This is a genomic window from Loigolactobacillus iwatensis (assembly GCF_003950295.1).
GTDB lineage: Bacteria > Bacillota > Bacilli > Lactobacillales > Lactobacillaceae > Loigolactobacillus > Loigolactobacillus iwatensis.
In genome coordinates this window covers 1-57671 of record NZ_RHNP01000007.1, presented here as the reverse complement: position 1 = coordinate 57671, position 57671 = coordinate 1, and the positions used below count along the sequence as shown (strand labels likewise).

51 protein-coding genes, 1 other RNA gene, 1 pseudogene and 1 other annotated feature (1 of these 54 running past the window's edge) are annotated in these 57671 nt (G+C 42.1%); of the genes and pseudogenes, 40 read left to right on the top strand and 13 right to left on the bottom strand.

The features are described 5' to 3' along the window. On the bottom strand, positions 1–819 hold the 5' portion of the coding sequence (gene thrB, locus EKM98_RS03470) for a homoserine kinase (protein WP_125980564.1). 45 nt of this gene lie to the left of the window's left edge; only the first 819 of its 864 coding nucleotides appear in the window; it begins with the start codon at positions 817–819; its stop codon lies off the left edge, out of view. Between the two features lie 451 nt (positions 820–1270). Between thrB and EKM98_RS03465 the strand changes: the two genes are divergently transcribed. Next, positions 1271–1948 carry a 2,3-bisphosphoglycerate-dependent phosphoglycerate mutase gene (locus EKM98_RS03465; RefSeq protein ID WP_125980562.1) on the top strand — a complete coding sequence of 226 codons (678 nt, stop codon included), beginning with the start codon at positions 1271–1273 and terminating at the stop codon, positions 1946–1948. Between the two features lie 196 nt (positions 1949–2144). On the opposite strand, the gene EKM98_RS03460 is transcribed toward EKM98_RS03465, so the two are convergent. The 3 genes from EKM98_RS03460 to EKM98_RS03450 all read right to left on the bottom strand — a co-directional run bounded on the left by EKM98_RS03460 (position 2145) and on the right by EKM98_RS03450 (position 6366). Then, positions 2145–4229 (bottom strand): KUP/HAK/KT family potassium transporter, encoded by a 2085-nt coding sequence (locus EKM98_RS03460; RefSeq protein WP_125980560.1) that lies wholly within the window; start codon positions 4227–4229, stop codon positions 2145–2147. Between the two features lie 412 nt (positions 4230–4641). Beyond that, entirely contained in the window at positions 4642–5979 is a 1338-nt protein-coding gene (locus EKM98_RS03455; protein ID WP_125980558.1) for a C1 family peptidase, read from the bottom strand. 108 nt (positions 5980–6087) lie between these two features. After that, positions 6088–6366: a GNAT family N-acetyltransferase gene (locus EKM98_RS03450; RefSeq protein ID WP_125980556.1), complete on the bottom strand. Its 279-nt coding sequence runs from the start codon at positions 6364–6366 to the stop codon at positions 6088–6090. A 147-nt stretch (positions 6367–6513) separates the two neighbouring features. Here EKM98_RS03450 and EKM98_RS03445 point away from each other — a divergent pair, with 147 nt between their 5' ends. The 9 genes from EKM98_RS03445 (at position 6514) to EKM98_RS03405 (ending at position 16170) form a co-directional block, all read left to right on the top strand. Beyond that, entirely contained in the window at positions 6514–7053 is a 540-nt protein-coding gene (locus EKM98_RS03445; RefSeq protein ID WP_191983363.1) for a dCTP deaminase/dUTPase family protein, read from the top strand. Positions 7054–7332: 279 nt separating this feature from the next. After that, on the top strand, positions 7333–8703 hold the full coding sequence (gene radA, locus EKM98_RS03440; RefSeq protein ID WP_125980553.1) for a DNA repair protein RadA: 1371 nt from the start codon (positions 7333–7335) through the stop codon (positions 8701–8703). 92 nt (positions 8704–8795) lie between these two features. After that, complete coding sequence (locus tag EKM98_RS03435) at positions 8796–9932, top strand: PIN/TRAM domain-containing protein (protein ID WP_125980551.1); 1137 nt, start codon at positions 8796–8798, stop codon at positions 9930–9932. A 123-nt stretch (positions 9933–10055) separates the two neighbouring features. Continuing rightward, positions 10056–11546 (top strand): glutamate--tRNA ligase, encoded by a 1491-nt coding sequence (gene gltX / locus EKM98_RS03430; protein WP_125980549.1) that lies wholly within the window; start codon positions 10056–10058, stop codon positions 11544–11546. A 507-nt stretch (positions 11547–12053) separates the two neighbouring features. Continuing rightward, positions 12054–13463 carry a cysteine--tRNA ligase gene (cysS, locus tag EKM98_RS03425; RefSeq protein ID WP_125980548.1) on the top strand — a complete coding sequence of 470 codons (1410 nt, stop codon included), beginning with the start codon at positions 12054–12056 and terminating at the stop codon, positions 13461–13463. After that, a complete protein-coding gene (locus EKM98_RS03420) occupies positions 13463–13888 on the top strand; it encodes a Mini-ribonuclease 3 (RefSeq protein WP_125980546.1) in 426 nt (141 codons plus the stop codon). Before cysS ends, EKM98_RS03420 begins: the two co-directional genes overlap by 1 nt. Next, positions 13866–14666 (top strand): 23S rRNA (guanosine(2251)-2'-O)-methyltransferase RlmB, encoded by an 801-nt coding sequence (gene rlmB / locus EKM98_RS03415; protein WP_125980545.1) that lies wholly within the window; start codon positions 13866–13868, stop codon positions 14664–14666. The genes EKM98_RS03420 and rlmB overlap by 23 nt, the downstream gene beginning before the upstream one ends. Further along, positions 14663–15196 carry an NYN domain-containing protein gene (locus tag EKM98_RS03410; RefSeq protein ID WP_125980543.1) on the top strand — a complete coding sequence of 178 codons (534 nt, stop codon included), beginning with the start codon at positions 14663–14665 and terminating at the stop codon, positions 15194–15196. Before rlmB ends, EKM98_RS03410 begins: the two co-directional genes overlap by 4 nt. A gap of 401 nt (positions 15197–15597) precedes the next feature. Then, on the top strand, positions 15598–16170 hold the full coding sequence (locus tag EKM98_RS03405; protein WP_164512655.1) for an RNA polymerase sigma factor: 573 nt from the start codon (positions 15598–15600) through the stop codon (positions 16168–16170). A 295-nt stretch (positions 16171–16465) separates the two neighbouring features. Here EKM98_RS03405 and EKM98_RS03400 read toward each other — a convergent pair whose 3' ends face one another. The 4 genes from EKM98_RS03400 to EKM98_RS03385 form a co-directional block, all read right to left on the bottom strand. After that, positions 16466–17446, bottom strand: coding sequence for a polyprenyl synthetase family protein (locus EKM98_RS03400; RefSeq protein WP_068223025.1), 981 nt, complete (start codon positions 17444–17446; stop codon positions 16466–16468). Further along, positions 17433–18041, bottom strand: coding sequence for a Gx transporter family protein (locus EKM98_RS03395; RefSeq protein WP_125980541.1), 609 nt, complete (start codon positions 18039–18041; stop codon positions 17433–17435). The genes EKM98_RS03400 and EKM98_RS03395 overlap by 14 nt, the downstream gene beginning before the upstream one ends. Positions 18042–18054: 13 nt before the next feature. Continuing rightward, a complete protein-coding gene (locus EKM98_RS03390) occupies positions 18055–18459 on the bottom strand; it encodes a NusG domain II-containing protein (protein ID WP_068226184.1) in 405 nt (134 codons plus the stop codon). A gap of 144 nt (positions 18460–18603) precedes the next feature. Further along, entirely contained in the window at positions 18604–20574 is a 1971-nt protein-coding gene (locus tag EKM98_RS03385) for an NAD(P)/FAD-dependent oxidoreductase (RefSeq protein WP_068223030.1), read from the bottom strand. An 833-nt stretch (positions 20575–21407) separates the two neighbouring features. Between EKM98_RS03385 and EKM98_RS03380 the strand changes: the two genes are divergently transcribed. The 9 genes from EKM98_RS03380 to rplL all read left to right on the top strand — a co-directional run bounded on the left by EKM98_RS03380 (position 21408) and on the right by rplL (position 27852). After that, positions 21408–22385: a UbiA family prenyltransferase gene (locus EKM98_RS03380; protein ID WP_225418517.1), complete on the top strand. Its 978-nt coding sequence runs from the start codon at positions 21408–21410 to the stop codon at positions 22383–22385. 221 nt (positions 22386–22606) lie between these two features. Next, positions 22607–22756, top strand: a complete 150-nt coding sequence (gene rpmG, locus EKM98_RS03375; RefSeq protein ID WP_075168922.1) for a 50S ribosomal protein L33 — start codon at positions 22607–22609, stop codon at positions 22754–22756. Between the two features lie 8 nt (positions 22757–22764). After that, positions 22765–22947, top strand: coding sequence for a preprotein translocase subunit SecE (gene secE / locus EKM98_RS03370; protein ID WP_068223036.1), 183 nt, complete (start codon positions 22765–22767; stop codon positions 22945–22947). A 236-nt stretch (positions 22948–23183) separates the two neighbouring features. After that, positions 23184–23735, top strand: a complete 552-nt coding sequence (gene nusG / locus EKM98_RS03365; RefSeq protein WP_068223037.1) for a transcription termination/antitermination protein NusG — start codon at positions 23184–23186, stop codon at positions 23733–23735. A gap of 140 nt (positions 23736–23875) precedes the next feature. Beyond that, a complete protein-coding gene (locus EKM98_RS03360; RefSeq protein ID WP_068223040.1) occupies positions 23876–24838 on the top strand; it encodes an alpha/beta hydrolase in 963 nt (320 codons plus the stop codon). Positions 24839–24986: 148 nt separating this feature from the next. Further along, the gene (gene rplK / locus EKM98_RS03355) at positions 24987–25412 is read left to right on the top strand and encodes a 50S ribosomal protein L11 (protein ID WP_068223043.1); all 426 of its coding nucleotides are present in this window, start codon (positions 24987–24989) and stop codon (positions 25410–25412) included. Positions 25413–25577: 165 nt separating this feature from the next. Further along, positions 25578–26276: a 50S ribosomal protein L1 gene (gene rplA, locus EKM98_RS03350; RefSeq protein ID WP_068223045.1), complete on the top strand. Its 699-nt coding sequence runs from the start codon at positions 25578–25580 to the stop codon at positions 26274–26276. A gap of 344 nt (positions 26277–26620) precedes the next feature. Further along, positions 26621–26766, top strand: a sequence feature (ribosomal protein L10 leader region). 51 nt (positions 26767–26817) lie between these two features. Beyond that, positions 26818–27330, top strand: coding sequence for a 50S ribosomal protein L10 (rplJ, locus tag EKM98_RS03345; RefSeq protein WP_068223048.1), 513 nt, complete (start codon positions 26818–26820; stop codon positions 27328–27330). 153 nt (positions 27331–27483) lie between these two features. Beyond that, complete coding sequence (rplL, locus tag EKM98_RS03340; protein ID WP_068223052.1) at positions 27484–27852, top strand: 50S ribosomal protein L7/L12; 369 nt, start codon at positions 27484–27486, stop codon at positions 27850–27852. Between the two features lie 342 nt (positions 27853–28194). Here rplL and EKM98_RS03335 read toward each other — a convergent pair whose 3' ends face one another. Next, on the bottom strand, positions 28195–28881 hold the full coding sequence (locus tag EKM98_RS03335; protein WP_068223055.1) for a hypothetical protein: 687 nt from the start codon (positions 28879–28881) through the stop codon (positions 28195–28197). A gap of 529 nt (positions 28882–29410) precedes the next feature. On the opposite strand from EKM98_RS03335, the gene mprF reads away from it, so the two are divergent. After that, the gene (gene mprF / locus EKM98_RS03330) at positions 29411–32098 is read left to right on the top strand and encodes a bifunctional lysylphosphatidylglycerol flippase/synthetase MprF (RefSeq protein WP_068223058.1); all 2688 of its coding nucleotides are present in this window, start codon (positions 29411–29413) and stop codon (positions 32096–32098) included. A 206-nt stretch (positions 32099–32304) separates the two neighbouring features. Further along, positions 32305–32670: an iron-sulfur cluster biosynthesis family protein gene (locus EKM98_RS03325; RefSeq protein ID WP_068223063.1), complete on the top strand. Its 366-nt coding sequence runs from the start codon at positions 32305–32307 to the stop codon at positions 32668–32670. A 237-nt stretch (positions 32671–32907) separates the two neighbouring features. On the opposite strand, the gene nrdF is transcribed toward EKM98_RS03325, so the two are convergent. From nrdF to nrdH, 3 genes are all read right to left on the bottom strand, one after another. After that, on the bottom strand, positions 32908–33897 hold the full coding sequence (gene nrdF, locus EKM98_RS03320; RefSeq protein WP_068223067.1) for a class 1b ribonucleoside-diphosphate reductase subunit beta: 990 nt from the start codon (positions 33895–33897) through the stop codon (positions 32908–32910). A 120-nt stretch (positions 33898–34017) separates the two neighbouring features. Further along, positions 34018–36189 (bottom strand): class 1b ribonucleoside-diphosphate reductase subunit alpha, encoded by a 2172-nt coding sequence (nrdE, locus tag EKM98_RS03315; RefSeq protein WP_068223069.1) that lies wholly within the window; start codon positions 36187–36189, stop codon positions 34018–34020. Positions 36190–36518: 329 nt separating this feature from the next. Next, positions 36519–36746, bottom strand: a complete 228-nt coding sequence (gene nrdH / locus EKM98_RS03310) for a glutaredoxin-like protein NrdH (protein WP_068223071.1) — start codon at positions 36744–36746, stop codon at positions 36519–36521. 308 nt (positions 36747–37054) lie between these two features. On the opposite strand from nrdH, the gene EKM98_RS03305 reads away from it, so the two are divergent. The 4 genes from EKM98_RS03305 (at position 37055) to tadA (ending at position 39756) form a co-directional block, all read left to right on the top strand. Next, positions 37055–37660 (top strand): class I SAM-dependent methyltransferase, encoded by a 606-nt coding sequence (locus EKM98_RS03305; protein ID WP_068377026.1) that lies wholly within the window; start codon positions 37055–37057, stop codon positions 37658–37660. A gap of 252 nt (positions 37661–37912) precedes the next feature. Next, entirely contained in the window at positions 37913–38251 is a 339-nt protein-coding gene (locus EKM98_RS03300) for a hypothetical protein (RefSeq protein ID WP_068223074.1), read from the top strand. Positions 38252–38374: 123 nt separating this feature from the next. Continuing rightward, a complete protein-coding gene (locus EKM98_RS03295) occupies positions 38375–39223 on the top strand; it encodes an aldo/keto reductase (protein WP_068223076.1) in 849 nt (282 codons plus the stop codon). A 26-nt stretch (positions 39224–39249) separates the two neighbouring features. Then, positions 39250–39756 (top strand): tRNA adenosine(34) deaminase TadA, encoded by a 507-nt coding sequence (gene tadA / locus EKM98_RS03290; protein ID WP_206602491.1) that lies wholly within the window; start codon positions 39250–39252, stop codon positions 39754–39756. 135 nt (positions 39757–39891) lie between these two features. Here tadA and EKM98_RS03285 read toward each other — a convergent pair whose 3' ends face one another. Further along, the gene (locus EKM98_RS03285) at positions 39892–40566 is read right to left on the bottom strand and encodes an MgtC/SapB family protein (protein ID WP_068377234.1); all 675 of its coding nucleotides are present in this window, start codon (positions 40564–40566) and stop codon (positions 39892–39894) included. Positions 40567–40939: 373 nt separating this feature from the next. On the opposite strand from EKM98_RS03285, the gene apf reads away from it, so the two are divergent. From apf to EKM98_RS03210, 15 genes and pseudogenes are all read left to right on the top strand, one after another. Then, positions 40940–41893, top strand: a complete 954-nt coding sequence (gene apf, locus EKM98_RS03280) for an aggregation-promoting factor (RefSeq protein WP_068223079.1) — start codon at positions 40940–40942, stop codon at positions 41891–41893. Positions 41894–42087: 194 nt separating this feature from the next. Continuing rightward, positions 42088–42184: signal recognition particle sRNA small type (gene ffs, locus EKM98_RS03275), an RNA gene on the top strand. Positions 42185–42576: 392 nt separating this feature from the next. Continuing rightward, positions 42577–44304, top strand: coding sequence for a DNA polymerase III subunit gamma/tau (gene dnaX / locus EKM98_RS03270; protein WP_068223084.1), 1728 nt, complete (start codon positions 42577–42579; stop codon positions 44302–44304). A gap of 448 nt (positions 44305–44752) precedes the next feature. Then, entirely contained in the window at positions 44753–45070 is a 318-nt protein-coding gene (locus tag EKM98_RS03265; RefSeq protein WP_178378335.1) for a YbaB/EbfC family nucleoid-associated protein, read from the top strand. A gap of 154 nt (positions 45071–45224) precedes the next feature. Next, entirely contained in the window at positions 45225–45821 is a 597-nt protein-coding gene (recR, locus tag EKM98_RS03260) for a recombination mediator RecR (RefSeq protein ID WP_068223089.1), read from the top strand. Between the two features lie 2 nt (positions 45822–45823). Next, positions 45824–46102, top strand: coding sequence for a YaaL family protein (locus tag EKM98_RS03255; protein ID WP_068223093.1), 279 nt, complete (start codon positions 45824–45826; stop codon positions 46100–46102). A 628-nt stretch (positions 46103–46730) separates the two neighbouring features. After that, positions 46731–50126 carry an SNF2-related protein gene (locus EKM98_RS03250; protein ID WP_125980540.1) on the top strand — a complete coding sequence of 1132 codons (3396 nt, stop codon included), beginning with the start codon at positions 46731–46733 and terminating at the stop codon, positions 50124–50126. A 299-nt stretch (positions 50127–50425) separates the two neighbouring features. Then, positions 50426–51070, top strand: coding sequence for a dTMP kinase (tmk, locus tag EKM98_RS03245; protein ID WP_068223097.1), 645 nt, complete (start codon positions 50426–50428; stop codon positions 51068–51070). Between the two features lie 523 nt (positions 51071–51593). After that, complete coding sequence (locus tag EKM98_RS03240) at positions 51594–51926, top strand: cyclic-di-AMP receptor (protein WP_068223100.1); 333 nt, start codon at positions 51594–51596, stop codon at positions 51924–51926. Position 51927: 1 nt separating this feature from the next. Continuing rightward, positions 51928–52908: a DNA polymerase III subunit delta' gene (gene holB, locus EKM98_RS03235; RefSeq protein WP_068223101.1), complete on the top strand. Its 981-nt coding sequence runs from the start codon at positions 51928–51930 to the stop codon at positions 52906–52908. Between the two features lie 96 nt (positions 52909–53004). After that, a complete protein-coding gene (locus tag EKM98_RS03230) occupies positions 53005–53793 on the top strand; it encodes a PSP1 domain-containing protein (protein WP_068223103.1) in 789 nt (262 codons plus the stop codon). Positions 53794–54272: 479 nt separating this feature from the next. Then, positions 54273–54647, top strand: a complete 375-nt coding sequence (locus EKM98_RS03225; protein WP_068223105.1) for a DNA replication initiation control protein YabA — start codon at positions 54273–54275, stop codon at positions 54645–54647. A gap of 346 nt (positions 54648–54993) precedes the next feature. Further along, a complete protein-coding gene (rsmI, locus tag EKM98_RS03220) occupies positions 54994–55860 on the top strand; it encodes a 16S rRNA (cytidine(1402)-2'-O)-methyltransferase (protein ID WP_068223108.1) in 867 nt (288 codons plus the stop codon). A gap of 28 nt (positions 55861–55888) precedes the next feature. Then, on the top strand, positions 55889–56650 hold the full coding sequence (locus EKM98_RS03215; RefSeq protein WP_125980538.1) for an acyl-[acyl-carrier-protein] thioesterase: 762 nt from the start codon (positions 55889–55891) through the stop codon (positions 56648–56650). An 803-nt stretch (positions 56651–57453) separates the two neighbouring features. Beyond that, positions 57454–57671: pseudogene (locus tag EKM98_RS03210) on the top strand (sugar transferase); the annotation flags it as partial.

The following is a 57671-nucleotide window of genomic DNA, read 5'->3' as shown; positions in this document are numbered from 1 at the left end:
CGAGGCATCAGGGCAGACAGAGGTCAATTCGGCTTTGATCTTTTCCGTTAAACTGTCGCGGCACATTACGATAATGGTTGGTCCAGCACCGGAAATAAAAGTACCGTACGCGCCTAAGACTTTGGCCTTTCGACGTATTTCTTTAAGGTGGGGAACAAAATTATCCCGGTAGCGTTCTTGTAAAAGATCGCGTTCCATCATTTCTCCTGCTAAATTTAGGTCACCATTTAAAATTGCGGCGATCATGACGTTGGCCACGGCGCTACCTTCAATTGCCTGGCGGTAAAGAACAGTATGCGGGAGAACTTCACGACTTTTAACCGCAGGTAGTTTTTTGTTTGGGACACAAAGGATAAAGTCTGATTCAGGAAAAAGATGGCGAACGGAATAAACCTGGTTGCCAGAGATCGCGGCCGTAACAAAATTACCACGAACGGCGGGGGCAACGTGATCAGGATGTTGTTCAATTTGCGTGGCGATTGTGATCTTTTCTTCTTGACTCAGCGTTAATTGGGCTAAACGGTTGGCCAACTCAATGCCAGCAACAACTGCCGCCGCGCTGCTCCCAAGCCCGCGTTCAATGGGAATATCCGAGGTTAAAATCAATTTATGTGGCTTAATATGTGGTGCAACGTGTAACGCCGTTTGCACCACAAGATTAGTAGCGTCGGTAGCAACTAGAGGCCCAAGATTATGTTGAACTTCCCACGAATCAGCACTGGCACCAACTTGTACACGTAAGTAAAGTGCTAACGCAAGACCACACGAATCAAGTCCGGGTCCAAGGTTGGAAGTCGTTGCGGGAACTTGAATTTTCATAATGTTCCTCCTTAATGAATAAACGCGAAGCAAGGCACCACGCCATTCAACTCAATAAATTAGAAATAGATTAAAGAACGATTTAAAAATAATTATAACGAATCTAGTAATTTTACGCTAGTCCCTGGCCAAGTTTTTTTGTTTATAAAAGTGTTAATTTTTAGAAAAATTCGGTACTATAGGGTTAGTTTATCAGAAATTCGGTCGAGCTCATCTGTGCTTAGGCCCAGGATTGACTATACGGTGCTAGCAATCAATGATTAATTAATTTGAAGTTAAATACATGGCAAAGTAATGGCAGACGATCAATAACGAGAAGTAAGTTGTGCTATTTAGGTCGTGTGGTTATACTGATATTTGGTAAAATGGTGTTGCGTGATATTTTTTGACACGGTTAAAACAATACTAAGTAAAATAGGTTCAAGACACATTTTAAAAGAAGGGGAAATAAATGGTCAAATTGATGTTATTACGTCACGGTGAAAGTACGGCCAATCGCGAAAATGTTTATACTGGTTGGTCGGACGTTCCGTTAACGGCGCAAGGAATCAAAGAAGCTCATCAGGCTGGCCAGCTTATTCGCCAAACTGGTTTAAGTTTTTCGGCAGTACACACCTCTTACCTGAAACGCGCCATTATAACCGCTAACATTGTTATGGACGAGTTAGATCAGAGCTATTTGCCGATCTATAAAACCTGGCGTTTAAACGAGCGCCATTATGGGGCACTTCGGGGCCAAAATAAGGATGCAACGCGCCAGGAATATGGAATTGAGCAGGTTGCTAAGTGGCGACGAAGTTACACAACGGTGCCACCAAAATTAAAGCAGCCAGATTTTGAACGACGTTACACACGCTTAGGGTATGATTTTGAGCCACGAGCAGAGAGCTTACAGATGGCCTTGCAACGATTAGTTCCTTACTGGCTTGATCAAATTGGCCCACGGTTAATTGATCATAAAAACCAATTAATCGTCGCTCATGGGAGTACCTTGCGGGCGTTGATTAAGTACTTAGAAAATATTTCTGATCAGGGGATTGATGGTGTTGAAGTTGCTAATGGACAACCCATTTTATACACGTTACGTTCAGACCTTAGCATTCAAGATAAACAAATTTTGACTTCCTAGGGTGGGCTTTGTTTTAACTAAAGGGGTCAAATGTGATCACACTAAATTAGTCAGCACTAATAAAAGCAAATTTTTGCGTACTTTCCTGGTCTAACCGCATGTGGCTACATACGCGGCACTAAAATGGTTGTAAAAAAATAAAGGCAACAACAAAATTTATTTTTGTTGTTGCCCTTATTTTTTACTTCAAACACGTTTAGGATTGATCTTCATCCTCTAATTCGTTTTCTTCATCTGTATCTGATTTTGGTATTTTATCTAAGCGGGTTAAACGGTGTAATTTATGGAAATAGGGTTTACCTAAAACCAAAGGAACGTGCTCCACCAATGAATCAGCGTACTCTAAACCAAACCAAGTCGTTGGCGTAATCGTAATTTTCTGGAGAAACAGGCGTAGTTGAATGATGACTTTTTCCCAGCCGTTAATCTGTGTCTCTGGCGAAAGATTTTCTTGAATTAATACAAAGGAGAAGTCACCAACTTTGCGGTCAGGGATTGTTGTGTAACGCTGTGGCTGTCGTGGTAGCTGGCCACTCTTCATCATATCCGCAATAATTTGGCGGAGAAAGACATTGACACGTTGTTCCATACGGAAGCCCAAATATAGTTGTACGTTCACCATATAGTCCGTATCAAACATTTCGGTCGTGTAAGAAGCGGTGTACGGTTCGTCAGTAACGTTAACGGTCACGAACCAATAGACTTCGGCACGTTTTGGTCGTTTATCCAAAATTGAATATAAAATATCTTTTTTGATTCGATATTTGTCTTTGACCCGGGTCATGTAGACTAAGTTTGTTGTAAATAATGGATAATCAGCATCATTTTTTAAATCGTTAAGTTGATTTTTATAAGCTAGCAGTGAAACGTCCTCAGTATGGTAAGATTTATTATTTTTAATGTAATCACCATATTGCCAAATAAACATGATCGCCAAAATGACAAAAGCAATGAAAGCAGTAACGTAGCCACCATGGAGGAATTTAGCAGCACTAGAAATGAAGAAGATTAGTTCAATTGAGCCAAAGAAAAGAACCATTAACCAGGCCAAAACAGGTTTGGCATTTTTACTGCGTAGGTACTGGTAAAGCAGTAACGTCGTCATTAACATTGTCACCGTAATTGCCAAACCATAAGCGGCTTCCATTGCGGAGGAAGTGCGGAAGAACATGACAATTGCCAAACAGGCCAACCATAAAATTAGGTTGACTGACGGAATGTAAAGCTGTCCTTTTAAATTAGTAGGGTAGACAATGTGCAAACGTGGCAAGAGTTTTAATTTGATGGCTTCAGAAACCAAAGTAAATGATCCAGAAATTAAGGCCTGAGATGCAATAATAGCAGCTAAAGTTGCCATTATTATTCCGAACAGCCGTAACCACTGAGGCATAATTTCAAAAAAAGGATTAAAATCGGTAACGTGATTATAAGCAGTTGTGTGTGCGTGCTGAATAATCCAAACTGCCTGGCCAAAATAATTTAAAATTAAGCAGATTTTAACGTAAGGCCAAGTGCCGTAAATATTTGCCCGGCCAACGTGACCTAAATCAGAGTACAGAGCTTCAGCACCAGTTGTAGCCAGAAAAACACTACCGAGAATTAGCAATCCAAGCTTATTTTCTGGACTAAAGAGTAATTTAATTGCGTAATAGGGGTTGAGTGCCCGTAAAATGCTAAGGTCTTGGCTGATATAACTAAGACCGAGTACACCAATAAAGGTAAACCAAATAAGCATGATTGGTCCAAATGCTCTACCAATGACCTCAGTACCGAAACGTTGAATAAAGAATAAGAAAGTGAGAATTACCATGGTCCACAAAATAACGTGGCCTTGTGTCACAATGGGAATGTGATTAGCAATTTTCATTCCCTTCAGGCCCTCAATTGCGGTGGTAACCGTCACTGCAGGCGTCAACATACCATCGGCCAATAATGCAGCGCCGCCTACCATAGCGGGGATAACTAACCAACGGGCCCGCCGGCGAACTAGTGTGTAAAGGGCGAAAATACCACCTTCACCGTTATTGTCAGCGCGCAAAGCAATTCCAACGTATTTAATGGTTGTTAATAAAGTAATTGTCCAGAAAATGAGTGAAACGCTACCGACGATAAAGTTATAGGAGACGTGGTCCATGCCACCGTTACCGTTAATGATTGATTTCATAACGTAAAGTGGCGAGGTTCCGATATCACCGTAAACAACGCCCAACGTTATTACTAAACCAGCGGCGGATAACTTATGTCGTGGTTGTTGTTTTGTTTTTTGTTCTAGGGAATTCATCTTAAGTAACCTACCTTTATTCAAAGATTCGTCATCAATACATTATAGCTGTTCAATTTAAGATTGCCATCCTTAAGCAGTATTTTCTAAATAAAAATAAGGGTAGTTGGTAAGAGATATTCGTTGGTTTTGACTAACCTAGTTTGGACCAAAAAAATAGTAAGTGGCTAGGACAGAAAGTCCTAGCCACTTACTATTTCCGATCATTACTTTAGAACGTACGCCAAAAGTTCGGATTCGCGTGCCTAACTACAGCCAGTTCATAACTGCACTATGGTTATGAACTGGCCTAGGTGACGCAGTAAACCCAAAACTGACTTTTGTCTCGCTCCCTCTGGTGTGCTTTTTGAACACTCTTTAGTCAAGCACTCAAAGGTGGGGCGCGTCTTATGTCACACACCCATAAAATTAATTAACGGCTGGCTAGTGCACCCATTGGATCCCATGGTTCCAACACTTTTGGATCTTCTGTGGTAACCTTTTGTAACTCAGTTGGTAAATACTTTTTGTTAATCACAATTTGATAAACATATTCATCAAACCAAGCATCACTCATAACAAAATAGCCTTTTTCGCCAACTTTATCGCCCCATGAGTTTTCGACTTTCCATTTGGTTGGCTGATCATCAACCAAATCAACGCCAGTAATTACCATGGCGTGCGTCATTAAGCTTTCACCGTAATCTAATCGTTCGGCCTTTGTCATACCAAAGTCAACGTCAAAAAGTTCATCTGCTTTATAGATCTCGGGATCCATAATGCCAACCTTACGATCAGAGGATTGGCCAACGTCGCTGCCGAACCAAACACTTTCGCCGGCTTGTAGTTGCTTAACTGCCAATTGCTTGAAAGTTGCAATATCCAAGTTTAAATGCTGAACGCGTCGGCCACCAACAACGTTACCCAACATTTCAATCGTGTACATGTGATTATATGGTTTGTCATCGGTCGGTGCGTTAATAATCGATTGATAGTCATCCAAGTTCCAACCAACGTATTTTTTGAAGAATGTTTGCGGCGTCAAATCGCGATCTAGGTGATAAGCTTTAGCATCGTCGCGGTATTCAAAATCAAATTTAACGGGTGGTTCACCTAAAGCGTAAACTAAAATCCGGTAATCTTCATTTAACATTTGATTACGAGCGGTATTAATATCGATTTCACTGGCATTAGTGGCCACCATTTGGCGCAAAGTAACGGCGTCTTTACGGAGCTTAAGGTTAAGCGTGCTGTTAAGTTCTGAAGAACGCGAACTGTTATAAGTTTCTGGCATCACGGATTTTGGCACAATACCATATTTTGCAATTAAGGCCGTCAACATGTCCCACTGACCGCCATCCTGTTGTGGTGTTGCCATCAAAAAGGCAACTTTACGGCTACTGGTTGGTTCTGTTGCGGTATTAAGAACATTTTCGTAAAAATAATTTGATTTTTCAAACTTATCCCAAAAATTTGTGTAATTTTGCGATAATTCGAAATCTTTAAGGTTGAACTGATCGGCTAACGAACGGCGCATTGTATTTAACGCCGCAAACATCCAGCAACGACCACTTTGTTTTTGATCCGCCACTTTTTCGGCCGTTAAATCAACTGAAAAAGTTTGGGTCATTGCAACCTTTGCGTCAGTATTCTCACTTGCAGCAAGGATACCATTATTCATAACAGCTCGTTTTAAAGAAGCTGCTTGGGGGTGCTTTTGTAAATCTTCTTGATATTGTTTGAGTATCTCTGGTGTAATCTCCCGACTCAATTTAGTCACTCTCCTTAATCCATTTTAAATCTAAATAACAGATTCAAAATACGTTAGAATGCCATTATTCTAGTACAATTAAGGCTAATAGTAAACTTCGAATACTTTCTATTTGGCGAGTAGTCCCTGGTATTCTGGTTTGCGTTCGAAGAAGGATTTAGCGTAAGAACAGATTGGCATAATTTTAACGTTACTGGCTTGTGCACGCTGGATGACGGCCTTAACTAATTGACTGGCGATTCCTTGTCCGCGGTGATCATCGCGGACAAAGGTATGATCAATTGCGTAGACCGTCCCATCGTGTAATTCTTGAAAAGTAATTTCAGCAATTAAACGACCGGCATCATCATTTTTGAAGTAACGTCCAGGTTCGTATTGAAATTCCATTGTAGTCAGCCTCACTTTCTGTTTCTAACTTCAGTTTAAAAGATTCGCGAGTTAAAGGCAAGAAAGGGTTTACATAAATTGGTGATCAGAGAACTAAAAAAACATGCTATGATAGAACAAGTTTTTAAAATTAAGGGAGCGATTAAAGTGGAAAAACGTGGATTTGGAATTGTAGAACGGTACCAAGGACAAGAGCTAACTTTACCTAAACGATCAACTAAACAGGCAGCGGGCTATGATTTTGCTGCAGCAGAAGATTTTACTTTACCAAGTATTTGGAAAAATAGCTTTGTGAAATTGTTTTGGCAACTCAAGCAGGGAACGCCGTTAAAGGATGAAGATTACATGCAGGCAACTAAAGTTTTAAAACCCCGCTTGGTCCCCACGGGCATTAAGGCCTATATGCAAGAGGACGAAGTTTTAATCTTGGCCAACCGTTCAAGTAATCCGCTAAAACGCGGTCTGATTTTACCCAATGGCGTTGGCGTGATTGACGCTGATTACTACAATAATGATCAAAACGAAGGCGAGATCTTCTTCCAGTTGATTAATTTAGGGGTACGTGATTTAGTGATAAAAAAAGGTGAACGAATTGGTCAAGGAATTTTCATGCCTTACCTTAAAAGTGATCAAGATGATGGCGGTGCCGGAGAACGGCTAGGTGGTTTTGGCTCATCAGGACGCTAAAGTAGCAGGCAAAACTCAGTCTTGCGCCGTATTAAGCCTGTTTAATTTATGGTAAACTAAGGTGTATTTGAAAATTATTTTTATGCGTAATTTTGTGACTGTTCTAGTACAAAAATGGCCGGCAAAGCGTTGCTACTTGGATTTGATCGTATCATTAAAGTCAGTTATCGGTTGTTAACAAGCAGCCATTTACTTTCAGTTGTTGATTAAACCAATGCAACAACTATTTTTTAAATAATTTTTGAATGAAGCAGTAATGTCGTAGAAAGGGGCTATTTTGTGGCAAAACAAAAAACACAATATGTTTGCCAAAGCTGTGGCTATATTTCACCACGCTTTTTAGGCCGTTGCCCAAACTGTGGGGCCTGGAATCAGATGGTTGAAGAGTTAGTTGCGGCTAAAAAGCCGGTGGCCAATGCTCAGACTAATTTGGCGGGTAAGGTGTCTAAGCCGGAATTAATGAATCAAGTTAACATTGAAAAAGAACCACGTATTAAGACGAAAATGGTTGAATTAAATCGCGTACTGGGTGGTGGAATTGTTCCTGGTTCTTTAGTGCTGGTTGGTGGTGATCCGGGGATTGGTAAATCAACTTTGTTACTCCAGGTTTCTGGTCAATTAAGTGAGTTAGGTGAGCGGGTACTTTACGTTTCCGGTGAAGAAAGTGCCTCGCAAATTAAAATGCGCGCCGGACGATTAGGCGTTTCGGGGCAAGGTCTGTATTTATACCCGGAAACGGATATGGTCAGTATCAAACAACAGATTAATGAACTGAAGCCAGCCTATGTCATTATTGATTCAATTCAAACCATGCAAGAACCAGAATTAAGCTCAGTTGTCGGTAGTGTTTCACAAGTTCGTGAAGTTACCGCTGAGTTGATGAAATTGGCTAAGCAAAACCAAATCACGATTTTTATTGTTGGTCACGTCACAAAAGATGGTTCAATTGCGGGTCCGAAAATACTGGAGCACATGGTTGATACAGTTTTATACTTTGAAGGCGATCGGAACCGAACCTTCCGAATTTTACGGGCAGTTAAAAATCGCTTTGGATCAACTAATGAAATTGGTATTTTTGAAATGCGTAATGGCGGCCTACACGAAGTTAAAAACCCCTCGGAGATTTTTCTTGAAGAACGACTAGAAGGAGCTACAGGATCGGCAGTAGTTGTATCATTAGAGGGAACACGACCAATTTTAGTTGAAATTCAGGCGTTAGTGACGCCAACAGTTTTTGGTAATGCTAAGCGAACCACTACTGGGCTTGACCATAACCGAGCGGCCTTAATTATGGCAGTACTAGAGAAACGGGCTAATCTTATGTTGCAGAATCAGGATGCTTATTTAAAGGCCGCCGGTGGCGTTAAGCTTGACGAGCCAGCAATTGACTTAGCAATTGCGGTTAGTGTTGCTTCATCATACCGCGATAAGGAAACGAGACCAACGGATTGCTTTATTGGTGAAATTGGCTTGACTGGAGAGATTCGGAGCGTTAATCGAATTGAACAGCGAATTAAGGAAGCAGCTAAGCTTGGCTTTAAACGTGCTTTTGTACCGCGCAATAATATGAAAGATGTTGAAGTTCCTAAGTCAATTCAGATTATTACTGTCACGACAATTGCGGAGGCCTTGAAAAAAGCATTTAGTTAGAAAAATTTGACCAGCTTTTATCCTTGTAACGTAATGGCCAAGTGGCTCTAGCAAAAATAGTTTTGGAACACACCTTGGAAAGGAGGAATATTATGCGTAAACGAATTGTAACTATTCTATTAGTTTTAATTGGTGCCTCACTGGGAGCAACTGCTCTACCAATTTTATGGCAAATAACTGGTCTGGTCCAAGTTCATTATTTAAATAACGTAGTGACTGACCTGTTAATCGGGGCAGCACTGTTTTACCTGCTATCATTCGCAATTACCGGACCTATTGTTCGTTTAGCCGATCAATTTTTTAAACGAACGGAGAGCTTTATTAGCAAACAGTCACCAGTTTATGTTTTATTCGGCAGTATTTCGACGATTATTGGCCTAATATTGGCTAACATCATTTCGATTCCATTGTACCGAATGAACTTTTTTGTATTTAACACGGTGGCACCAATTATTATCATGTTAGTTTTAGGCTATTTAGGTTTTCGAGTTGGAACAACCCGAACTGAAGATTGGCGTAAATTATTTCAGTCACGGGGAAAGAAGCAAGTTATTGAATCTCCAGATGATAAAGTTTTGGAACGTAAGGTTGACGATAACTTTCATAAATACAAGATTTTAGACACCAGCGTTATTATTGATGGCCGGATTTATGAGATTGCCAAAACGGGCTTCCTTGAAGGAACTTTATTAATCCCCAATTTTGTGCTGCATGAATTGCAGCTAATTGCTGATTCGGCGGATTCGCTAAAACGGGCCAAAGGTCGGCGGGGATTAGATATTTTAAATGATCTTCAAAAGACTGATGCAATGCCAGTTGAAATGTATGATGGCGATTTTGAGGATCTAACTGAGGTCGATGGTAAGTTGATTAAACTGGCCAAATTATTGGATGCGATTGTGGTAACCAATGATTTTAACCTGAATAAAGTGAGTGAATTTCAAAATGTTCCGGTTTTGAATATTAATGAGTTAGCAAATACATTAAAACCAGTAGTTATCCCTGGTGATGGAATGACCGTCACGGTTGTTAAATCAGGAACTGAGCGCCAACAAGGAGTTGCCTATTTGGATGACGGAACTATGATTGTTGTTGAAGACGGGCAATTCTACATGAATAAAAAGTTAGAGGTTATTGTAACTAGTGCCTTGCAAACAGCGGCTGGGCGAATGATTTTTGCTAGGCCGGCACATGCACAAAAAGGGATTCGCGAAAAGAACAAAGACTAGGCTGTATTTCCCGGGAAATAAGAAACGGGTACCTTTACAAGTAACTAACTAAACAGGTACAATAAAAGGGCAATTGCGGCCAGAATATGGGACCGCAAAATTAAAAAAGAGGCGGGAATTAAATTGGCAGACAAACAAATTCGCGTGCGGTATGCACCGAGTCCGACAGGCCACTTACACATCGGTAATGCCCGAACAGCATTATTCAACTATCTTTTTGCACGACATAATAACGGGAAGTTTATTATTCGGATTGAAGATACGGATACAAAGCGGAACGTTGAAGGCGGCGAAAAGAGTCAGTTAACGATGCTAAAATGGCTTGGGATTGATTGGGATGAAGGTCCTGACAAACCAGGTGATGTTGGCCCATACCGGCAATCAGAACGTAAAGAGATTTACCTACCATTGATTCAAGATTTACTTGATCGTGGCTTGGCTTATGAATCTTACATTACTGAGGATGAACTAAAGGAACAACGTGAGGCTCAAAAAGCACGCAAAGAAATGCCGCACTATGAAGATGAATATGCAGGCCTAAGTGCTGAAGAAAAGCAGGCTAAGATTGATGCCGCTAAGGCCAAAGGGGTTACGCCAGTTATTCGTTTTCACGTTCCTGTTCATAAAAAATACGAATTTGAGGATATGGTAAAGGGTCACATTGAATTTGATTCTGACTCCATTGGGGGCGATTTTGTCATTTTAAAGCGTGATGGCATGCCAACTTATAACTTTGCCGTCGTTGTCGATGATCATTTGATGAAAATTAGTCACGTTTTGCGTGGGGATGATCATATTGCTAATACGCCAAAACAATTAATGATTTACGAAGCCTTTAATTGGGAACCACCAGTTTTTGGCCACATGACCTTAATTATCAATACGTTGACTGGTAAGAAGTTATCTAAGCGTGATGAGTCAACTTTACAGTTTATTGAACAATACCGTGAATTAGGTTATTTGCCAGAAGGTATGTTTAACTTCATTACTTTACTTGGCTGGTCGCCAGTTGGGGAAGATGAGATTTTTACCCAAAAGCAATTAATTAAGATGTTTGATCCTAATCGCTTGAGTCGCTCGCCAGCCAAATTTGATGCAAAGAAGTTAGAGTGGGTTAACAATCAATACATGAAGAAGACTGATGATAGCCGAGTAACGGACCTAGTTCTGTATCAATTGATCAAAGCTGGCCGTTTACCAGAAAATCCGGATACAAAGACGATTGAATGGGCACGGATGCTTACTAGTTTGTACCATGACCAAATGAGTTATGCGGCCCAAGTTGTTGAAGAATCAGATGTTTTCTTCACTGAGCCACCGGCACTTGATGATGATGCTAAAAAAGAATTAGCGGTTGAATCAGCGCCAACTGTTTTACAGCATTTTGCAAAATTGGTTAAGGAAATCAAAATTTTTGATGCCACTGAGATTAACAACGTTATCCAAGCAGTTCGTAAGGAGACCGGCGTAAAGGGACGGCAATTGTACATGCCAATTCGGATTGCCACAACTCGCGAAATGCATGGGCCCCAGATTGCTGAATCCATTGAATTACTCGGCCGTGAGAAAACGTTACACCATTTAGAAGTAACGTTGAAGGAATTGACCGACTAAAATACTGATAATTTTAGTGATTTATAAAGGAATGGGACAAAAGTTAGTTTTGGGTTTACTACGTAGTATAAACTAATCTAATAACAGTACTATCGGTGTTGAATTAGCTGTAGTTGGACGCGTGAACCCGGACTTTTGACGCCCGTTCTAGTGTAATACTTGGAAAGAATAAGAGGTTGGGGGTAAATCCCAACCTCTTATTCTTTATTACAGGGCTAATGCTAGCTGGTTTTTGCTGAGTGTCCCAATCAATTTAGCGAGTATGCGTTGGAAGGAACTGTTGCTTGTTGTCCCAACACGGTTAACACGTCTTCAGAGATTAGTTCATAATAACGATTGAAGGCTACAATGATTCATTATGGTTAAAATTGACGCAATGAATTCATAATTTGAATACATTTTAAAACACTCGTTGAGAAATAATTGGCATCGGCCGGGACACCTAGTATGATAAGGGTATAGTTATTTTAATCGCTAATGCAGTCGTTAAAAGGGGGAACAACCTAAATGATTAAAGTTTTTAATACTTTAACGCGTGAAAAAGAAATATTTAAATCAATCAAACCACATCAAATTAATATGTACGTTTGTGGGCCAACCGTTTATAACTACATTCACATTGGTAATGCTCGTTCTGCGGTTGCCTTTGACACAATTCGTCGTTATTTTGAGTATCGTGGTTATAAAGTTAATTACGTCTCTAATTTTACCGATGTGGACGATAAAATGATCAAACAGGCTAAGAAAGATGGAATCACTGTACCAGAATTAGCGGATAAATTTATTGCCGCCTTTATGGAAGATACTAAGGCGTTAAATATTGAACCGGCCACTCATCATCCACGGGCGACAGAAAATATTAAATCAATTATTGATTTCATTGAAGTTTTAATTGCTAAAGACTATGCGTATGAAACGGCCGGTGATGTTTATTACCGGGCGCGGAAGTTTAAGCATTACGGTGAACTGTCTGATCAAAACATTGATGAGTTAGAACAAGGTGCCAGTGAGCACGTTAATGATGAAGAAACTGCACGCAAAGAGGACCCTGTTGATTTTGCTTTATGGAAGGCCGCAAAGACTGACGAGATTTCATGGCAATCACCCTGGGGAAATGGTCGTCCTGGCTGGCACATTGAGTGTTCAGTAATGGCTACTAAGTATTTAGGCGAGACGATTGATATTCATGGTGGTGGTCAGGATTTGGAATTTCCCCACCATGAAAATGAAATTGCGCAAAGTGAGGCTAAAACAGGTAAGAAATTTGCTAATTATTGGATGCACAATGGGTTTGTAACAATTGGTGATGATGACGAAAAAATGAGTAAGTCGCTGGGAAATTTTGTGACCGTTCATGATTTAATTCAAAAGGTTGACCCCCAAGTTTTGCGCTTTTTTATGGCAACAACTCAATATCGGCGGCCGATTCGTTATAGTGATAGCACAGTTAATGAAGCCGCAAATAATCTGACTAAGCTGCGCAATGCCTTTGGTAATTTAAATTATCGGTTTAAAGACGCTATTGAAGGTGACATGGCCCAATCAGTAGCCAAACAACTTAAAGAGCTGGAAGCTAAGTTTATCACTGAGATGGATGATGATTTTAACGTCCAAAATGGTATGACGACTGTTTATGAACTGGCCAAATTAATAAATGTTTACACGGAACAGCCCCAAGTGACTAAAGCAACCTTGATGCAGTTACGGGATGCGTTTATTTCTTGGTTGCAGATTTTTGGTGTGCACTTTAAGGCCGCTGGTTTATTAGATGCTGAGGTCGAACAACTTATTGAGGATCGCAACACGGCCCGCACTAATAAGGATTATGCGCGCAGTGATGAAATACGTGATGAATTAAAAGAACAAGGAATTGCGCTGGAAGATACGGCGCAAGGAACTCGTTGGCGGAGGATATAATGGATAATCAAACGGACTATAATCAGTTAAATGGAATTGCCCTAGCGTATGTTGGCGATGCAATCTATGAAGTATACATTCGGCGGCGTTTGCTGAGCCTTGGTTTTACTAAACCAACTCATTTACAGCACCAAGCAACTCACTATGTTTCGGCCAAGGCACAAGCGGCCTTGATTAGTTTAATGTTGGAGCAAAAAAAATTAACGGATGAAGAGCTAACTTTTTATAAACGTGGACGCAATGCGAATAGTCACACCCACGCTAAAAATACGCGGGTAACCACTTACCGCATTTCGACTGGCTTTGAAGCAGTAATGGGTTACCTCTACTTAAGTGAACAAAAGAAACGCCAGGATCAACTAATTGGTTGGTGTATTCAACAAGTTGAAGGGGGTAAAACACGTGAAACCAGAACAAACGTCTAAAACGGCACGGGAGCCACAAACGGACGCCAGTGATTTTGTTATTGGCCGGCATGCTGCCGCTGAAACACTTAAAACCGAAGGGGCTAAGCGGGTTAACAAAATATTCCTGCAAGAAGGTATGAAGGCTGATGCGCTTTATGATCTACAAAAATTGGCCAAGAATCTTCGAATTCCCGTTCAGTTGGCACCCAAAAATAAACTAGATACTTTAAGTGATCGCGGTAACCATCAGGGTGTCGTTTTGGCAATTTCACCGTTTGCCTACGCGACAATTGATGATCTTTTCGCTAAGGCGGAGGCAAAAAAACAACCGCCATTTTTCCTAATGTTGGACAATATTGAGGATCCACACAATTTAGGTTCAATTATGCGAACGGCCGATGCAGTCGGTGTCCATGGCATCATTATTCCAAAGCACCGAGCGGTTGGCCTAACTAGTACGGTAGCCAAAACCTCCACGGGAGCAATTGAGCATATTCCAGTTGTCCGGACGACTAACCTGGTTAATACCGCTAAAGAATTGAAACAGCGGGGAATGTGGTTATTTGGTACGGACATGGCCGGTACTGATTACCGTAAGTGGAATGCTAAAGGGGCGATCACAATTGTCATTGGCAACGAAGGTAAAGGAATTTCGCCATTACTAAAGAAAGAAATGGATGAAATTGTCACCATTCCAATGATTGGCCACGTTCAAAGCCTTAATGCTAGTGTGGCCAGTGCGCTATTACTTTACCGAGCGTTTGACGTCAAGCAGGTTGCTGGTGAATTATCATGATGCATGAAATTCTGATTGTCGATGGCTACAATGTCATTGGTAATTGGCCTGAGTTAGCCAAGTTGAAACAAGATGATCATTTGGCAGATGCTCGTGATCAGCTATTGGCGCAGTTGGCAGAGTATCGCAAGTATGAAGAGGCGCGAATTATCTTAGTTTTTGATGCGATGTACGTGCCTGGGATTACCCAACGTTATGATCAATATAACTTGGAGGTCGTTTGGACTAAAGAGGATCAAACGGCCGATAGTTACATTGAAAAAATTGCTGGTGAATTGAATAATCGTTTGACGCAAGTGACAGTTGTTACTAGTGATCAGGCTGAGCAGTGGACTGTTTTTTCTCGGGGTGCGATTCGCATCTCTTCTCCAGAATTCAAGAAAGTGATTCAACAAACTAAATCCGCAATTTTGCGGGATGCTCAGCATTATCAAGATGTTGCATTGCGCCGGCGCTCGCCTTGGAATAACCAACAGCTATTCCGTCTGGAAAAGTTACGGGATGAATTGTCGGACGATAAAGCAGACTAGGTCGTGTCTGGAGGGTCACAGGAACTTAGGCCTTTTCAAACTACGATCTAAGCATCGAAAACTACGGCTTTAACTTGCTAAATTTTGGTTTGGTTCAATCGCCAACGACAGTAAGTTACTGCCTATTTAGTTACACATGATCCTAAATACTTATTAAATGGATCGAGCGACAGTGTTTTTTTAAATATATTTAGACCAAATTAGTCAGGAAAATATTAGTGTAAATTATTTTAGAATCCAGCCCTAAGTGAACTAATTATCGATTCTGTTTCGTCGTGAGTTTAACGTCTGACTAGTTGCTAAATTAATAATTAAATCAGGGAAATTAAACATCCGTTCGCTTGTGAAGCGCTCTCCCAATTGCTATTCTAAAGACATGCTTTCGTTCGTCTGGTATGCTTATGACCAGTTTAGACGATGTTATTCGAGTAGCCGCCAGTGGCAATTCTGACGCTCTAGAATGGCTTTTTAAAAAATATTTACCATTATTGAAATCTTTACAGCACCGCTATTATTTAAGGCTTTACGACTATGACGATTGGTGTCAAGAAGCACGTCTTATTTGTTATCATTCAGCGCAACAGTACGATCATAATAGTCACCTCAGTTTTGGGCGTTTCTATCAAATGCAGTTGCAGCACCACATCATTAATTTAATTCGACGTCAGTTGGCACAAAAGCGTCAGGTTGACCGATTGCAAATTCCAGTAGAGCAGGTTGATTTAGAGAATGCTTACTTGAAAAAGTCATTATTACGACCATTACCTAGTGATTGGGCAACGATTAATTGTGATTTAATTCAGTATTGGCAGAGCTTATCAAAATTTGAACAGCGCGTTATGCTACTGGTGTTAGAATCGACTGAGATTCCTGCTATCGCAAAACAGATAGCTTGTACAGAAAGTCAGGTGAATTGTGCAATTGCGCGTTGCCGGACCAAATTACGGCGCTATTTGTATCAAGGAAGTAGCTGAGCCCAGAATTTATCGGTTCAAAGACACTAGATCAATTAGAAAATGTTGTTAAAAATATTTTCTGAATCTGGTCTAGATTACTGATCCGTTCAATTAATTTAATCATAGTTAAACTAAAAGCGATTAACGCCGTCAATAGGGTGGGGATCGCTTTTAGTTTACGGTTTTATTTGAATAGTAGTATTTTCTGGCCAATTAAATTACACCAAACTAAAAACGACTAAAGTGAAGTTGAACGCTCATGATTTGTAAAAAAACAAATTGCGGGTTTTATTTCACATTAGTCGTTTTAGTTTTAGAACTGGCGCTGTAACAATTGTTTTGTTAAGCGTAACAAGCTTGCTTTAGCCGGTATATCAGGTAATTTATTTAAGCCTTTCAATGCTTTGTCCGTGTAACTAGCGGCCAAAGCGTGGGCCTTTTCAAGTCCAGAATATTGTGTCACTAATTTTGTGACAACATCAATGTCTGCCGCAGTCATGTTAGCCCGTTTTTCAAGGTAAGGAATAAATTCACCTTGGTGCTGATCTAGAGCTAATAGTAGGGGCGCAGAGTAGACACCCTGGCGAACGTCCTCTAATACTGGCTTGCCAAGTGTGGCGGTTGATTGGCTATAATCCAGTAGGTCATCCATGATCTGAAAAGCCATTCCAATGTTAAGACCAATCTTTTGACATTGGCGGGAAAAGCTAAGGCTGTTACCACTTTCATAAGCTCCAACAAAACAAGCTAAACCAAAAAGTTGGGCCGTTTTACCTTGGATTTGCTTAAGGTAGTCATCAATGGTCATTTCATAATTGTAGCGCATTCGCTTTTGGCTTAATTCGCCGTTCAAAATTTTTTCCATACCTTGGGCATTTTGACGGATACTGCGAAGGTCACTTGTGTGGTTCGCTAATAGTTGAAAACAAATCACAAATAGATAATCACCGGCGTAGACCGCGACATCCTGACCAAAGCGGGCCTGGATAGTTGCAATATTACGTCTTGTTAGTGCACGATCGACAACGTCATCATGAATTAGCGTGGCAGTGTGCAGGGTTTCAATTGAGGCGGCCAACGCAACCATTTTTTTATCGTCGACTGGCTTAAATTGACTGAATAATAAACAATAAGCTGGCCGTAATAATTTGCCACCGGAATTAATCATATCAAGAATTGCTTCAGTAACTGCTCGATCATCAGTATGAATATGTTTTTTCATTAAGGCTAGTACGGCAGTTAAATTTGGTACCAGTTCAGGGTATTGCTGCCACATGGGGTTAATTTTCGTCATAGTGGGACTCCTTTTGCGCGTAGTGGTGCTGCCGTTTCTGGTGGGGACGTCGTGTTTGTTTTAGGTGTTGATAATTATCTTTTAAATAATTTAGCGTTGTAACGTGTTCAAATAAATAATTTGCGGCAATGCCAATTGCAACGCCCGCTAAAATTCCGATAAACGAAAGCACAGGTAAGTAGAGCATTACCGTCCAACTTTGCGCAATTAGGCTAGCCACTAGTAACTGCCCAACGTTATAAAGTAGGCCACCAGTTGCTGAAATACCAATAATACTAACGCGTGTTGGTCCCAATTGTTTTACAAGCAACATACCAAAATAACTGAAGATTGCACCGCTTATACTGTAGAGAAAGGTGGATAAAGTGCCACCTAATATTGCGGTTAAAATGAGCCGCATCCATAGTAATAGAAAACTATCATTAAATGACATGGTGAATAATGAAACGATAGTGATTAAGTTGGCCAAGCCTAGTTTAGCGCCAGGTGCGAATGAAAAAGGAAATGGAATCATTCGTTCTAGTAAACCAATAACGACCCCCTGGGCGACTAAAAGGGCGATATAAACGTACTTTGCAATTTTAGGTTGTGTCATTTTTTGACCTCGATCATTCTGTGACCAAACCGCCCTGAGTTGTTGAACCCTGATTAGTTTTGATCTCAACCAGTAATTTATGGGGAAGACAGACAATTGTTTGTCCAGATTTACTTATCCAGCCACGCTTTACGCAAATTTGATCACTACAATTAGCATCAGTGATGGCAACCTTATCATTCTTAAATACGATTTTATTATAATCACCATTCGCGGCCCGGTAGGTATAAGTTGTTGTTCCGCGGTGGTTAGTTAGTTTTAATTTGTAAATTTGTTTGCCATCATGACTGACAACGGCCGTTTTAACTGGGATGTTGGCGGCGGCAGTATTTCGTTCATGAATTGAAAAAATCGCCAATGGTGTAAACGATAGGATAATCAGGAACACAATAATAATAATGTCCCAAGGTCTAAGCATATTTAAATATTTTTTCGACAAATTTCGTTTCTTACTTGCCAAATCGCCACTTCCAGCCCGTTGAGTTTCATTTCATAAAAAGAATGGTCCTAGGCTAAAGAATACCCTAGAACCATTCTTCCTGCAATGACTACTTGACTAATACTATTTTTGTGGACCGTTGTAGAGCGGTTTGAGATCGCCATACCACCAGTGACCCAAATGCTTTTGTAACCACGGAACAACCCAGTAATCTAAACCAAATGATCGTCCGGAACCGTTCATCAAGGCTAAGGCAACGAAAGGCATCCAAATATTAACCCAGTAGAACATACCTGAAAGGCAGAAGACAGCAACTAAACCAATAGTGGCCGCGTTAGCTAACCAAGTAAATAAACCGAAGAGAATACAAAATGCAATCCCAATTTCAACAATGGTCATAAATTCCTGCATAAATAAAGCAGTTGATTTATTTGGCATGAAGAACTTCGTAATGCTTTCATACCATTTTGGTAAATGCTTGAAGACCATCATTGGTTGCTTACCATAGTCATATGATAAACTGAAAAATTCTTTGGGTGTTGCAGGTGTTGTAGAAGCAGCAGCCTTAACAGCAGTTTTAGCAGTTGAAGCGGCCTGTGAAGCACCAGTAGTTGTTGATGAGGCAACACTGCTAACAACCTTTTTGGCTGCAGAACTAGCAGATGAAGCACCACTAGTAGCGGCTGAAGCAACCTTAGGATATAACCAAGTAAATGGTAGCCGTAACTTGCCGCTAAACCAAGAGCCTGAACCTTGAACCTTTGACCAACAATCAACTAACCACATTGCGGCGTAGAAGATTCGTAAAGGAACACTCCATAAAACGTTACCGTAACGTGAAATGTGACCCCAGAATGGTGTCCGGCCATTACGATTACGGAAGAATTCATGCATACTGTACTGGTAGAGATAGTAACCAGCAAAGGTTTCAATGAAGTAAAGTAAGTTGATCAAATGTTTCATGATTGTTGCAAACCAACCACTTAAATGAATGTGCTTGAAGACAACGGCCACACTATAATGCGAACCGATTGAAATGACTGAACCAGAATAGCTAGATTTCATAGCCTTTGGTGTTGTGCCATTAACAGCGGCAACAATGCTTTCGGCCGCTGCATTACCAGTTTGTTCAGCTGCTTCAACAAGCTGTGGTGTACCGCGATCACCTTCATTGGTGTTTAACGATAAATCACCGGCAACATAAGTGTTCTTGTATTGATTTGATTGCATATATTTGTTGGTGATTAACCGACCGGCACGGCCAGTTTCCATATTGTAATCACTAGTATCAGTATTAGCTTTCAAACCAGCAGTCCAAACAACCGTCTTCGTTGGAATATGGGTGCCATCTTTCAAAGTCATGTCATCAGGGCTAACTTCAGTAATTGGAGCCGCAGTCTTAACGTCGACGCCTTTACGTTGCATATATTTCAAAGCAAGGTCAGCGTCAGGACGATCAAACATGTTTAAAATCGTTGGAACAGCTTCATCCAAAATTAAAGTGATTTCTTTTGGATCAAGATGGTTTTCTTTGGCCAAAATAGGGCGCCAATCAATTAATTCACCCATTGTTTCAACACCAGTGGCACCACCACCAACGACAACGAAGGTTAACAATGCCTTACGTTTGGCCGGATCATGTTCAATTGCACCTTGAGCAACAGATTTTTCAAAATGCTCCTTTAAGGCAACTGCGTCTTCCAATGACCAGAGCATATGGCCATATTTCTTAACGCCAGGTGTACCGAAATCATTTGGTTCGGCACCCATTGCCAAAATAAGGTAATCAAATGAGTATGAACCGTGTTCTGTTGTAACAACGTTCTTATCGTGATCAACGTTAGTAACGTTATCAGTCACGAGTGAAACGTTCTTTCTATGTGCAAACAAGCGGCCGAGGTCGTACTGGACTGCTTCTTTTGGTACACGATCGGTTGCAACTTCATGCAACTCAGTCATATACGTCATGTAAGAATGGCGGTCAATCAGTGTGATTTGTACGTCGGCATTCTTCTTGAATCGTTTTGCTAAGCGTCTCGTTGCAGCAACGCCGGCAAAGCCAGCACCTACAACGACAACATTTTTCTTAGCCATATTAACACTTCCTAAAGTATAGAATAATAAATTCACAAATAAATAAGTTCATGACTATTGTCAAATAAATTATACAGAAAAGAAAACGCTTTGTCCATGCCATTTACAAAAAAATGAAACGTTTCCTTTTGTGATTTAATGCGTTTTTAGTTTATTCATAGAATTAACTTAAAAATAGCACTAATTGTTTGGTTTGTCACATATTAAAAAACGCTTCGAAACTAGCTTTTGCGAAAAGTTGCATTAAAGTTAACTTAAACTTGTTAAAGCAGTGTTGTCGCTACTAGTAAACTTGTAGTTTTTTATTTTTTTAATCAAAAAATAGGTAATTTATTGGTTGGTTGTGTAATTCTTAATTTCAATTTAGAAACCAAATATTTTTTTGAGGTATTTTTCATAAGATTATTTTTTTAAGGTCACTTGATAGTCATTGATGTTTTTATTCTGACTACTTTGCGTAAATCAGTGTTGCTAGATTTACGCGAAGTAGTTTAAACAAAGTTAGTCGTTAGAATTTTTGCGAATAGGTCGATTGTGTATTTTTATAATTAGGTTGGTTGGAGTAGCAATGGATTGAACTCCCAACGTATTAGTCAGATAAATACTATTAAAGCCTTTTTCAAACATGGTCTAGTTTTAAATTGTGGTTGCGTACTTGATCCGGCTATGGTGTAATTAAAAAGGTCAGCCGGTTGTTAGTACGAATTTGCATGGTAATGTATTTCTTGGTGTGTGGTTAGCGCCGCTTAGCCTTTTCTCAATAGTGGTCGAGCTGGCATACTTATTTAATTAATCTTAAAGAACTTTTTTACTGACATAGAGGAGACGTATTTATGGAAGCAACAGAAACAAAACCAATGACGTTTAAGCTCTTTTTAGAATTTATTCGTTTTAACGCTAAGACGGCGAGTGCAATTCCGTTCTTAATTGGATTGCTGTACAGCATTTATTATTTTCAGGAGGTTAATTGGTTAAGTTCCCTGATTTATTTTGTTGCGCAAATGTCAATTGCTTTTTTTGTCACCGGCTTTAATAACGTCCAGGATTATAAATTGGCGGTAGACAAGACTTACCGTGATACGGATAATATTATTGGGCGGGAACACCTATCACCTAAGCACGCACTGCATTTAATGCTTTTTTTTCTGGCGCTTTCTTGCTGTTTAGGTGTTTGGCTAGTATTTCGAACGAATCTATTGATGCTATTTATGGGCGCCATTGGGATTGGGGTTACGATCTTTTATACATACGGTCCAATGCCGTTTTCTCGCTTTCCATTAGGCGAAATTTTAGCGGGTTGTGCCGAGGGCTTTGGCGTTTTCTTCTTAACGGCTTACATCAACGTTGCCCCAACAACCTTAATGGGCTTGTTTGTTAACTGGCCTGAGTTTCAATTAAAAGGGAATTTACTGTCACTATTTATTCTTGTACTGGTTGGTTTGCCCAGTATTTTGGCGGATTCGAACATTATGTTTGCCGATAATATTTGTGATCTTGAGCAAGATCAGCGTAATCATCGCTATACATTACCGTATTACCTTGGTAAAAAAAAGTCGTTAAAACTTTATCCCTTGGTAATTTTAAGTTGTTATGTGACGGCCTCTTTGGCCATTATTTTGGGCCTGTTGCCACCAGAAGAATTAATTATTTTTCTGGTTTTGCCTAAAATCATTCAAAATATTCGGACTTTTGAACGAGTTCAAATTAAAAAAACAACTTTTGAAACAGCAATCCATAATTTAATATTATTTCATAGTATGCAAATTATTGCGCTGGCCATTGCAATTGTACGAACGCAATTATTGAAGTAGGTCTTGTTTGACTATCGAATGCTGACATGCTAGAGTAAATGTGCATATCTTATCAGAGCGTGATTGGTGAATTCTACAGTAGTTATGGCTTATTGCTAGTAGCGTTACACAAGGTAAGTAAGGTGAAGTGTGTAGTGTAACTGGATGCTTTTTCTGACACATTTATTGGATTGGTTAGAAAATGTTCGGTTCTAAACGCGTTTTGAGTGGGAGAAATTTGAATGTCACAAATAAAAATAACTTTGGCGTGCAGTATCTGCGGCTCACGGAATTACCAAGTATCCATGAGCCAGCAGCATATGGCGCGGTTAACTCTGAATAAGTACTGTAAACATTGCAATAAACAGACGTTGCATCAAGAAACGAGGTAAATACGACAATGAGATTAATTCATTTTTTTGGTGATGTTGGGCGGGAAATGAAGGCTGTAAGTTGGCCGACGCGAAAAGAATTACGCCATGATACTGGAACAGTAGTTGGAATGACTGTATTTTTTGCAGCCTTCTTTGCTGTTGTTGATAACGGCCTACAGTGGCTTTTAAATTTATTAGTTTCTAAATAGGCTTAAACTTGATTAAAAGAATAATTATTCTTAGCTAAGCTACTATTACCTTAGTATTTGCGTATGAATTTTGGGTAAATAGTTTTAGTTCAGGATTTATTTAAGCTTACTTGTTTATTTTTAAGTAGGCAAAGTGATAAAATTTTGCTATAATGAATTTACGCGTTACTAAAACTTCGCTAGGCGAGGTTTTTTTATTTTGTTAAAAAAGTCATTCAGATAAAGGAGAAACTAGCATGTCAGAAACAGAGTCAGCATCAAAGCAATGGTACGTTTTGCACACTTATTCCGGTTACGAAAATAAGGTCAAAAGTAACATTGAATCCCGGGCCCAATCAATGGGGATGGAGGATAATATCTTCCGCGTTGTCGTACCTGAACAAGAATCACATGAGATCAAGGATGGTAAGGACAAAGTAACGATGCAGAAGGAATTTCCAGGCTATGTGTTGGTCGAAATGGTTATGACCGACCAGGCTTGGTTCATTGTTCGAAATACACCGGGTGTGACTGGTTTTGTTGGCAGCCACGGTTCTGGTAGTAAGCCAGCGCCACTTTTACCTGATGAAGTTGAACGGATTTTACGCCAGCTTGGCATGAGCGCCCGGCACAGCAACGTCGATTTCGAAGTTGGTGACGTCGTAACGATCGTTGACGGCGCTTTTGCTAAATTGACGGGTAAGATTACGGAAGTTGATAAAGAAAAATTAAAATTAAAAGTTAACATTGATATGTTTGGCCGCGAGACAAGTACTGAACTTGATTACGATCAGGCTGATAAGATCTAAGCTTTTTAAATAAAATGTTTTATAATGAAGTTGGTGCAAAATTTATTTTGTTCCAGCTTTTTTATTAGCAAATATAAGACTAAAAACGTGTGAAAATGATTGTCGTTGGCACATTTTAATTTTGGTGGTGATGAATTATAGTGCAACTCATTATTCTATTAGTGGTCATTCTTTTCGGGGCAGTCCTACTTGTTCTGGCCGATCAATTACACCAGCTGGCTTTACCGAAATACCGGTTACCTGCGCCAAAACAGCTAAAACAAGCACTGGGCTTTACCCGAACGCCAACGATTTTCATTCATGGTTTTCATGGTAATCGTTTTTCTTTTGGGCGTATGTTGGCCCGTTTTAATCGGCAGGGGATCGCGCAAAAGGCCTTAGTAATTCGAGTTAGTTCGGCAGGTCGCGTAAGTGTGCGCGGAAAATTGCCAACTGCTGTAGCCAATCCAACAATTCAACTTTTATTTAGTGATAATGGCGCTTCATTAAAAAAGCAGAGTGATTGGCTGCGCCTTGTGTTGGCCCAGCTTAAACAGAATTACCATGTTGAACAAGTGAATCTAGTTGGTCATTCGATGGGGGCGGTCAGCCTATTTCGTTATTTATTGGCCGCAGGTGGAGATGAGGATCAGCCGACTATTAAAAAGGTGATCACGCTGGCGGGCCCGTTTAATGATTTAGACGTTGGCGAAGATGGGGCCCAGGTTTTTTCTTACGAGTTACGTGGGGATGGGCCAGTTGCTAAGACGCCAGTCTATCAAGCCTTTGAAAAAAACATGTCCTACCTGCCAACTGGAGTTGCTTGGCTAAACATTGCCGGTGATTTATTAGATGGTAGTGATAGCGACGGTTCAGTCTCGGTTGATAGCGCGTTATCGCTGCGTTTTCTACTGGATAAACGAATTGGCCGTTATCGCGAGAGCTTGATTACCGGATTGAAGGCGGCTCATTACCGTTTACATGAAAATCCGCAGGTTGATCAAGCAATTTGTCATTTTCTGTGGCCTGTGAAACGAATAAAGGTGACTAGGGATAAAACTGGCCGCATTGATCACGCGACTTATCAGCGGCTTTTACGTTCTGATTTAGTCTCATTGACGTAGATGATTGTTTGATATTAGCGTTGCTTCTAGCTTAATGGCATGCTATACTGTTTTGGTGCGACCAGTCTTATTTTGGCTGCACGTTAAGTGGGAGGCTAAATATACTAGCCAAAATGACCACATCACGGACTTAAGGAGGTTATGTCTCGTGGCTAAAAACGTTGTTAACGTTGTAAAATTACAGATTCCTGCCGGTAAAGCAACTCCGGCTCCACCAGTTGGTCCAGCATTAGGACAAGCAGGTATTAACATTATGGGCTTCACTAAGGAATTTAACGCACGCACTGCTGATCAAGCAGGCATGTTAATTCCAGTTGTGATCAGTGTTTATGAAGATCGTTCATTCGATTTCGTAACTAAGACCCCACCTGCTGCTGTTTTGCTTAAAAAGGCTGCTGGTGTTGAACACGGTTCTGGCGAACCAAACACGAAAAAGGTCGCTGAAGTTTCTAAAGACCAAGTACGTGAAATCGCTACAACAAAAATGCAAGACCTAAACGCGTCAGATGTTGAATCTGCTATGCGCATGGTTGAAGGTACAGCACGTTCAATGGGCTTTACTGTTAAAGACTAAAGAGTACCGTAAAAGATGCTTAGATTGGTTATAAAATACTAATCAATAGTTCTTAAAACGGGTCCTAATTAAAAACGTACATGTGCGGATTTTCAATGAAAATTGGCTAATCAAGTGGAAGGGATACGCTCCCAGTGACCACATTTGCAAGGAGGAAAAACACAAATGGCTAAAAAGAGTAAAAAGTATACAGCAGCTTTGGAACAAGTTGATATTAACAAAAACTATGACGTAAAAGACGCCGTAGCACTTGTTAAAAAGGTTGACTTTGCCAAGTTCGACGCAACTGTCGAAGTTGCTTATCGTTTAAACGTTGATCCTAAACAAGCTGATCAACAAATTCGTGGTGCCGTTGTTTTACCAAATGGTACTGGTAAAACACAAAAGGTAATCGTCTTTGCCCAAGGCCCACAAGCCGAAGCTGCAAAGGCTGCCGGTGCTGATATTGTCGGTGCCGAGGATCTTGTTAAAAAGATCCAAGACGGCTGGTTAGATTTCGACGTTGCCGTTGCAACACCACCAATGATGGCTCAAGTAGGTCGTCTTGGCCGTGTCTTAGGACCTAAAGGCTTAATGCCTAACCCTAAGACTGGTACTGTAACAATGGACGTAACAAAAGCAGTTAATGACATCAAGGCAGGCCAAGTTGCTTACCGGGTTGACAAAGCTGGAATTGTTCACGCACCAATTGGTAAGGTATCATTTGCTGATGACAAATTATTAGAGAACTTCCAGACATTGCAAGATACAATTATTAAGGCACGTCCCGCTTCAACTAAGGGTACTTATATCCAAAGCTTAGCAGTCACTTCAACTTTTGGACCTGGTGTCCACGTTGATCTTGGTTCTTTTGCTAAGGCTTAATTAAAACTGTTATGAAAATAGAGTTGCGACAAATTCACTTTTGTTGTAACTCTTTTTTATTGTTAATGTGAAATAAAAGGTAGTTTTTGATGATAAAATAAGGCCGGGACAAAAATCCTAGCCTTTTATTATTTCCGAGTATTGCTTTAGAACGTGAACCCAGACTTTTGTCCCACTCTGGGTTGGTATTTTTCTTGATTAGTTTCGGGTTAATTTTATAAAAGGTGCTGAAACAACACGCCTTTCAAAACATTCTTACGGTCAATTCTGGAATATAAGCGTCTTTTACTGAACTTCTTTTCAAAACTAAATTTGACCGGATGACTGGAATATGCTATATTTATAAACGGTTATTATTTCTACCTAAGACTCAGGTGTTTACCTTAAATGCTTATTTATAAGCGGCCCGCCGAGGAGAAAGTTTGTACGGTTTTTAGCAGACTCTCAATCGGCGTTGTGTCCTTAGGCACAGCGTTTTTTATTTAGGAGAAAGCCCCTGGTGGCATTTGGTCACCAAATAATTTCAGGAGGTGAAATACTCGTGAGTGAAGCAGTTATTGCTCAAAAAGCAAAAGTTGTTGATACAGTTACTGATCGCTTTAAAAATGCGGCTTCGGCCGTTATCGTTGATTCTCGTGGCTTAACAGTTGCGCAAGATACTGAGTTACGTAAGCAATTACGTGATGCAGATGTTGAATTACACGTTATCAAAAACACGATTTTACGTCGTGCGGCTGATAAAGCAGGTTTTGAAGGCTTGGATGATACCTTTGTTGGTCCTACAGCAGTTGCCTTTTCAAATGAAGACGTTGTTGCCCCAGCCCGGATCATTGCTAAGTTTGCCGAAACAGCCGACGCTTTGGAAATCAAAGGCGGTTTAATCGAAGGTAAAGTTGCTAGCTTAGACCAAATCACTGATTTGTCCAAGTTACCAGATCGCGATGGCTTATTATCAATGTTGCTTTCTGTCTTACAAGCTCCAGTTCGCAACGTTGCTTACGCAGTTAAAGCAGTTGCTGACGCAAAGCCTGAAGACGGCGCTGATGCTGAATAAAATATTGTTAGGTTAACTGACAATTAGTTTTACGGAAGGATGCTGCTGAACCCAGGCACTTTTTTGCTGGAGTTCAGGTAGTCATCCTCCGAAAATCCAAAGCTTTTGTTAAAAATAAAAGCTAATCAATTATTCCTGAGGAGGAAAACGAACATGGCATTAGATACAGATGCAATCGTTGCACAATTAAAAGACGCAACAATCCTTGAATTAAACGACTTAGTTAAAGCAATTGAAGACGAATTTGGTGTTAGCGCTGCTGCTCCAGTAGCTGCTGCAGGTGCTGCTGGCGGAGACACTGCTGCTGCACAAACTGAATTTGACGTTGAACTTACTTCTGGTGGTTCAGCTAAGATCAAAGCAATCAAAGCAGTTCGTGAAATCACGGGTGCTGGTTTGAAAGACGCTAAAGATATGGTTGATAACGCTCCTACAGTTATCAAAGAAGGCGTTTCTGAAGACGAAGCTAACGAACTTAAGGCTAAGCTTGAAGAAGCCGGCGCTGAAGTTACCGTTAAATAATAAATTAACATTTATTTGAAGGAGACCAAATACGTCTAACTTTGATTGCGATAAGTGATTTAAAAGTTTTGGAGTATGATTTGGTTTACTGTTAAAAGATCTGCCAAGTAATTTTGGGAGGTCTTTTTTGATTAATTCGAAATAAAAACTGGTATTAGTTATTTGTTAATACCAGAAGGTAGATCTAAATTAAAAAAGAACAGCTTTTTACTTAGACGCATCATTAAATGTGAAGAAGTTTAAAGAATAAGAGAATTGTTATTAGCGCGAAAAAAGGGTCGGAATTTTTTTATTTGAACAACTAAACTGATTATGATTTATGATAACTAAACGTTCAGTAAGCTAAAACCCTGTACTATCTCGGTTAACCACAGTACCATTCGGGTAAACGTAGTAATCTAGGCCGTCGTACGAGCCGGCACCTGATTTTTGGTACGCTTCAATGGCCGAGCGGCGTTCGCCACGAATCCAGTAATAGGAGTTGCCGTTGGGGTCGGTCAGCATTTTGTTGTCACCGCTGGCCATGTAGGTCCAAGTTATTGGATCGCTTTGATCGCCGTTGCCAACTTTGGCTACTACGGCGGCTTCGGCCTGCTGGGGGCTACTAATCGTGTTGGTGTTTTGCGTTGCTGGTGTACTTGAGCTACTTGCGGAATAAGCAGAACTAGCGGCATTTGAATTATTATTAACTTTGTTATTAGAACTATCGTTAGCATTATTTTGCATCATGTTTTGTTGTTTTGCCGCGCTCTGCGAATTTTGTGCTGAGCTACTAATTGCTGCGGCCGATTGTGCGGCAGCCGCTGCTTTTCTAGACTCTTTTGAAGCCGCTGTGGCCTCTTTTTTTGCATTACGGGACATTTTTTTGGCGCTACTTATTGATTTTGCTTTGGCACGTGAAGCGCTGTTCATTTTTACGATGCTTTCAGAATGTGAGGCGCTATCCTTGTCCGCCGAGTCATTATGGCCACATGCTGCTAAGGTGAGAGTGGATAGCGTGATGATGCCTAAACTAACCAATTTTTTCATAATTTATTCCTCCAAATAAAATTATTGTTGTTTTTCGCCAAATAACGGTGGTTAACTGAACCGTCGTTGAACGAAAATGGTCTTTGTTCAATCCAAAATCAGTCTTACACGCAGTTCGTTCCCATTTTTGAAGCCTGGTGATTGACCAATTTTGAAAACTATCATTACTAATTTAATAGTAGCATGATTGAATGAAAGGTAAAATAACTATTTTAGGTGATAAGATAAATTCAAGTTTGTTTGCCGGATATTTAAAATAGAGCCACTTACGAAAGTAGCTTTAGTTTAGTGGTGCATTCTAAATGCATTCGGCAGATAAATTAGTAGCAACGCGTTAAAACACAATCATCTTATTTCGCAATACAGGTAATCTTAATTGCTAAAGTAGTTGTTGTGCGAAGCATTCGTTACTTTGGCTTACTACGCAAAACTTAACTGGTTTTTAGTTAAACTACAAGCGGGTTTGTTGAAAACTAGCGAACTTATTGCGATAATAGATGCATGACAAGAAGGAGCGGGTGGATTAGGTTTGAAGAAACTTAGAGTACTTTTTCGGCGTGTATTAGCATTTATCGAGAAGCGATTAACTATTTTAAAATCACTGTTTGTTTTATCAATGTTAGTATTCGTTATTTTTGAGATTGGTAACATCAGCCGGCAGTTAAATGGTCGCCAACTACGAGCAAGTCTGGCCACGCAAGATCCAGGCACACTTTTATTAATGTTAGTTGCTGGTTTTGTGGCTGTTTTGCCCATGCTAAATTATGATTTTACCATTGTCCAATTTCTACCAGGCGAATATAAAAAGCGGTATATCGTTAAATCTGGTTGGATTGTCAATACCTTTACGAATATTGCGGGCTTTGGTGGTTTTTTAGGGGCAACTTTACGGGCTAATTTTTATAGTAAACAGGCAACCCACAAGCAGGTTGTGTTTGCTATCTCAAAAATTGCTTTATTCCTACTATCTGGTTTGTCGTTATTATGTCTGGTTTCACTAGGCTTAATTTTTGGGTTTAATGTAGGCTCAGTCTATGGTCATTATTGGATTTGGTTAGTTGGTGGTGGGCTTTATTTTCCATTGTTGATGCTAGTCACTCATTTGCGGGATTCTAAGTTCTTTGCTGATTTACCACTCCGGCGTGAGCTACGTTTGACGATTGGCTCAAGTTTTGAATGGGGTTTTTGTGTACTCTTCTTTGTCTTTATTGGTTACTTACTTAAGGTTCCGGTCAATTTACCTAATGTGGTTCCCTTATTTGCGATTGCTTCGGTGATTGGCGTTGTTTCCATGCTACCTGGTGGTTTGGGAACTTTTGATGTTTTTATGATTATCGGGTTGGGCTTTATCGGCGTTGATCGTTCGACGGCAGTTATTTGGCTCTTATTCTACCGTCTGTTTTACTATATTTTTCCGTTTTTAGTGGGTGTTTTTCTTTTTATTCAGGATGCTGGACAACGACTGAACACCTTTTTGCAGGGATTGCCAAAATTAGTACTCCAGAAGACAGCCCACGGTATTTTAGTGATCTTCCTATATTTCTCTGGCGTAATGCTCTTAATTCTTTCGACGGTACCTAATTTTGCGCTAAATAACCGTTTATTTGCTCGTCTTTACCCGTATACCTTTGTTTTCTTAGATCAGGTTACGAATATCATTATGGCTTTCTTACTACTGGGATTTGCGCGGGGGATTGCGGCTAAGGTACAACGTGCCTACTATCCAACTTTGATTTTACTGGTAGTTGCGATTCTTAACACGTTGTGGCGTGATTTTTCATGGAAAATGGCGCTATTACTTGGCGTGATCTTAATCGCAACGATTTTTAGCAAGCATGAGTTATACCGTGAAAAAATGGCTTTGTCGTGGGGAAGTACTCTATTTGATTGGGTTTTATTTGCTGGATCCTTCATTGTTTACACAATTGTTGGGGTTTATAATCTGCCTCAATCGCCGCACCACGTTCACAAGGTACCAACCGCGTTATTTTTCCCGTCGGAACGTTTGTGGATCACTGGTTTTATTGGCATGCTGATTGCGGCCTTAGCGTTATTGGTTATTTATCAGTATTTAACTTATTCCCGGCGCCAACTGGCCGCGGCTTTTGATGAACAGCGTGTTCATCAGTTGATTAAAAAATTTGGTGGTAACGAGGTTTCGCACTTGGCTTATTTACGCGATAAGGAGCTTTATTTCTACCAAGTTGATGGTGAAGATCAAGTCATGTTCATGTACCAGCAAAAGGCCAATCGACTGATTGTTATGGGGGAGCCAGTCGGTAATCCCCAAGTGTTAACTACCGCTATTGAAAAGTTTATGGATGATGCGGATAGTCTCGGTTTTAGCCTCGTATTTTACGAAATTTCTAGTGAACTAACGATGCAATTACATGAGATTGGGTACGACTTCATTAAGATTGGTGAAGAAGGCTACGTTCGGTTGGCGGACTTTTCGTTAAGTGGTAAAAAGCGTAAGGCCGAGCGTACTTTGATGAACAAATTCAATCGCGAAGGCTATCAATTCCAACTGATTCAACCACCGTACACGGCCGAGCAATTCGCGAAACTACGCCGAATTTCTGATAGCTGGCTGGATGGACGGCATGAAGAAGGCTTTTCTTTAGGCTTTTTTGATGAATATTATCTGAATCGCACGCCAATCGCGGTAATTAGTGATAAGAATGGTCAGTGGGTCGCCTTCGCCAATTTGATGCCAATGAGTAACGGTGTTCTTTCGATTGATTTAATGCGCCATTTGAAGTCGGCGCCTTCAGGAATAATGGATGAGGTTTTCATTCATTTATTTCAAGAGGGTCAGGCACAAGATTATCAATCGTTTGACCTTGGGAACGCGCCACTTGCGAACGTTGGCGTTTCTAAGTACAGCTTTATTCAAGAACGACTAGCACACCTGGTTTACGAGTACGGCTACCGTTTTTATGGGTTCCAAGGCCTGCGTGCTTATAAAAATAAGTACGTGACCCAGTGGATACCCAAATACATTGCTTACAGTAAACACAGTTCTATTTTGTTTGTCCTGTTACAGATTATGTTGGTGGTTAATCAGAAGGTTAAGGCGCCCAAACACCGTCATTTATTGCTTATTCCACGCTTTTTACGGGTAGAACAACGCAAGGGACCAGATGAAACGTTGGCCGATTTGCGTAGTGGCCTGGGCAAGCATTTACCGCGAAAATCGCGTGATAAAACACAATAGTTGCTTTTTAGGTGTTAAAAATCGTAGACTGAAATTACGGTGAAAGTGTTTAAGAAAGCTCAATCTTATGAGATAGCGCTGAGGTTCAAATACAGTTACGGTAATTTAGGAGCAAACTTCACAACTAAGCAAATTGGTTGTATTCAATAATAAATTGCGTACAATATAATTTGTGAGGTATTAAAAAAGCAAAGGAGTGTTGGTTGATGAAATTAACAATTACGGATGCAGCAAAGCAGAAATTGGCAAATTATTTAGGCGCCGATAAGAAATTGATTCTTGATTTGGATGATGGTGTCGGCAAATATTCAAAGCTTGGCTCGTGCGCACTTAATCTGAGCTACCGGTTATTAGTTGTTGATCAGGACGAAGCGATTGGTGACGAGTACGGTGGAACAATTGATAGTACTGTCGGCCCAATTAACATCAAACCATATTCCAAAACCTATTTAGATGAAAATATGAAATTGGACGTTAATCCGCGCCTGAACACGCTAAGTTTATCTAGTGAAAGTGAACAAATGGATCCTAACGTTAATATTGTTGATATTAGCGCTGAATTGAACGTTTAATTTATCGAGTGGTGGAAAAGGTACAGGAAGTTGCTCTTTCAAGTATTTTTCACCCAGGTTAAGCAGAAAAATACCGACAAAAATAAATTTTTCTGACTAGGCCTAATCGATTAACGAATTAAATAAAATAATCATAAAAAGCAGTACTGCAAAAGAAGAAGCGTCCGATATTATTAGACAGTTAAGTCTAATGGTGTAGGACGCTTCAAAGTTGCAGTACTGCTTTTGTGTTATCTTTTAGTCTTTTGGTTTTGGTTCTTTTGGTGCACCGACTGAATAATCGTCGTCTTTCATGGCCTCAACTTGGCCGAGGCGGTAACCATTACCAACTTGCGAGAAGAAGTCGTGGTTAGCTGTGGAAGTTGAAATTCCGTTCATGACGATCGGGTTGACGTCGGCCTCTGTGTCAGGAAAAAGCGCCGACTGGCCTAGATTCATCAACGCTTTATTGGCGTTATAACGCACAAAGGTCAAAACGTCTTCGGTCCAACCAACTTGATCGTAAAGTAAATGGGTGTATTTCTCTTCATTAGCGTAAAGTTTATACATGAAGTCGTATAACCAATCGCGCATACTATCTTGTTCATTTTTGGAAAGTTGGTTGAAACCTAACTGGAATTTGTAACCAATGTAGGTGCCGTGAACTGATTCGTCCCGCAGAATTAATTTAATAATTTCGGCCACGTTGGCTAATTTATTATTGCCCAGATAAAATAGCGGGGTGTAGAAACCAGAGTAAAAGAGGCACGTTTCAAGGAAGACGTTGGCCACTTTTTTCTTCAAAGGATCAACGGTGGTATCACGATAAATGTCGTAGATCCAAGAAGCCTTATTTTGTAAGTATTCTTCGGTGTCACTCCAGTCGAAAATTTCGCTAATTTGGTCAGGTGTATTCAAGGTTGAAAAAATAGTTGAATAACTCTTAGCGTGGACTGATTCCATAAACTGGATGTTATTTAAAACGGCTGTTTCATGGGGTGTCCGCACATCTTGGCGCAAGGCAGCTAAGCCATCTTGTGATTGCAAAGTGTCTAAAAGCGTCAAACCGCCAAAAACGTGGCCAACAAGCCATTGGTGGGTATCATCTAAGGTGCGCCAGTCATCTAAATCGTTGGAAACGGGAATTCGGGTGTCTAACCAAAATTGTTCGGTTAATTTTTCCCAAGTTGCTTTATCAATTGCATCGGAAACGGCATTCCAGTTAATTGCGTCATATCTTTCCGTCATGTGAAACTTCCTTTCCATCTGTCGCGGAGTAGATTAGTTACTCTAAAAAGAATAGGGACAAACGGCGTTGCCACCATTTTTTGTCCCTATTACTTGTCTGTCAAACCAGTGTCATTGTAGCTAAATTACGCAGCTTTCGCAAGCATTAGAGCCAATCTCATCTTCATCATCGGTGTAGGTCCGAATGTAATAAATTGACTTGATACCCTTGTTATAAGCGTAATTACGCAAAATATTAAGGTCGCGGGTGGTCATTTTATTCGTGTCACCATTTTTCCATTCGTAAAGCCCTTCAGGAATGGTGGAGCGCATAAAGAGCGTCATGCTCATGCCTTGATCAACGTGCTGTTGGGCAGTAGCGTAAATATCAATCACGTGGCGCATGTCCATATCGTAGGCCGATGAATAGTAAGGCATTGTGTCGTTAGAAAGGTAAGGCGCTGGGTAATAAATCGTGCCAATTTTCTTTTCCTGACGATCCTCAATTCGGTTAACGATTGGCTGTAAGCTAGCCGATGTGTCGTTAATGTAAGAAATCGAGCCGTTTGGTGCAACGGCCATTCGATTCTGGTGGTATAAACCATCTTTCATGACAGCTGCTTTTAGTGCTTGCCAATCAGCCTTGGATGGAATAAAAATATCTTTGAAAAGTTCCTGAACCTTTGCTGTCTTTGGCTGCCAATCTTGGTTGACGTACTTATCAAAATAGCTGCCATCAGCGTATTTGCTGTTTTCAAAGTTAACGAAGGTTTCGTGACGTTCCCGGGCAATTTCGTTGGAAGCTTTCAAGGTCCAGTAGTTCAATAGAAGGAAATAGATGTTGGTGAAGTCAAGGCTTTCTTGATCGCCGTACATCATGTGCTCCTTGGCAAAGTAGCTGTGCAGGCCCATTGCCCCTAAACCAATTGTGTGCGCCTTATGGTTACCATTTTGAATGGATGGAACAACGTCAATGTTTGAATTGTCAGTGACAAAAGTTAGGGCGCGAACCATGGTTTCAACGGAGTGGCCAAAGTCTTTTGCGTGCATCAAATTCGGGATGTTCGTTGAACCTAAGTTACAGCTAATGTCCGTTCCCAATTGATCGTAATTCTGTTCATTATTAACTTTTGAAGGGGTCTGAACTTGTAAAACTTCGGAACACAAATTACTCATGATAATTTTACCGTCAATTGGGTTAGCCCGGTTGGCCGTATCAACGTTGACGATGTAAGGATAACCGGATTCCTGTTGTAATTTACTGATTTCATTTTCCAGGTCACGAGCCTTAATTTTCTTATGCCGAATATCAGGGTTGGCGACCATTTTATCGTATTCTTTGGTGATATCAACGTAAGAAAATGGCTTGCCGTAAATTCGTTCAACGTCGTAGGGGCTAAACAAGTACATGTCAGCGTCCTTACGCGCCAATTCGTAAAATTTATCCGGCACAACTAAGCCCAGTGATAACGTCTTTAAACGATACTTTTCGTCGGCATTTTCTTTTTTAGCACCAAGAAAAGCGATTACGTCTGGGTGGAAGGCGTTTAGGTAAACGACTCCGGCACCTTGGCGCTGGCCTAATTGGTTAGAATAACTGAATGAATCCTCTAATAATTTCATGACCGGTAAAACGCCAGAAGCGGCACCTTCAACGTGCTTGATTGGATCGCCGGCCGCGCGTAGGTTGGTCAAAGTAATCCCAACACCGCCACCAATGCGAGAAAGTTGCAGGGCCGAGTTAATTGTTCGGCCGATTGAATTCATGTCGTCCGTAGTTTGGAGCAAGAAACAAGAAACCAATTCGCCACGACGAGCACGGCCGGCATTCAAAAAGCTGGGTGTTGCGGGTTGGTAGCGCTGGTGGATCATTTCATCGGCAATATCATGAGCCAATTTCTCATCACCAGCAGCGAAGTAGAGGGCGTTAAATAAAACCCGATCCTGAAAGCTTTCAAGGTAATATTCGCCGTCGTTAGTTTTTAAGGCGTACTGGGCGTAAAATTTATAAGCGGCCATGAATGACTTGAACTTAAAATTGGCGTCCTCCAAGTAATTGTGTAATTGATCAATGAAGTCGGCGGAGTAGTCGGCCAAGAAGGGCTTTTCTAGATATTGATGGTCGACTAAGAAGGAGATCTTAGCTTGAAAATTAGGGAAGACTTTAGTGTTTGGCACGACATTTTCACTTAAAAAGGCCTTTAAAGCTTCTTTATCCTTATTCAACGGGATTTGGCCGTCAACGGGGATGTTAATTTCATTATTTAAAGCGTAGTAAGAAACACTTTGCGGATCAATTGTTTTTAAAGACATTTGGACACCACTTTCTTAATGATCGATAGGGATTGAGCAAAAAATAGTTGGTTGTAAACCTGCTGGGAAAGTACTTCTAGTTAGTACTTTCCTGACTAGTTTAGTGGAAACGTGTTTGAAAAGGCTAATCCTCAGAATCTAACCGTCTTTTCAAACACTCTGAGCAAAAAATAAAAGGCACCCGGCGTTCCCGCAAGTGGTGCGAGAAACGTTGTGTCTTATGGTTTACGACGTTGCTAAGTTGGTTACTTATTGGAATCTGGTGCTATTATGATGTTTAAGCGGTAAAATGGCGTAAGCATAAGCGTTTGACCGCCACTTTTATCACTTTAAACTGCTAATTGGCGTAATTGGTCGGGGCGGAAGCCGGTGAAGCTGATGTCTGATGCTTCAATCACTGGTGTTGCTTGAAAGCCCTTTTCCCGCAGATAGTCGACGTATTCTGGTTCTTGATCAATATTGTGTTCTGTAAAAGGAATATTGTGCGAATTGAGGAAGCGTTCAGTCATCTTGCACTGCATGCAACCATTTTTTGTGTAAACTGTTAAGTTATTCATGTGGTTCACCTTTCTCTCTGGTACTTTTTGTTTATGTTCTTAGTATAACCAGTCACTTACAATAAATCAACAAAAAACACTATATTCGGTAGCTAAATTTAAAATAGCTACTAGATATAGTGTTGGCCGGAACTTCTGGCGATTCATGGTACAATTAGTTTACCACAAGCCATTTCGTTTGAGTATGTTTTGGGGGTCAAAAATGGTCGTTAGGTTGTCAATTTTGAGTCCAAAAGGGCGGCGACGTAGGCCTGATTCCTAAAAATAAAAATTTAATAAATTAATTATAGCTCCGGGGGAATTTAATCATGACAAATTATTATTATTCAGAAAATCCTGATGTGGTTCACGAAAAAAAAGATTGGTCGTTTACGTTGCGAGGCCACGAATTTCATTTTGTAACTGATAATGGTGTGTTTTCAAAACGAACCGTTGATTTCGGGACACGCACCTTACTAGAAGCGTTTAGTTTTACTGACTTGCCTGCAGGTGATTTACTGGATGTGGGTGCCGGTTACGGCCCAATTGGGTTAGCGTTGGCCAAAGAGGCTCCTGAACGCCAAGTTGATCTGGTGGACGTCAATGAGCTGGCTTTATCATTGGCCCGGGAAAATGCCGCAAATAATCACGTGGCTAACGTTGCTATTTTCACTTCTGATCAATACGCAGCTGTAGAGAAGCAGTACGCGGCTATTTTATCCAATCCGCCGGTCCGGGCTGGTAAACAAGTCGTGACGGGGATTTTAGTTGGCGCCAAGGATCACTTACTGCCAGGGGGAACGTTAACGATTGTTTTACAGAAAAAACAGGGTGCACCTTCCGCCCAAAAAACGATGCAAGAAACCTTTGGCAACGCAACAATCGTGAAGAAAAATAAAGGTTACTATATTATTCAAAGTGTTAAGCAAGTATGAGTGCGCTTTAGTCCCCAAGGAAGCAAGATTATGGTACACTGAAATTAAGCATTACTGGATACTTTACTAGATCGGTTGGAAATTATTTTTCGGACTGATTCTGGTGGAAATGAAACGTGACTAAAAAGGCAACTCCTTGTGCTTAGCTACGATCGCCAAACGATACGCGAAGCGGATCGTTTGGTGGTCTAGGCTAATGCTCAGGGGCTGAACGCCTTTTTAGGCACTCTCTCTAATAAGGAGGCTGACTTTATGAAAACTGGTAGCAAAATTTTACTTGGTATTGGTATTACGACAACGCTTGCCGCAACCGGCGCCTATTTAGCAGCGGATGCCATTGTCGAACAAATTCAAACCCGTAGAAATCGGTATAAAGTGAAAACGTTCGTGCGGGACAACCTTAAGGGCAACGAGCGGATACTTGACCTCGTTGATCGAATTGACAACGATGATCTCAATCACTTGGTTAATGCGGTTGAAAAGTTAAGCAAAGTTCGCAATAAGGCTGGTGTGTACGTTGGCTCAGCAGGCAACGCAGCTAATGAATTGACTGCAACGTTGAAAGATTGGCTACACGAATACCGGCATTAAAATAATGGGCTCCCGAAAAGCTAATTGCTGCGGGAGCTCTTTTTGTCCCGTGCTTTAATGATCGCGGTGGCCCTAATCAGCGTTTATTTATCGTAGCAACTTTGTTTTGAAAGGAAGTTAAAAATGCGTTATCTAGATTTTAAGGGCGAGCGCTTGCCCGTCATTGGGATGGGAACTTGGCACATGGGCGACGATCCGAATAAACGCGGCGGAGAAATTCAGGCGCTGCGTTACGGCCTTGAGCACGGTAGCAATCTCATTGATACCGCGGAAATGTATGGGGACGGTCGTTCCGAAGAATTGGTCGGTGCGGCTATTAAGCCGTATACCCGGGAAAAATTATTTTTGGTTTCAAAATTCTATCCGCAAAACGCATCAATCAAGCGGATGAAGCAGAGTTTAACCGCCAGTTTGAAACGACTGCAAACGGACTACCTCGACCTTTATTTACTTCATTGGCGGGGGCAAGTTCCGTTAAAGGAAACAATTACCGGGCTGCGTCAATTACAGCAAGCGGGCAAGATTCGGCATTGGGGTGTCTCTAACTTTGATACAGCTGATATGTTAGAATTGTTTCAAGAAACTAACGGTGCGGACGTTTTTGCCAATGAAGATTTGTATAATTTGGCGGACCGCGGCGTGGAATACGATTTATTACCTTGGCAACTGAAAAATGGGGTTCCTTTTATTGCCTACTCGCCGATTGCCCAGGGGGATAGTCGAGGCCAGCAATTGACGGCTAATCCTGTGATTCAAAAAATTGCTAAGGCACACCAAATTACGTCGATGCAGCTTTTATTAGCGTGGACGATTCGGCAACCACAGCTGCTTGCGATTCCCCAAACTAGTCAGTGGAAACACATGCAGGCTAATTTGGCGGCGGCTGATGTCACGTTAACGCCGGCAGAAATAGTGCAGATTGACGCAGCCTTTCCGGCACCGACTAAAAAGCGGCCCTTGGCGATTATTTAATTAATAGTAGGAATGGAGTTAGGAATTTGGTATTTGAGCAAACTGAAAAAGAATTTTATATGCGTGAGGCCTTATTTGAAGCAAAAACGGCGGCCTTGATCGGTGAAGTGCCGATTGGGGCCGTTATTGTTTACCGCGGTGAAATTATTGGCCGTGGTCATAATTTGCGGGAACACAGCCAGGACGCAACGACCCACGCCGAAATTTTGGCGATTCAGGAGGCCTGCGCCACAATTCATAGTTGGCGTTTGGAGGATGCAGCAATTTTTGTCACCTTAGAACCTTGTCCGATGTGCAGCGGGGCAATTATTAATTCGCGCTTAAGTGAAGTCTATTACGGTGCCCCTGACCCAAAGGCAGGTACGGCGGGCACTTTCATGAATTTACTAACGGACGAGCGCTTTAACCACCAAGCTGAAGTGGAAGCCGGCGTTTTAGCAGATGACGCGGCGGGATTATTGCAGCAATTTTTCCGCCAAATTAGGGCTAAACGAAAGGCTAAAAAGAAGCAGAAGACAGAAAAACAGTCGTAGTTTGGCCGCCGAGCAATTCGGTAATCAAACTACGACTGTTTTCTGCGATTAAATATGCTTAAATCTTGTTGGCGTTGGTCACTTTTTGTCAATGATATTAAATTCGTGCTAGGGCTTACGGCCCTCGCTACAGGGTTAGTAATCAACACTCTGAATGGCCTCGTTTTCACCTAGTAGGCTCATCAAGCTGGCCACTTTGTAGTGAGGGGGTAGTTTGACGGCCAGGCTAATTTCGACTAGGTGGTGGCGTTGGCGTTCAATATGAAGGTTTAGCAATTCAATATTGTGTTGCTGTAACATTTTTTCCAAATTATTGATTGCTTCTGGTTGGTCCAACATTTCCAGTGAAAGTTGTTCGGCCACTGCATTGGGCAAAAATCGAAGCTGTTTGTGGAGTAAGATCTGAATGAGCAGCACTAAAAGTGTGGCGGAGATACCAACAACGTACAGGCGGGCACCAATGGCCATGCCGACTGCCGCGGTGGTCCAAATTCCGGCTGCGGTGGTGAGGCCGTTAATGCCTTGACGGCGAACTAAGATTGTTCCGGCACCTAAAAAACTAATCCCGCTGACAATTTGGGCGGCAATTCGGGAAGGGTCCAAGACGACATTTTTAACGTTAAGGACGTCAAAAAAACCATCTTTGGAAACAATCATGATCAAGGCGGCTCCTAACGCAACAATCATGTGGGTGCGGATACCGGCCTCTTTTAAACGATTTTTACGTTCATAGCCGATGGCAAAGCCGCACAATGCCGCCAGGATTAAACGTAGAACTAATTCTAACTGAGCAATAATAAATGCTTGCAAAACGATCACACCCTAACTCTAAACGATACTTATAGTATAGTTTAAAGCGCTATCAAATGATATTAAGGACCTTTAATTTAGTCGATTTTAATCTTTTTTGATGATTATTCCGAAAAGTTTCACTTATTTTGGTACCAGAGCAGGTGCGCGCCGATGGGGTTGAAACGGCTTAGATAACAAACAGATGACAATATTACAATAAAAGGCCATTTTGTAACGTAACTGCTATTTACATGTTACAGAGCCCTGCTATACTTACGCCTGTTGAATGCATTTCGGTACCAATGGAATGCAAAGCAGAATTTCGTAATCAAATTTTGAAGTCAATCATAAATTAGGAGTGATTTTTATTTTATTAAGTAAACGTCTAAAAATGGTATTACTCACAACAGCCGGTGCCGCTGGTATCTTGATCGGTGGCGCTAAGGTCGCTGATGCAGCAGTCATTACTGCTAAGGTTGGCGACACGGTTTCTGATCTTGCCGAAGATTACAACACAACAATCGATTCAATTGAAACAGCTAATAACATCAATAAAACCACGCATTTAATCTATGCCGGTCAAAAATATAATATTCCAAGTAGTGCAGTTGCATCTACGGCAGCCGCTGCTCAGCCAAGTGCTGTTCAACAGCCTGCTAGTGCAGCACCAGTTTCACAGGCTGCACCAGTCAGTTCAGTTGCGCCTGCTGCTTCAGTGGCACCTGTCTCATCTGCAGCGCCAGTATCAGCCGTTGCAGCTTCTTCAGTTGCGCCAGTTAGTAGCGTTGCAGCTGTCAGTTCGGTTGCGCCAGTAAGCAGTACTGCACCAGTTAGTTCCGTTGCCCCAGTAAGCAGCGCAACGCCTGTTAGCTCAACTGCTCCTGTCAGTTCTGTTGCCCCAGCAAGCAGTACGGCCCCAGTTGGTTCAACTGCGCCAGTCTCATCTGCAGCGCCAGTTTCACAGGCTTCTAGTGTAGCTGCAACTAGTGCTGCTTCTGCCGTATCGGCTCCAGTAAGCACACAATCGACATACACTGCACCACAAGCACAGGCAACACAAAACACACAATCAACTGCTAGTTCAGCAACTAGTACTAATAACGCCGCTACTTCAACAAGTAGCTCCGAAGCTGCCGCTAAAGCTTGGATTGCTAACAAGGAATCTGGCGGTAATTATTCAGCAACTAACGGTCAGTATATCGGTAAGTATCAATTAAGTTCTTCATATTTAAATGGTGATTATTCGGCATCAAACCAAGAAGCTGTTGCTAACTCTTACGTCACTTCAACTTACGGTAGCTGGAGTAAGGCACAGTCATTCTGGGAAGCAAATGGTTGGTATTAATATTAATAAGTAAATTATTTTAAAAAGGCCAAGTCTTGACTTGGCCTTTTTTTTGTGGTGTTCATGCTAAAAAATCCATGGCGTTGGACAAAAACCACTACCAAGGTCGTTTTGGTTGGCTGTCAAAAAGATTTCTGATTTTTCAGGTCTAGCACTAGCTTTTTTCGGAATAGTTTTGTATAATAATAGTTGCCGAAAGGCCTTGAGACAATGTTGCGCTTACGAATCGTGTCAGATTCGGAAGAAAGCAGCACTAAGTAGGATGTGGCATGTGTCTCTTGTTTTTTTGATGATAAACAAGCTCTTAGTTGAAAGTGACTAAGAGCTTTTAATTTGTGCTTAATTATAGCGGTGGAATTATTTTTTGAGATTATTTTGGCCAGCGTCTTTACTGTTAATCTGGTAAAAGGATGGCCATTTTGGCATTAGTTGCCACGTGGCGGAGGTCGTTTTACTTGGCTGATTAAGCTATACTAAAGACTGGTTCGATGATTGCTTTTTCAAACGCAGTACACTTGAATGGCTAGGAAAAAGCTAGTAAAATTATTTTTCAAACGCAATCCGGCTTGCCTGCCACCTAAAATTTTTAGAATGTTGTTTGAACTACTATTATTTGATCACTGAAATAAACTAACAAAATGATTAATTGGTGTCTGAAAGAATCATGAAAGGAGGACGTTAATTTGGCCTATCAAGCTTTATACCGTACTTGGCGGCCGCAGAAATTTGCGGATATTGTCGGGCAGGAGACGATTACGAAAACGTTGCGCAATGCGTTAATTGCTCAGCAGACTAGTCACGCTTATTTATTTACTGGTCCGCGGGGGACTGGTAAAACGTCGGCGGCAAAGATTTTGGCTAAGGCCATTAATTGTCCTAATTTGAAGAATGGCGAGCCTTGCAATGAATGTGAAACTTGTAAGGCGATTACGGCCGGTACGCTAAACGACGTCATTGAAATTGATGCGGCGTCGAATAATGGTGTTGACGAAATTCGCGATATTCGGGACAAGGCGAAATATGCGCCGACTGCGGCCAAATATAAAGTTTATATTATTGATGAAGTCCACATGTTGTCCACGGGCGCTTTTAATGCTTTACTGAAAACATTGGAGGAGCCGCCGGAACACGTTTTGTTCATTTTGGCGACAACTGAGCCGCATAAGGTACCGTTGACGATTATTTCCCGGACTCAGCGTTTTGATTTTCGGCGGATTAATAGCCAGGATATTTATCAGCGGATGGTGTACATTTTGCAGGAAAAAGAAGTCACTTTTGAGCCGGAAGCTTTGAAGGCCATCGCGAAGGCTGCAGAAGGTGGCATGCGGGATGCGCTGAGTATTTTGGATCAGGTTTTGTCCTTTAGTGATAATCACGTGACGTTGGACAATGCGTTGCAGGTGACTGGCAGTACAACACGGGCGCTGTTGGCTGATTACATGCAAACAATTCAGGATCAGGCAACGGCTAAGGCACTGGAAATTTTGCAGCAGTTGTTGGCTGCGGGCAAAGATGCCAGCCGCTTTATTGAAGATTTAATCGAATATAGTCGCGACTTGCTCCTTTACCAAAAAGCGCCGGAAATGGTGACTGAAATTGAAATGGGCAGCGTGGATGATCATTTTAAGGCGTTAAGTCAGAGCTTGGCGGCGACTACCTTATATGAAGTAATTGATATTTTAAATGATATGCAGCAGCAATTGCGCTTTACTAACCACCCAGATATCTACCTGGAAGTGGTTACCGTGAAATTGACCCAGCTTAAGGTGGCGGCGGTCACAGCCCAAGTGGATCAGCCAGAGGTGCAATCAAAGGCGACTTCACAGGCTGCACCAGAGGCAACGGTGGCGGCGTTACAGGCGCAAGTTAAGCAATTAACTCAGGCGGTCGATCAGTTGCAGTCAAGTGAAGGTCAGGCTGCACCAGTTGCAGCGACACCGCGGCCGGTGAAACGGACGACTACTCCGGCGCGGCACGCCAATCCAGCGGCCGTTTACCCAGTACTCGACCACGCAACAAAGGAAAATTTACAGCAGTTAAAGGGCGTTTGGCAAGATCTATTACAAACACTGTCCGTGCAGTACCGTGCCTTAATGCACGCTTCAGAGCCAGTGGCGGCCAGTCATGACGGCGTCGTTGTGTCCTTTGATAACGACTTTTTATTGGAACGAGCCAGCAATAACCCAGAAATGGTTGATGGCTTAGAAAACGGCCTGGATCGGCTGGTAGGCTATACACCTAAAATTATTTTTGTCCCTCAAGATGATTGGCCGAAAGTCCGCCAAGCCTACATTGAAGAGCACCATCGCGGTAAACAACCCAAGGCGGACGAAAAGCCACAAGTGACCCCAGTTGTTGAAAAGGCGACAGAATTGTTTGGTTCTGCTAATATTGAAGTTAAGGATGATTAGAGTGTTTGAAAAAGCGGTTAGATTCTGAGGATTAGCCTAAACAGACGAATTATCTGTGAAACAGATGATTTGGCTGTTGTAGCTACTATTCCGCAATTGAGGATTATTAGCCAAGTGCGCTAATAATCTTGATGCTTCATCCGTTGTCCATTCAACTAAGGCGAAAAGCGCCAAGTTGAAACATGGCAACCGCAGGAATCTGCTTTTTCAAACACGTTTCCACTAAAATAGTCAGGTGAATACTAGTAAAGACAGTTCGCAAACGCGGCCTAGGTTTCTTACACTATTTACTTAGCCCAAACGTGCCTAAAAAGGCAGGTTCCTGTGCTTAGCCTAGATTACCAAATAATTTATTTCATAAATTTTTCGATAATCTAGGCTAATGCGTGGAACCTGAGCGACTTTTGCGACACTCTTGATAAACTTGAAAGGATTGATTGATAAAATGATGCGTGGAATGGGTAATATGCAAGGTATGATGAAAAAGATGCAGAAAATGCAGAAGGAAATGGAACAGGCACAGAATGATTTAAACGGCACTGCTTTTACAGGTAAGGCCAGTGATGACGCGGTTGTCGTTACTTTTACTGGTGATAAGCAAATGACTGATATTTCGATTAAGCCTGAGGCCATTGATCCTGACGATCCTGATATGTTGCAGGATTTGATCATTATGGCCGTTAACAATGCAATGAACGAGATTGATACTAAGACGCAAGCTACCATGGGTAAATATAGCAAAGGTATGAATATTCCTGGAATGTAGTTATTGTGCGTGAAGAAGCGTGATCATATTTTGAGAATTAGGTTAACGGGTTACTTTTACTGGGCAACGGCTGAGACGACTGTTGTAATTAATTTTCAGAATCTGAACGCTTTTTTGGATGTGTTACCTATTTAGCAGAAGAGAGGACGAGGGCATGCAATATCCAGAACCGATTGCAAAATTGATTGAAAGCTACATGAAGTTGCCTGGTATCGGTAATAAAACGGCGACGCGGCTAGCTTTTTACACAATTGATATGCATAAAGATGATGTGACTGATTTTGCCAAGGCGCTGATTTCTGCCCAACGTGATCTGCATTATTGCAGTATTTGCGGTAACATCACCGAGGAGGATCCTTGTGCGATTTGCCAGGATAAATCCCGTGATCAAAGCGTTATTTTGGTGGTGGAAGAGCCCAAGGACATCATGACGATGGAAGGCATGCGCGAATATCATGGCTTGTACCACGTGTTGCACGGCGTTCTATCACCGATTGACGGCAAGGGCCCGGAAGATATCAACATTGCCGGATTGCTGAAGCGGCTTCAAAATGATCAGGCCAAAGAAGTGATCATCGCCACCAACGCTACTCCAGAGGGCGAAGCAACAGCAACGTACATGTCACGGCTGATTAAACCGGCGGGCATCAAGGTCACGCGGTTGGCCCATGGTTTATCAGTGGGCAGTGACATTGAATACGCCGACGAGATGACGTTACTTAAGGCAGTTGAAGGACGGCAGGAGATGTAAATATGGCCAGCAGTTTTCTTGGGCGCCACAAGGGTCGGTCTTCAAAGCTGATCAAAGAATATGATGAAAAGCTTTTGGCCCAAATCGCGATGGCAATGAAAAATTGGAATAAGGTAAAAGATAACTCAGATCGAGTTATTAATGCTGCAATTGATGATGAGCTATACTACCAGCGACAATTGGCCAGGGCCAAGTACCTCTACTTGTACCACGAGGCAAGATTGCGCGGGACAAAAAGCGATCAGTTAATGCCAGGAACAGAGAAAAAGTTTTTGGAATAAAAAAGAGCAAAAAAAAGAGCGGTAGATTCTGAGGATTAGCCTAAGTAGGCGCTTTGGCCGTGAAACGGCCGAAGTGACTGCTGTAGCTACTATTCCGCAATTGAGGATTATTACTAGCTTTGCTGACGATATCGATCGGACTAGGGTGAACCGAAGTCCGAATCGCAGCCTAATACGCTAATAATCTTGATGCTTCATACGTTGACCATTCAACTACTACTTCGCAATTAAGGTTAGTTATTTGCAAGAAACGCAAATAACTCATGATGCTACGAATGTTGTCTATTCTTGTGGCAAAGTTCATGCCGCAAGAACTAGCATGCCGAAAAACGCCAAGTTGAAACATGGCAACCGCAGGAATCTGCTCTTTTTTTCGCGTTTGCTGCAGAGAAGGGGCAAATTCGCCCAATTAATTCTAGCGACGTAAAATTTAGTTTAAATCTAGTCGTTGTGTAGCAGGATGATTATTTACCTTAACCAGCGAATGAACGTTTAGTGGTGTGCAAAATACGAATTAATTTTAGATTCAGTCACTAATCTGACTGAATCTTTTCTTTTTTCAGCAGCATTATTGTAGAATAGGTAACAGTATAACGACATGAATTAGGCATAGAAGATGGAGCAAGCAATGGAAAAAAGAATAATACCAATCAAAATCTGGAATCGTGGCACAAAAATTGCCAATAATGGTGATGTTGTGATCCAATATATTGATAATGATCGGCAAGAGGTGGAAGCAACAGTCTTCGGAACTGAGGCATATGGCGTTACCGTCAACCAAAACGATGCCGGTAGCGATTTTTGTGAATGCCCCTACTTTCCTGGTCACGGTTACTGTAAGCATATTGCGGCCGTGGTCAAGTTGTTGAAGTCACAGGGGCGACCAATTGAGCAGCTATTTAATGACCAGACTGATGATTTGAATTTTCCTAAAAAGATGGGCGCTCATTACTTGTTAATCTCGGCGAAGTTTGAACAACAATTGTTGGATCATCCGGAAGCCGCACGGGAAGTTTACGCCAATAAACAGCAATACAATCAGTTGCGCGCTGATTTGGATGGACGGGCTAGCTTTTTTGCCAAGCCAGTCCTTAAACAAGCACTCCCAAAATCGGCGCTACCACCTGAATTTGAACAATACCGAAAAGCTCTGGAACCCCAGGCCAGTGGCGAATATTTTTTAGAGCAGATTCAATTACCAGAGAAGCATTATTTTCAACCACTGCAGGCGAGCACTGATACAGCACTACACTTAGAAGTGACCCTGGTTGTCGGTCAAACTGCTGCCGACTGGAGCTATCAGGAAGTAGATCGTTTCTTCATTAAATTACGGGTTGCCGGGGCGGATTCGAAATTTTATGTGGTCAGTAATATTGATCGTTTTTTGGCGGCATACCGTAATCATGCTGTGTATCAAACTAATGGTAAGCGGGAGTTTCAGCTTAGCGCCACTGCTTTTGCGCCCACCGAGCAAGCGTTACTTGACTTTTTAAAGCAGCTTGAAAACGAGGCCAAAATTGATATTTACGGGGCGAGTGCCAGTAGATACATGGTGCTGCCAACCTATAATTTTGCGCATACAGTCGCTTTATTGACTGCGTTACCCACGTTTTATTTTAAATCAGATGAGCAGACTAAACGCTATGAAACTATCAAGCTTGAAGCCTTCACGGCGGAGGCTGGCCTACTGAGTGGTGAGCTAGTGGCCAATGCTACTGGCTATAATTTGACAATTAAGGCTGATTTTCAATCGTTTGTCAATTCTAATTTAGTCCTCATCCGCCGAAACACGCTTTATCAAGCAACTAGTGAACAATTTAGAATTATTGCGCAGATCAACGATAATTATAATGAAGTCGTTGAATACCATTCTCAGCGTCACGCGCTGCATTTTCCGCTGGACAGTGAGAGTCAACTTAGTGATTTTGTAACTTTATTTCAGCAAGTTGGCATTATCAAGTTTCCGCCCCAGCTGGTAGTTAATAAAATGATTCCGCATTTTGACTTAAGTCGCGCTGAGCAAATCTTGGTATTAAAGTTGGCCTTCGAATACGACGGTGAGATCATTGACAGCAATGATATTGTTAAAAACAAGACGATTGTGCGTAATTTAGAAATGGAGGCACAGGCAGCTACTTATTTGCGCAGCTTGGAATTCCACCAACACGGGCGCAACTGGACTAAAAGTTTCACGGCGGCTGAAGCGTTGTACCGCTTCTTTGTGCAAGAGTTGCCTAACTTGCGTACCAACGGGGTGGTCACACTGACGCCAGAATTAGAAGCTTTATTACAGGATTCGGCTGAATTAACGCCAAAAATCGATGTTAGCCAGGCAGATGGGTTCTTAGCGGTTAGCTTCTCCTTTGGTGGGATCAATGAAAATGAGGTCGATCAAGTTTTAGAACAATTAGACGTTGCACAGCCGTTTATTGCGCGGCCTGATGGGTCAATCGTCCTTGTTGACGATGAGCTGAAAAAGGTGGCGGCGGCCTTGGTTAAGGTGCGTGCGCAAGGCAAGTTTAAACATGGACAAATGAAAGTCCACGCCTCACAAGCCTTGGCCATTCAAGCTGCACTGGGGGATACAGCAAACTTTGATCAGAAGTTTAAACGTTTGACCACTGATCTGGCCCATCCGGAACAGTTTGCGGTCGCCGCCAGCCAACCAGTTAATGCCAAATTACGGCCCTACCAAAAGCTAGGCGTTAAGTGGCTAGAAATGTTGGATTCATACCATTTTGGTGGTATCTTGGCCGATGAAATGGGGCTGGGTAAAACACTGCAGATGATCACGTTTTTGAATAATCATTTAGTGCCTGATCAAACTAATCTAGTCGTTTCGCCCGCGTCATTGATCTATAACTGGCAAGAAGAATTCGCTAAGTTTGCGCCGAAGATTGAGGTCGAAGTGGTTGATGGCACCAAGGCACACCGTCACCAATTGATCACAACCAGCTCGGCGGCAGTATTGATCACCAGTTATAACAGTGCTCGCTTAGACATTGAAGACTACCAGCAACGGGAGCTTAATTATTTAGTGTTGGATGAGGCCCAATACGTGAAAAATGGCAGCTCTAAAACCAATCAGAATTTGCGCAAATTAACGCCGAAAAATACATTTGCCTTATCGGGAACGCCAATCGAAAATCGCGCCGAAGAACTCTGGGCGATTTTTGCCTTGGTTATGCCTGGTCTGTTACCGAGCAAGAAGGCCTTCAACAAGTTGACGCCGGATGAAATCGCGGTGCGGGTTAAGCCGTTTATTTTGCGCCGTGAGAAGGTGGCAGTGCTAAAAGATTTACCGGCCAAGGTTGAATCTAATTTGTACAATGAAATGACCACGGAACAAAAGACTGTTTATTTGGCGCAGCTGAAACAGATGCAGATTACGATCAAGGGCATGTCCAGCGAAAATTTCGTAAAAAATAAAATTGCCATTTTAGCGGGATTGACGCGCTTACGCCAAATCTGCGACACGCCAGCGTTGTACGTTGATGACTACCAAGCGAGTTCTGGCAAGTTGGATCAGCTTAACGAAATCTTACACCAGGCAGTGGATAATCAACACCGGGTTCTAATTTTTTCCCAGTTTACCAGTATGCTGAATATGATTGAAGCGGAACTGGCCAAACAGAATATTGCGACCTTTATGCTACAAGGGCGGACCAAGCCTAAGGAACGACTGGCCATGGTTGATGCCTTTAACGCCGGCGAAAAGACCGTCTTTCTAATTTCACTGAAAGCTGGTGGGACTGGGTTAAATTTGACGGGCGCCGATACGGTGATCCTAGTTGATCTTTGGTGGAATCCGGCGGTGGAAGACCAAGCAACGGCCCGGGCCCACCGCATTGGTCAAACCAAAAAGGTGGAAGTTTACCGTCTAATCACGAAAGGCACGATTGAGGAACAGATCTATAAACTACAAGAAAAAAAGCGCAATTTTGTCGATCAAGTGTTGAGCGGCACGGAGAACAAAGGCTCATTGACCGAAGAAGAAGTCCGGTTAATTTTGGGGATCGAATAAGCAAAGTAGTGCTGGTCGCGGGTGAGCAGCACTATTTTTGTGCGGTTTAGTTCAGGCTATTCTATCTGAGTAACGAATTCCGCGGTTAATATCCTCGCAGGTTAGTTAGTGTAAATAAGGTAGCTATTTCTAAATAAATTTCAAAAGCAGGTCAGTGTCCGTTAAGACGGCCTTTAAACGCTGAAAAAGTTTTCAATCAAAATGGACAGCAGGGGTTTCTTAAAGTAAAATAAAGCTAGATTTAGCTTGAATCTGGCCTTAGTTAGGTTTGAGACTTAAATGAAGCTGGGGGAAGTAGTGTGATAGGCAGATTTATTACATTTGAAGGTCCAGACGGCGCAGGGAAAACGAGCGTCTTAACGGCGTTAGTCCCACGCCTGAAAGCGTTGGCCCAGGTGCCATTGATTGAAACTCGTGAGCCAGGGGGCAACCCAATTTCCGAAGCCATTCGGCAGATTATTCTGGACCCCAAAAACACCGCAATGGATCCACGAACTGAAGCATTGCTTTATACAGCAGCGCGGCGGCAACACATTATCGAAAAAATTCGGCCAGCTTTAGCGGCGAATAAATTAGTTTTGTGCGATCGTTTCGTGGATAGTTCGTTGGCTTACCAAGGTGCCGGTCGCGAGATTGGGGTTGCGGAGGTGGCACAGATGAACTTGTTTGCCACTGAGGCGCTACAACCTGATTTAACCTTATACTTGGATGTCCCATCTGAGGTTGGGTTAGCGCGGATTTCGGCTCACCGGCCGGATCAAAATGACCGTTTAGATCAGGAAGCACTCAGTTTTCACCAGAAGGTTCGCGGTGAATACTTGCAGTTAGCTAAAGATAATCCCCAGCGAATTAAAGTGATCGACGCGACACAAGCAATTGAGCAAGTGATTGCGGCTTGTCAGACGTTGGTGACTGCTAGTTTTCCGGAAATGTTTCGGGGATAGGAAGTTGAAACGTGGCAAAATCGGCAACTTACTCCATGTAGCTACAGAAATCGATTTGTCTGCTTCGCAGTCAAATTCGCTTTCTTAGGCTACATTCCGTAAGTTAAGCGTTGGTTTGGCTACTCTATTCTAAAACGTGGTAACACCGGCAACTTGTTCCATGTAGCTACAGAAGTCATTTTGCCCGTTACACGGTCAAAAGTGCCTTCTTAGGCTACACTCCACAAGTTAAGCGCCGGTCTTACCACTCTCTATTCTAAAACGTGGTAAACAGAGCAGTTTACTCCGTGTAGCTACAGAAGTCATTTTGCCCGTTGCACGGTCAAAAGTGCCTTCTTAGGCTACACTCCGTAAACTAGCGCTCTTTTTACCACTCTATTCTAAAACGTGGCAAAATCGGCAACTTACTCCATATAACTACAGAAGTCATTTTGCCCGTTACACGGTCAAAAGTGCCTTCTTAGGTTATATGGAGTAAGTTAAGCGCCGATTTGGCCACTCTCTCATAGGAGCGTGATTAACCATGAAGATGATTTTTGCCATTGTGCAAGATAAAGATAGTAATCGCCTGAGCTCTGAATTTGTTAATGCCAATATTCGGGCGACTAAATTGGCTAGTAGTGGTGGTTTCCTGCGTTCTGGGAACACGACTTTCATTATTGGACTTGAGGATGAACGGGTGAAGGATGCTTTGCGGATTATTCGCGAGACTTCTCACAGTCGGGAACAGTTCATGACGCCGCCGATTAATTTGGATAGTTCGCTTGATGGCGGCGAAACAGCCTTCCCGGTTGAGGTTCAGGTTGGCGGTGCGACGGTTTTCGTCATGCCAGTCGAACAGTTCCACCAATTTTAAGATGACATTTACAATTGAAACCTTGCAGGGACGCTTAGTTGAGCTATTTCGGCGGATTATTGGCCAGGGCCAGCTGAGTCAGGGCTACTTATTTGCCGGTGACACTGGGACTGGCAAAATGGAACTGGCTCAATGGATTGCGCTGCGGCTTTTTTGCCAGCACGTGGACGCCGCCGGAAATCCTGACGGGACCTGCAGTGAATGTCAGCGAATTTTGTCCGGTAATCACCCGGATGTCGTTGTTGTCGCACCAGAAGGGCAAACGATCAAAGTTGATGAGATTCGTTTTTTGAAAAGTGAATTGAGTAAGCGCGGCATGGAAACCAATCAGCGCGTTTTCATTATTCAAGACGCCGATAAGATGACCACTGGCGCCGCTAATGGGTTATTGAAATTTTTAGAGGAGCCAGCGCCGCAAACTTACTTGATTTTAACGACTTCTGCCAAAAATCAACTGTTGCCCACGGTGTTATCGCGGTTACAGATTATTGATTTTCAAGATTTGCCGCGGCCTGAATTGTTAAAACGGCTGCAAGCACAAGAAATTTCGGCCAACGATGCGGCCTTATTGGCGCACATGACTAATAGTGTCACCGTGGCCAGCGAATTGGCGGCCAGTGATTGGTTTAATCCGTTGAAGGAGCGGCTGTGGCAGTGGCTAACCCACGTCCAGCAGCATAACGGCCAGGCGTTCGTCGCGGTGCAGACGCAGATTGTGCCCTTGGTGAAGGATAAAATTGCCCAGGGCCAGGCTTTGGCAGTCATTTTACTGCTGTATCAAGATATTCTGGCGGTTCATTTTGACCAGCGCGGCGACCTTAGTTTTCCCCAAGCGGAAAAAACGTTGACCAGTTGGGCAGAAAATACGACGGTGGCGAAGTTACTGCAACAAATGGAGGCCGTTTTACAGGCTCAGCGTTATTTAAACGCCAATGTCAGTTTTCAGAATACGTTAGAGGATTTAACTTTGAAATTATTATAGTGGGTAGTTTTGTCATTATTTAAGTAGTTTGAGCAGGGATTAGCAGTAGTGTGGCAAATTTGTTCTTCTAAGCACTTTGAATTGGGGGGTCCAGGGATGGAAGTAATCGCAATCCGCTTTCGAAAAGCGGAGAAGTTAGCTTATTTGGAAAATAAATTACGAATTAAAGTCGGCGAAGCGGTTGTCGTGGCGGTCGATCACTGTGAGGAAATTGCGCGGGCGGCTCAAAGGCTTGAGCTTGATCCTAGCGAAATTGTGCTCAGCAATGAAGTGATTGAACGCACCGCTAGCCAACTGGATTTGGCCCACTACGCACAAAACAAAGTTGCGGCGGTAAAGGCTTTGCGGACGGCCAGGGAACAAGTCATGAAGTTGCACTTACCGATGAAATTGGATTTGGCCTACTACACGTTGAACAAACATAAATTAATTTTTGACTTTACGGCGGCCGGCCGAGTTGATTTTCGGGAACTCGTTCGTAGTTTGGCGGCCATTTTCAAGACCAGAATTGAACTGCGCCAAGTTGGTGTGCGGGATGAGGCCAAGATTCTAGGCGGCATTGGTCCTTGTGGCCGGCCACTATGCTGTTCGGAATTTCTCGGTGAGTTTGCGCCAGTTTCGATCAAAATGGCGAAAAACCAGAATCTGTCACTGAACCCAACTAAAATTTCCGGGCTCTGTGGCCGGTTGATGTGCTGCCTGAGTTTTGAAGATAAAACTTATGAAGCAGAAAAGGCGGCCATGCCTGATTACGGCAGCCGCATCGAAACGGCTGATGGTGGCGGTAAAGTGGTGGGAATGAATTTACTAACCCACGTTATCCGCGTCCGGTTGGATGGCCATGAAGTGCCAGTGGAGTATGATTTGGACGAGATCAAAGTGTGATGAAAAGCGGGTAGCTTCTGAGGATTAGCCTAAAAAGGCGGCTTATCCGTGAAACGGATGAGACGACTTTTGTAGCTAACCGCAGGAAGCTGCTTTTCAGCACACGATTCAGAAGAGAAGACTGCACTTGTGGACTGTATAATCTAGGAGAAAGTTTTGGCTGTGCAACGGCCGAAGGAACTTCTGTAGCTACATGGAGGAATTTGCTTTTCAGCACACGATTCAGAAGAGAAGGCTAAGGCTGTCTGGACTTGCGAACTGTATAATCTAGGAAGAAGTTCTGGCCGGTGCAACGGCCGAAGGGGCTTTTCTGTAGTTATATGGAAGAATTTGCTTTCAGCACACGATTCAGAAGGAAGAGCTAAAGTGGCGACTGACTTTAAAGTGTCAGCTTAAGAGCTAAAGCCAAAGTCTGATGTAGTTTTCAAAGCAAACCCAGCACCCCACCAACAAACCCTGCTTTAAGAAAGGTGAGTAATTTGGACAAACGCGAATTGTACGATAGTTTCGTTAATTTAGAGCAAAATACCCAGCAAATGTTGGCCAAGATCGACGAAATGAAAACCGACATGACGCAAATCTTAGAACGCAACGCCGAGTTGGAGATCGAGAATCAACACCTACGCGAACATTTAGAAGAACTCCAAACGCCAGAAAGCGAGGCGGCTCAGGCCAAGAGATCAGATGCCAATGGGGCAGATGATAAAACCCAGCAACTGTCAAAGTCCCGGGCCAACCTGGAAAAGCTTTACGAAGAAGGCTTTCACGTCTGTTACCTAATGTACGGCTCAAGAAGAATCGACGACGAACCATGCGCTTTTTGCTTGGACGTGATTTATGGAGAAAGACACTAGAGTGCCCAAAATGGCGCCTAACTTGTGGAATGTAGCCTAAGAAAGCGAATTTGACTGCGAAGCAGACAAATCGATTTCTGTAGCTACATGGAGTAAACTGCTCTGTCTGCCACGTTTTAGAAGAGAATGCCCAGCCTTGCGTTCAGGAAATGTAGCCTAAGGCACTTTAGCCACGCAACGGCCAAAATGCCTTCTGTAGCTCTAGGTAGTAAGTTGCCGTTTGTGCCACGTCTAAAAGAACCCTCTTCTGAACAGCACTATCCATTCCATTCCATAATCGATTTCGTCACGGCAGGTCCAGTTCAGCGAGGAAGAGCCTCGCTTTTTTAATTGAGAAAGGAAAATTATGAACGCACAACAAAGTTTTGCCGCCCATGATTGCGGCAGTCTGTACCTTGTCCCAACGCCAATCGGCAACTTGGAAGATATGACCGTTCGTTCGATTAATATCCTAAAAGAAGTTGATCTGATTGCTGCGGAGGATACGCGTAATACCCAGAAATTACTGAATCATTTTGAAATTGAAACTAAACAAATTAGTTTTCATGAACATAACACCCAAGAACGGATTCCAACTTTACTTAAACGACTGCAAAATGGGGAAAGCATCGCCCAAGTGAGTGATGCCGGCATGCCGTCCATCAGCGATCCTGGCCATGAATTAGTCGTGGCCGCCATCAAGGCTGATATTCCGGTCATTCCGATTCCCGGGGCCAGCGCTGGGTTAACGGCACTGATTGCTTCCGGATTAGCGCCACAACCTTTTTATTTTTACGGCTTTTTATCCCGCCAACACAAGGCGCAAAGCGATGAATTGGCCAAATTAGTCAATCGCGAAGAGACGACCATTTTTTATGAGGCACCCCACCGACTGAAAAAAACTTTGCAGGCGATGGCTAAGGCTTACGGCGCGGATCGGCAAGTTGTTTTGGCCCGAGAACTGACGAAGAAGTTTGAAGAATTTCTCCGCGGGAGTTTTCAGGAGGTTCAGGACTGGTTCAATGACCACGAAGTTCGCGGCGAATTTGTGATTTTGGTGACGGGCAACACTAATCCAACGGCGGAAGTTGATCCTTACGCTGATCTGGACAACAACGCTTACGTGGCGGCCTTGATGGAAGCGGGGATGACCACTAAAGACGCCATCAAACTCGTTGCTAAGCGCCGGGGGGTACCAAAGCAGGACGTTTATCGCAGTTACCATGAATTTTAAAAAAATGCGCAAATAAAGGGGTAGGCAGATGGGAATAAAATACACAGAAGATCACCGGGTGACTTATTACGAGGGTGACACCAAGGATCAAATGACGCTGGCAATGCTGATCAACGTGGCCATTTTGGTCTCTGAGCACCAGAATGATGCCTTAGGGATTGGCAACGACTACATTCATGAATTCGGCGCCGGCTGGGTGGTTACCCAGTACAGCCTTGAAATTAAGCGGATGCCGCGGGTGGACGAGACGGTCACGTTTGGCACCGAAGCAACAGGCTTTAACAAATACTTCTGTTACCGTGATTACTGGGCGCAGGACGCTGCTGGCAATCGGTTGGCCACCATTCACAGTATTTGGGTGTTGATGAGTTACGAAACGCGGAAAATGATTGCCGTCATTCCGGAAATTGTCACCAAGTACGAAACGGCAAGTGTTAAGGGCGTCAAACACTTTCCCCGCATTAGTCGGATCGACGCCGGCAAAGAAGTTGCCACGCAAAATTACCGCGTGCGTTACTTCGATATTGACGGCAACCAACACGTTAACAACGCCCACTACTTCGATTGGATGTTTGACCACCTCGGCTTTGATTTTTGTAACGAGCACGATATTGCTACGGTTAACATTCGCTATGAGCGGGAAGTTAAGTATGGTGAGCTACCTGAAAGTCGGTATCAATTTGCGGCGACCACTGATGCTGGATTGGTCACTAGTCGCCACCAAATTATTAATAACGGGAAACGCTGCGCTGAGGCAGAAGTGGTTTGGACGAAACATGAAGCTAAATGAAGTGGGAAGGGCTGCCGGTGAGGTGGCTTTTTTTGTGAGTTTTCGCCAAACTGCAGTGGTGGAGCATTTTGGTTTGGGAACTGTGTGGAAGAGAACTATACTTTATAGTAGTTGTTTCATTACAGTCATTTGAATTAGTGACGGTGAGTTTTGGTTAGTCATGGCGGCCGCTACAGCTATTGAAGCCGAACCACTTAAACTAATGCAGCCGAACCACATTACTTGAGATTTAATTGTACAAAACTCACTGCTGCATCGGTTGGATTGTGAGTTATAATGTAATTGAAATAATTTCATTTTAAGTGATTGCTTACTTAGAAAAGGTATTGTTTAAAAGCAGACAAAGAAGTTCAAATCATTTTATTTTGAAATTGATTCAATTGAAGAACGGTTACTAATTAAACGAAGGAGAACTTTCTTTAACTAATTTCACAAAGTATAACTAAGTTGGAAAATTCTCTCATTTTCCAAGTAACCGGTTAACCTATTGGTATAGTACAATTTGAAGTGAATATTGATATTTTAAATCTAATTACTTGATTACATATATGTGACAATTTTTCAAAGTAGCTTGTGTCAGTGTAATATTATAGTTATACTAAAAAATGTTATGAAAAGCTTAAATTGGTTAAGTTCTATTTAAGCTGTAAAAAGTAATTAAACTGTTTTATTGAGTAAGAATTGTATTACATATAGATTGCAAATTAGATTTATAAACGTTAAAAAAATGACTTGAGCCAACTTGATTAGGGGCAAGTTGATTGATTTACGTGGACTATAAAGGAAGAATGGGTGGGAAATCGATGGAGTTACCGAAGGAAGAACAGCATTACAATTCAGAAGCTCAAATCATTTTAAATCAACAAATAATTGATCATCGTTTGGTTTATCGAAGTGGCAAGCGGATCTTTGATTTTGTTGCTAGTTTGTTAGGCTTAATTATATTGGCTCTCTGTCAAATCCTGTTGATAGCCAATTTTACAGCGTTAGAAGTTAGGCAACTTCTAATGCTGTTTTTTTA

Coding starts and splice junctions, on each gene's coding strand:
- cysS (WP_125980548.1), top strand. CDS start 12,054: ATGATTAAAGTTTTTAATACTTTAACGCGTGAAAAAGAAATATTTAAA.
- EKM98_RS03240 (WP_068223100.1), top strand. CDS start 51,594: ATGAAGATGATTTTTGCCATTGTGCAAGATAAAGATAGTAATCGCCTG.
- EKM98_RS03255 (WP_068223093.1), top strand. CDS start 45,824: ATGGCCAGCAGTTTTCTTGGGCGCCACAAGGGTCGGTCTTCAAAGCTG.
- nusG (WP_068223037.1), top strand. CDS start 23,184: ATGTCAGAAACAGAGTCAGCATCAAAGCAATGGTACGTTTTGCACACT.
- EKM98_RS03215 (WP_125980538.1), top strand. CDS start 55,889: ATGGGAATAAAATACACAGAAGATCACCGGGTGACTTATTACGAGGGT.
- EKM98_RS03400 (WP_068223025.1), bottom strand. CDS start 17,446: ATGACGAAAATTAACCCCATGTGGCAGCAATACCCTGAACTGGTACCA.
- nrdE (WP_068223069.1), bottom strand. CDS start 36,189: ATGTCTTTAAAAACAATTGATCCGCAAAGTGTTTCTTACTACGCTTTA.
- EKM98_RS03420 (WP_125980546.1), top strand. CDS start 13,463: ATGGATAATCAAACGGACTATAATCAGTTAAATGGAATTGCCCTAGCG.
- EKM98_RS03230 (WP_068223103.1), top strand. CDS start 53,005: ATGGAAGTAATCGCAATCCGCTTTCGAAAAGCGGAGAAGTTAGCTTAT.
- EKM98_RS03295 (WP_068223076.1), top strand. CDS start 38,375: ATGCGTTATCTAGATTTTAAGGGCGAGCGCTTGCCCGTCATTGGGATG.
- EKM98_RS03250 (WP_125980540.1), top strand. CDS start 46,731: ATGGAAAAAAGAATAATACCAATCAAAATCTGGAATCGTGGCACAAAA.
- EKM98_RS03265 (WP_178378335.1), top strand. CDS start 44,753: ATGCGTGGAATGGGTAATATGCAAGGTATGATGAAAAAGATGCAGAAA.
- rplA (WP_068223045.1), top strand. CDS start 25,578: ATGGCTAAAAAGAGTAAAAAGTATACAGCAGCTTTGGAACAAGTTGAT.
- EKM98_RS03465 (WP_125980562.1), top strand. CDS start 1,271: ATGGTCAAATTGATGTTATTACGTCACGGTGAAAGTACGGCCAATCGC.
- EKM98_RS03435 (WP_125980551.1), top strand. CDS start 8,796: ATGCGTAAACGAATTGTAACTATTCTATTAGTTTTAATTGGTGCCTCA.
- EKM98_RS03380 (WP_225418517.1), top strand. CDS start 21,408: ATGGAAGCAACAGAAACAAAACCAATGACGTTTAAGCTCTTTTTAGAA.
- EKM98_RS03460 (WP_125980560.1), bottom strand. CDS start 4,229: ATGAATTCCCTAGAACAAAAAACAAAACAACAACCACGACATAAGTTA.
- EKM98_RS03395 (WP_125980541.1), bottom strand. CDS start 18,041: ATGACACAACCTAAAATTGCAAAGTACGTTTATATCGCCCTTTTAGTC.
- EKM98_RS03385 (WP_068223030.1), bottom strand. CDS start 20,574: ATGGCTAAGAAAAATGTTGTCGTTGTAGGTGCTGGCTTTGCCGGCGTT.
- EKM98_RS03405 (WP_164512655.1), top strand. CDS start 15,598: ATGACCAGTTTAGACGATGTTATTCGAGTAGCCGCCAGTGGCAATTCT.
- rpmG (WP_075168922.1), top strand. CDS start 22,607: ATGTCACAAATAAAAATAACTTTGGCGTGCAGTATCTGCGGCTCACGG.
- nrdF (WP_068223067.1), bottom strand. CDS start 33,897: ATGACGGAAAGATATGACGCAATTAACTGGAATGCCGTTTCCGATGCA.
- EKM98_RS03305 (WP_068377026.1), top strand. CDS start 37,055: ATGACAAATTATTATTATTCAGAAAATCCTGATGTGGTTCACGAAAAA.
- EKM98_RS03300 (WP_068223074.1), top strand. CDS start 37,913: ATGAAAACTGGTAGCAAAATTTTACTTGGTATTGGTATTACGACAACG.
- EKM98_RS03390 (WP_068226184.1), bottom strand. CDS start 18,459: ATGCTTAGACCTTGGGACATTATTATTATTGTGTTCCTGATTATCCTA.
- nrdH (WP_068223071.1), bottom strand. CDS start 36,746: ATGAATAACTTAACAGTTTACACAAAAAATGGTTGCATGCAGTGCAAG.
- EKM98_RS03450 (WP_125980556.1), bottom strand. CDS start 6,366: ATGGAATTTCAATACGAACCTGGACGTTACTTCAAAAATGATGATGCC.
- rplL (WP_068223052.1), top strand. CDS start 27,484: ATGGCATTAGATACAGATGCAATCGTTGCACAATTAAAAGACGCAACA.
- apf (WP_068223079.1), top strand. CDS start 40,940: ATGGTATTACTCACAACAGCCGGTGCCGCTGGTATCTTGATCGGTGGC.
- rsmI (WP_068223108.1), top strand. CDS start 54,994: ATGAACGCACAACAAAGTTTTGCCGCCCATGATTGCGGCAGTCTGTAC.
- EKM98_RS03325 (WP_068223063.1), top strand. CDS start 32,305: ATGAAATTAACAATTACGGATGCAGCAAAGCAGAAATTGGCAAATTAT.
- EKM98_RS03410 (WP_125980543.1), top strand. CDS start 14,663: ATGATGCATGAAATTCTGATTGTCGATGGCTACAATGTCATTGGTAAT.
- EKM98_RS03335 (WP_068223055.1), bottom strand. CDS start 28,881: ATGAAAAAATTGGTTAGTTTAGGCATCATCACGCTATCCACTCTCACC.
- holB (WP_068223101.1), top strand. CDS start 51,928: ATGACATTTACAATTGAAACCTTGCAGGGACGCTTAGTTGAGCTATTT.
- recR (WP_068223089.1), top strand. CDS start 45,225: ATGCAATATCCAGAACCGATTGCAAAATTGATTGAAAGCTACATGAAG.
- secE (WP_068223036.1), top strand. CDS start 22,765: ATGAGATTAATTCATTTTTTTGGTGATGTTGGGCGGGAAATGAAGGCT.